Below are 57671 nucleotides of genomic sequence, written 5' to 3' on the forward strand. Positions count from 1 at the left end.
CGCCGTTCAGCCCTTCCGCCCCGCTCAAGCTGTTCAACAGCCTGACCCGCCAGTTGGAAGAGTTCCAGCCGGTCCACCCCGGAATTCCCGGCGTGCCGGGCAAGGAGCCCGAAGCGCGCGTCTATTCCTGTGGGCCGACGGTCTATAACTATCCCCACATTGGCAACATGCGGGCCTATGTCTTTGCCGACATTCTGGGCCGCACGCTCAGCTTCAAGGGCTACAAGCTCACCCATGTCATCAACATCACCGATGTTGGCCATCTGACCGACGATGCGGACGATGGCGAAGACAAGATGGAAAAGATGGCACGGACAGCGGCCAAGTCCATCTGGGACATCGCGCAGCATTATACCCAGGCATACTGGGAAGACATCAAGGCGCTGAACATCCGCCAGCCCGCGCGCTGGACGATTGCCACCGAATATGTGCCGCAGATGATCGCCTTTGCCGAAAAGATTGCGGACAAGCACTGCTATGAACTCGATAGCGGGCTGTATTTCGACGTTTCGACAGTGGCCGACTATGGACGGCTGGCACGCGCCCAGACCGAAGACGGAGAAGGCCGGATCGAGGCGGTCGAGGGTAAGCGCAACGCGGCTGACTTCGCCATCTGGCGCAAGACACCGCGGGGCGAGAAACGCCAGATGGAATGGGATTCGCCGTGGGGCAAGGGCGCGCCGGGCTGGCATCTGGAATGCTCGGTCATGTCGAGCGAAGTTTTGGGCTTTCCGTTTGACATCCACACTGGCGGCATCGACCACCGCGAAATCCATCACCCCAACGAAATCGCGCAGAATCAGGCGTTCTGCTGCGGCGACAAGGCAAGTGGCGGGCTGGACCTGCCCGCCAACTCAGGCGCGCGTGTGTGGATGCACAACAACTTCCTCGTCGAACGCTCTGGCAAGATGAGCAAATCGTCGGGCGAATTCCTGCGCCTGCAACTGCTGATCGACAAGGGCTATCACCCACTGGCCTACCGCATGATGTGTCTGCAGGCGCACTATCGCAGCGAACTGGAGTTTTCGTGGGAAGGGCTTGGCGCAGCGCTTACCCGGTTGAAGCGGATGTTGATTGCGATCGGCCAACTCAAGGATCGGGCAGGAGAGGGTGCTGTGCAAGCTGGCCCACGCTTCGCGCCCTTCCTCGAACGCTTCGATGCTTCCGTGTCTGATGATCTCAATACCGCCATAGCGCTGACAGTGTTCGAGGAAGTGCTGGCACTCAAGAAGGTGGATCCGGCCGAAAAACTCGCGGTGCTTGCCGAGATGGACGGCGTGTTGGGTCTGGGCGTGCTGGCGCTTGAGCGCGAAGATCTGCGGATAAAGCCCAAGGGCATCGACATTGGTCAATCGGAAATCGAGGTGGTGCTTGAAGCCCGCAAAGCGGCACGCGCCAACAAGGACTTTGCCCGTTCCGATGCTCTGCGCGACGAACTGGCAACCAATGGCGTGGATGTGATGGATGGCGATCCACTGGGTTGGGAGTGGAAGCTAGCCTAGCGTTTGGGCACGACGACCAGTTTGTAGGGAATATACAGCAGAACTTCCGACAGGCTGGCGCGTGTCCACTCCACCGGGCGATTCAATCCTTCGATTTCAACACCATAATCGACACCCAGCTTCGTGGCCATCGTCCGCGCATCGGCAGCAATCGCATCAGCCACTGCACCGCGATATTGATCGGGCGCAACGACCGACAAAGTAAGGTCGTCAGCTTCTCCAAACTCTGCCCGACCAACTGGCTCGACCGCTTTTATGAAGTCGGCGATCTTTCGTTCCATTGCCATGCCCGAAGACTGCGCGTTGAGCGGAACCTTGATCAGGAAAACAGCACGGGACGTGTCGGGCCGCCCGGCACCGTTCAGTGCGAGAGACTTGTAGTTTTGCAACGTCAGCGGCTCGATCGTGCGTTGGCCATAGGCGAGCTGGACGCCATGCTTTGGTGCCAGCCGAATGGCGTTTTCTATCATCTGATAGACTTCGGCGATCCGCTTTCCCGCATCGCGGGTGTCACCCGTGATGGAAACTTCCTGTACGGCAAAGTCTGCCACGCGGCGCAGGCCGACTGCGGGCACGCGCTCATCGAACGTGTCGGATTCCCGGCGCATGGCGGTGACGATGACTTCTGACATTCCATCGTCCTGCGCAAACGCAGGGGGACACGCCGTGCTGCCAAGACAAATCGCCAAGAAAATCCGTTTCATCGCTGCTGCCCTCTCCGCTAGTCCGCTTTTAACGAACAGCGCGGGAGATCAAAGTCAATGACCGTCCTTGTGATGAGCGCGATGGCCGCGCCGCTGGTGGAAGGGCGCCTGCCTGACTGGATGGAGCCGCGCTTTTTCCGTAGCGCCGACGAACTGTTCGACCTTGCGCCCGATGCGGAGATCGGGTGGTTCGACCTCTATCAGCCGGCGGGCATGGACAAGGCCATCAGGCTAGCAACGAAGCTCAAGTGGCTCAATTCAGTCTATGCCGGCGTCGATTTCTTCCCTCTCGATGTGCTGCGCGAACGTGGTGTCACCCTCACCAATGGCACCGGCATCAATGCGATCACCATTGCCGAATACGTGGTGATGGGAATGCTGACCGTGGCGAAGGGCTATCGTGATGTGGTGCGGGCGCAGGACCGGCACGAATGGCTGCTGGATTCGCCGGGGAAGATGGAACTGTCGGGCAGCCGCGCGCTGATCCTCGGCTATGGCGCAATCGGGCAGCGCGTTGACCGGATGTTGCAGGGCTTCGATGTAGACGTGGTGAAAGTGCGGCGTTCGGCAGGTGAGGGCACGCTGGGGCCGGACGATTGGCGCGCGCAGCTTGGCTCGTTCGACTGGGTGATCCTTGCCGTGCCCGCCACGCCCGAGACGGATGGCATGATTGGCGCGGCGGAGATTGCGGCGATGAAGCCGGGCTCCACTCTGGTAAACGTTGCGCGCGGGGCCGTGGTCGATCAGGACGCATTGATCGAAGGGTTGAAGGCCGGACGCCCGGGCCATGCCTTCCTCGACGTGGTGACGCCCGAACCACTGCCGCCCGAACATCCGCTGTGGAGCGTGCCGAACGCGCATGTCACCAGTCATCTGTCTGGGCGGGCGCAAACGAAGATGTTTGAAAGGTCGGTCAGCCGCTTTCTGGAAAACATCGCACGTTTCGGCAAGGGCGAGACGCTGCAGCCACAAGTCGATCTTTCGTTGGGCTACTGAATGGGGAGGGGTGACTCCGCCAATTGTGTCTGATAGCCACATGATCTGTGGGGCAGGTGCGGGGGCCATAACGACACGCGCCGGATATTCGCTCCAAGCGGTCGCAACCGAACTGGGGAGGGGAGCGCCATCTGGCTGCGCGCTCCCGTTGATGGAGCGATCACAATGGCCGACGGCAAAAAAGCATCCGACCTGTTCATCGAGTGCCTTGAGGAAGAGGGCTGCGAATATATCTTCGGCGTTCCCGGCGAAGAGAACCTCGATTTCCTCGACTCGCTTTCCCGCTCAAAGCAGATCAAGCTGATCCTCACGCGGCACGAACAGGGCGCTGGCTTCATGGCGGCCACATATGGCCGACACACCGGCAAGACGGGCGTCTGCATTGCTACGCTGGGGCCGGGGGCGACGAACTTTGTCACGGCTGCTGCCTATGCCACGCTGGGCGGAATGCCGATGCTGATGATCACCGGCCAGAAGCCGATCAAGAAATCGAAGCAGGGTCGTTTCCAAATCCTCGATGTCGTTTCCATGATGGGGCCGATCACCAAGTTCACGCACCAGATGGCGTCTTCCGACAACATCCCCACGCGCGTGCGCGAGGCCTATCGGCTTGCCGAAGAGGAAAAGCCTGGTGCGACGCACATCGAATTGCCCGAGGATATTGCCGACGAACACACCACTTCGTTGCCACTGAAGCGCAGTTTGGTGAGGCGTCCGAACGCCGATGCCAAATCGGTTACGCAGGCGGTTGAGGCTTTGCAGGCGGCAAAGGCTCCGGTGCTGGTGATCGGCGCGGGCGCGAACCGCAAGATGACCGGCAAGATGCTGCGCGAGTTCGTGGAGAAGACCGGCATTCCGTTTCTGACCACACAGCTGGGTAAGGGCGTGATTGATGAGCGCCACCCCAAGTTCCTTGGTTGCGCAGCGCTGTCGGCGGGCGATTTCGTGCATCGGGCGGTGGAAGATGCCGATATCATCATCAATGTCGGCCACGATGTCATCGAGAAGCCGCCGTTCTTCATGCGGGATGGCGGGCCGCCGGTCATCCACGTATCGACCAAGACGGCCGAGGTTGATCCGGTGTACTTCCCTTCGATCGAGGTCATCGGCGATATCGCCAACGCGATCTGGCAGATGAAGGAAGCGCTCACGCCCAATCCGGCGTGGAACTTCGATCATATGCTGGCCTATCGCGCGGCGGAAGTTGCGCACACTGCACCGTTGGCAGCGGATGAGCGGTTCCCTGTGTTCCCGCCGCATCTGGTGCAGCAGGTGCGTGATTCCATGCCGGAAGACGGGATCATCTGCCTTGATAACGGCGTCTACAAGATCTGGTTCGCGCGCGGTTACACCGCCTATCAGCCCAACACCGTGCTGCTTGACAATGCGCTTGCCACAATGGGCGCAGGGTTGCCGTCTGCGATGATGAGCGCGATGCTCTATCCTGAGCGGAAGGTCATGGCGATCTGCGGCGATGGCGGGTTCATGATGAACAGCCAGGAGATGGAAACCGCCGTTCGGCTGGGCCTGAACCTGACGGTTCTGATCCTGAACGACAATGCCTATGGCATGATCCGCTGGAAGCAGGCCAACATGGGTTTTGAGGATTTCGGCCTGACTTACAATAACCCCGATTTCGTCAAATATGCAGAGGCTTACGGTGCTCGGGGATATCGCGTGGAAAGCGCGGCGCATCTCAAGGAATTGCTGGCGCATTGCCGCGACACGCCTGGCGTCCATCTGATCGATTGCCCGGTGGACTATTCGGAGAACGATCAGATTTTGAACAAGGACATCAAAGATCTGTCCAAGGCGCTGTAACAGCAACTTTCGTCATTGCGAGAAGCGCAGCGACGAAGCAATCCAGAGTCGTCGCGCGCATCCTCTCTGGATTGCTTCGCTTCGCTCGCAATGACGAAGAAGGGGCAGGTTTGCTCCTGGCAGAGGTCAACAATGAACCTAAAAGACGTCTACCCGCTCTACCTCAACAACAAGGCGGTGCAGCCCAACACCGATCTTGCGGTGACCGACAAGTTCACCGGCGAGGTGGCTTTCCGCGCCGCGCTGGCCACGCCCGATGTCATCGACGAAGCGATTGCCGGAGCTGTGCGCGCGGCAGAGCCGATGGCCAAGCTGGCGAGTTACGAAAAGCGTGACGTGCTGGATCATTGCGTGAAGCGGTTTGCCGAGCGCAAGGACGAACTCGCCTATGCCCTGTGCATCGAAGCGGGCAAGCCGATTGCCGATTCCGAAGGCGAGGTGGGCCGCCTGATCGACACGTTCCGCATCGCCGCTGAAGAAGCCACGCGCAATTATGGCGAGGTCCAGCCGCTCGACATTTCGCCGCGTGCCAAAGGGTATATGGGCATGTGGAAGCGCGTGCCGATTGGGCCGTGCAGCTTCATTTCACCGTTCAACTTCCCGCTGAATCTTGCCGCGCACAAGATTGCGCCTGCCATCGCGATGGGCTGCCCTTTCGTGATGAAGCCCGCCAGCCTGACGCCGCTGGGCGCCATCATCATGGGCGAAGTTCTGGCCGAGTGCGACGTTCTGCCCGAAGGCGCGTTCTCGATCCTGCCTGCCAGCCGCGACGGTGCGGACCTGTTCACCACGGATGAGCGGCTCAAGCTGCTCTCGTTCACCGGCTCGCCCGATGTGGGCTGGGCGCTGAAAGCGAAGGCGGGCAAGAAGAAGGTCGTGCTCGAACTCGGCGGGAATGCGGCTGTCGTGGTCGACAAGGACGCCGATCTGGATCACGCGCTCGCCCGGATCATCTTCGGCGGCTATTACCAGTCGGGCCAGTCCTGCATCCACGTGCAGCGCGTGATCATTCACGCCGATATCTACGACCAGTTCCGCGACATGCTGGCTGCCAAGGTGAAGACGCTGAAGTCGGGCGATCCCAAGATTCGCGATACCTTCATCGGCCCGATGATCTCGGCCAAGGAAGCGCAGCGGCTGAAAGGCTGGATCGACGCGGCGGTGGCTGGCGGGGCAACGCTGCTCGCTGGCGGCGGCTGTGATGGTAATATGCTGGAAGCCACGCTGCTGGAAGGCTGCAGCCGCGATATGGATGTCTACACCGAAGAAGCGTTCGGTCCTGTGGTGATCCTGTCAAAGTTTACCGATTGGGACGCGGCTTTGGATGAAGTCAACGACAGCAAGTTCGGCTTGCAGGCAGGGTTGTTCACCTCCGACATCCAGAAGGTGTTCGGCGCTTGGGACAAGCTCGACGTTGGTGGCATCGTGGTGAACGATGTGTCGTCCTACCGCGTGGATAACATGCCTTATGGCGGTGTGAAGGATTCCGGTCTTGGCCGTGAAGGGATTCGGTTTGCGATGGAAGACATGTCGGAAATCCGCAACATGGTGATCCGCCGGACGTAAATCGGGCAGAATCGCTATATGCTGCGTCCGTCTGTTGCTGAATTGTGTGCGAAAGGGTGTTTAGCCACTTGAACCCAACTCGGTTGGTGGCCTAGTCTCGGTTGAACGGGGTCGCATTGCAGCACTTCCGGTTTGGGATGTCGTCACAGACGTAAAGTCGGACGTCTTGTCTGCCGGTGGGGACGAGGGGCAATGCTGGGCATTTTCAAGGGCAAACAGCGGCTGAAGGCTGCATTCCGGGCGGTTTCCCGTTCAGGAACGCTTGCGTTCGCGGCATGTCTGGCGATGGCAGGGGCGGCGCTTGGCGTCTCCGCGCTGGTCGGTCCTGATTCTGTCAGGGCCGAACCCGCTGCCGAAACCCTGCGTGGCCATACTGGCGTGGCATCCTGCGCCGGTTCCACCTGTCACGGCCGGAGCATCGCGGATGGCGCTGTTGTGCGGCAGGACGAACTGCTGCGCTGGCAGGAAGAATCCTCCCCTACCGGCGCACATAGCCGTGCGTGGCGTGTGGTGCAGGAACCGCGCGGGCAGGCCATTGTGCGGCGCCTTGGCCTCGACGCCGCTGGGGCCCAGCGCGAATGCGCAGGTTGCCATGCTTCGCCGGGCGCTACCCGCGTGGCCGATGGTGTGGATTGCGAAGCCTGTCACGGTGCGTCGGGCGGGTGGCTCTCCACGCACTATACAGTGGGCGCAAGTCATCGTCGCAATGTGGCGCAGGGCATGACCGATCTGGTCAATCCGCAGGTCAAGGCACAAGTTTGCCTCGATTGCCACTTTTCGGGCGACGCACGCGGTCAATTCATCGCGCACCGCATCATGGCGGCAGGCCACCCGCGGATATCGTTCGAACTGGACCTCTTCACCACGCTTCAGGCCCATCATGACGAGGACGCCGATTACGTAACGCGCAAGGGCGGCAAGACCAACGCAATGCGCATGTGGGCCGTGGGGCAGGCGGAAGCTGTAAAACGCAGCCTTGAACTGTTCAGCCAGCCGTCCCGCGCGGTGGACGGAATCTTCCCCGAATTCACGTTCTACGATTGCCATTCGTGCCACCGACGCATCTATGACGGTGAGGCGGGCGGTAATGTAACGGCGGTGCCGAATCCGGGCCGTCCGATCGATCTCGGCACGCCGCCCTACAATGATGAAAACATGATCATGTTGCTGGCTGCGGCAAAGGTGGTTGCGCCAGATGCTGCTGCCACGTTTGATGCCCGTGCCAAGGCCTTCCATCGCGCGATGCTGGCGGGCCGGTCTGAAACGGTCGCGGCGGCACAGGCATTGCGGCAGTCTGCCGATGCGCTGTCCAGCCGGTTTGCCGCCACCAGTTTTACCCGCGAACAGACTTTCGCGATCATGGATTCGATCGCAAGCGACGCCATTGGCGATCGTTTCACTGATTACGAAGGCGCAGTGCAGTCAGTCATGGCGGTGGACACGCTGCTGGGCGGCATGGTCAATCAGGGAATGGTCTCGACTTCTGCAGCCAGCGGTCTGCGTGTCCAGATCAATCAGGCCTACGCAGCGGTGCGCGATCCCAACGGATTTCAGCCCTTTGCCTTCCGCCGTGCGCTGGGCGGTGCGGTCCGTTCAATTCGGAGCCTGCGCTGATGCACCTGCCGCTGGCTCTCAGGCAAACGACTGCCATCGCGCTGTCCCTTTCGCTTACGCTAGCAGGCTGTGGCGGCGGTGATTCCGGCTCTGGCGATACGTTCACGCCCACACCAACCCCCACCGCATCGTCGCGCTTCTTTGCCGATCCGGCGCAGGAAGCGCTGACAGCCAGCGAGGTTCAACAGATCGTTGCGCAGGCTGTGGGTGAAGCACAGGCGCGCAGCAAGCCCGCGATCATCAGCGTGGTCGATCGGGTCGGCAATGTCCTTGCCGTGTTCCGCATGAACGGTGCGCCCAGCCGGATGCTCACCAGCCGCCGCACGGCTACGGGGCGCATCGCCAATCCCGGCATCGATGCGCAGGGTCTTGATGTCGAAGCGACGATGGGCGCGATCAGCAAGGCGATCACGGCAGCCTACCTGTCTTCCAGCGGCAATGCCTTTACCACCCGCACCGCCAGCGAGATCGTGCAGGAGCATTTCCCGCCCGCGCCCAATACCCCCGGCCTTGAATCCGGCCCTCTTTTCGGCGTGCAATTCAGCCAGCTTCCCTGTTCCGACCTCAACACGCGCTTCATTACCGGCAACGCAGGCAGCGGCGCGTTCATCGGCCCGAAGCGGTCGCCGCTCGGCCTTGCGGCGGATGCGGGCGGTTTGCCGCTTTACAAGAATGGCGTGGTTGTCGGCGGTATCGGCGTGATGGCCGATGGTGACTATGGTTACGATCCCGACGTCAGCAATGTTGACGAAGACGCCGAAGAATACATCGCTCTCGCCGGTATTCAGAGCTTCGCTCCGGCAGATGATATCCGGGGTGATCGCATCACCGCAGACGGCACGACGCTGCGCTTTGCCGATGCGCAGCCTGCAAAACTCTCTGCCTTGCAGACCAGCTTTTCCGCGATCAACAACGTGCGCGGAACGCTGATTCCCGTGAATGGTTATTTCGATGGGACGGCGGTGCTGGCAGGAACTGCCTATGGCACCGAGCGCAGCGGCATCCGGCGGGTTAGCGCATCGGAGTTCTCGCTGGCAGATGCCTATCTGTTGACGGATGGTGCAGGAAATCCGCGCTTCCCAATCAAGGCCGGGACTGATGGGGCCGACGTGGGGCAGGCGCTTTCGGCAGCTGAAGTCCGCACCGTGATGGAAGAAGCTTTCACGGTGATGACCCGCGCCCGCGCGCAAATCCGCCGACCGCTCGATAGCCGCGCGCAAGTCACCATCTCGATCGTCGATACTTACGGCGAAGTGTTGGGGCAGGTGCGCAGCCCCGATGCGCCGATCTTCGGCACCGACGTCTCGCTGCAAAAGGCGCGCACGGCGGCGTTCTTCTCAAATCCCGTGGCTGCACAGCAGCTACTGGCCACCCCCGGCGCGGATGTTTTCGTGCAGCGCGTGCGCGATTTTCTGGGCGATCAGACGGCATTGACCGGAGGCAAGGCCTTTGCCGACCGGTCGGGCGGCAACCTCTCACGTCCGTATTTCCCCGATGGGGAACTTGGCCGTCCTCCCGGCCCTTTGTCCCGTCCGATCGATGATTTCAGCCCGTTTGCCACCGGATTGCAGATCGCGCTTGTTGCCGGAAACGTGGTGCAACACGCAGGCTTTGTGCAAGGGGCGGGCAGCGATACGCCGCAGACCTGCTCAACCGTGCCCAACACGCCCACGGGTAAGAAGCGGCTGGCCAACGGAATCCAGATATTCCCCGGTTCGGTGCCGATATACCGCGGGAACCGGCTTGTCGGCGCTATCGGCGTGTCGGGTGATGGGATCGATCAGGACGACATGATCGCGTTCCTCGGCGTCCACAACGGCGGTGCCAAGGCAGGCGGAATTGGCAATGCGCCCAAGGACATGCGCGCCGATACGATCGTTGTCGCGGTCGGCAGCGGCGTTCGTCTGCGCTATGTGAACTGCCCCTTCGCACCGTTCCTTGATACGAGCGAACAGAACGTTTGCGAGGGCAAATGATGCAGCAGGTGATCGCCTTGATTGCCCCGGCATTCGGTATCACGCAGCCGACACCGATGCCGATGATGCCGTTTCAGGTGCTCGCTGCTGTCGAGGCGGCAACGCCCGGCGCTCAGCAGCCACAGGCGACCACGAGCGCAGCGCCAGACAGCGCATCGCAACAGGTCGATCCCAATACTACCGCCCTTCCGGGCGGCGAAACCGAAGCTGACGACGCCCTTATCGATGGGCGCCGTCGCCCCGGTTACACCAAGCAGCTTCCCGACAAGGTCGATCAGGAGAATCCCGGCGCAGTCAATGCCCCGCCGCCTGAAGCCTTTTACGACAAGTATGATGGCGAAGGCCCGATGGGCAATCTCGCGCTTGATGTTGGGGTGCCCGACCGTTGGCGCATCGTGTCCTCGCTTTGCCCGCAAAAGGACAAGACCACCGGCAAGCGCGATCTTTCGCTCTACACGCTGTTCCCGCGATTGCAGCACGTCTGCCATTCGTCGCTCGATCCATTTCACCACAATTTGCTCAAAGGCGACCGTCCGCTCGCGCGTGGCAAACGTCCCGGATTTCTCAAAGGCGACGACTGGTTCCTGATCGCCGGCGCGGTTTCCGATACGATTGTCGAGCCGCGCAGCTTTCCCATTCCCGTCGGAAATCAGACCACGAGTGACCCGAACCAGATCGATGTGTTCGGGCGCAGCAACAGCCTGGTTCTTGCGCAGACCTTCATCGCCAGCGTTTCGCTTCTGAAAGGCATGACGGCGTTCAAACCGCCTGCAATTGAATATCGTATCGCGATTGCGGGCAATATCAATCACGTACAGGTGCCAGAACGGCGCGTGCTGTTCGTCGAACCATCAAAAGGTACGCGCCGCACCGATGGCTTTGTTGGGCTGCAGGAAGCCTTTGTCGATTACCACCTTGGGCAGTACGATTCGAAGCGCTACGATTTCTTCTCGGTCCGCGCGGGCATCCAGCCGATGCAGTCTGATTTTCGCGGTTTTCTGTTCAACGACAATCAGTTGGGCATCCGCTTTTTCGGGAACCGCGATAACAACCGCTTTCAGTTCAACCTTGCAGCCTTCTGGCGCCTGGAAAAGGACACCAATTCCGGCCTGAATGACATCACGCAGACCCCGCGTGACGACTTCGTGCTGATGGCCAACGTCTATCGGCAGGATTTTCCAGTCGTTGGCCTGACCAGCCAGCTTTCCGCCACATGGAACATCAACCGCGAACGCGGCCAGGTGGCGGTGGACAAGAACGGTTTCCCGGTCCGGCCCGCGCTGCTCGGCGATCTGCGGGGGCGGAATTATGATGTGGTCTATCTGGGCTATGCCGCCGATGGCCGCATCGGTCGCATCAACCTCACGGGGCAGTTCTATGGCGCGCTGGGGCATGACAGCAACAATTTCCTCACTAGCGGCCCGGCCAGCATTCGCGCTTTCATGGCAGCAGCTGAACTCAGCTATGATATCGACTGGACCCGTATCCGCCTGTCTGGCCTTTACGCCAGCGGTGACAGCGATCCTTACGACAAAGTGGAAGGCGGCTTCGACGCCATCTTCGAAAACCCGCAGTTCGCAGGTGCCGACACCAGTTACTGGATTCGCCAGACGATCCCCTTTGCAGGCGGCGGGCGCGCCATCTCTATCAATGGCCGCAACGGCATTCTCAATTCGCTGCGCTCTTCGAAAGAGCAGGGGCAGTCAAATTTCACCAATCCCGGCACCATGCTCCTGGGGGTTGGCACCGATTTCGATCTGACGCCCACGGTGCGCGTTTCTACCAACGTCAATCACTTGTGGTTTCAGAACACAAAGGTGCTGCAAGTGCTGCGCAACGAAGGTTCGATCCCGCGCGAAATCGGCTGGGATGCTTCGGTGTCGGCCATCTGGCGGCCCCATGCATCGCAGAACCTTGTCTTTCGTCTGTCCGGTGCAGTGCTTGAACCGGGGCGGGGCTTTGACAATCTGTTCTCGCAACAGGGTAAGGCCAGCCGCTTCTATTCCGTCCTCGCCAACGCGACTGTGGCCTTCTGATGACCCAGCCCATGACACTCACGCGCCGTATTCGCACTCTTCCGCTGGCATGGTTCACGGCGCTGTTTGCTGCGCTGCTGCTACCCAGCGCCTTGTTCGCGGCGGGTGAGGAGCCTGCCCAGAAGGTTAGCCACACCCGCGCTCCTGCCGCGCCGCGCGGCCAGCCGGGCGATACGGCGGAAGAACAATGGGCATTCGTCGATAAGCAGAACGCAGGCTGCGTAAGTTGTCACACGCAAAGCGATCACCGCACGATGCACGCCAGTCCGGCGGTCGTCCTGTCTTGCGCCGATTGCCACGGCGGCAATACCAAAGTCGTCGCCGATCGCTCTTGGAACCGCAATTCGATGGAATATGTGGGCGCGATGAAGGACGCCCATGTCCTGCCGAAGTATCCGGTGGCGTGGGGATGGCCGTCATCGGCCAATCCTGAGCGTTCTTACGCCTTGCTGGCCAAGGAAAGCCCGGACTTCATCCGCTTCGTCAACCCTTCGGACTATCGCATCGCGCGCGATTCCTGCGGCGCCTGCCACATGTCGATCATCGAAGCATCCGAACGCTCGTTGATGTCGACCGGCGCGATGCTTTGGGGTGGGGCAGCCTATAACAACGGCATTATTCCCTTCAAGAACTACATGTTCGGTGAAAGCTTCACGCGAAACGGCGAACCGGCGCTGCTGAAATCGGCGTCAAAGGACATCGGTTCTGATGGCAAGCCGAGGTGGGGCACGGTCACGCCCAAGGAAAAGGCGCGGGGCGCATTGCCGATCCTCTATCCGCTGCCGCGCTGGCACCAGATCCCGCCGGGTGATGTGTTCCGCGTGTTCGAGGATGGCGGGCGCACGATCAACCCGCAGTTCCCCGAAATCGGTCTGCCCAACTCGACCGGCCTGATCCAGCGGCTTGACGAGCCGGGCCGCCCCGATCTCAAGCAGTCCAACCGTGGTCCGGCCACGGGGCTGCGCGTCGCCATCCCGGTCCTGAACATCCACAAGACCCGCCTGAACGACCCGTTCCTGTTTCAGATGGGCACCAACGACCAGCCGGGCGACTATCGCTCATCGGGCTGCGCATCGTGCCACGTGATTTACGCCAACGACCGCGAACCGCGCCACTCGCTGAACTACGGCAAGTGCGGGCGTGACGGGCAGACAGTCACTGCCGACCCGACGATCAACACTCTGCGCGAAGGCCAGCATCGCAAGGGCGCTTATGGCACCTACGATGCCGCTGCCCATGAAACGCACGAGAAGGTGCGCGGCACGGTGCTGGGTGGACAGCGCGGCTATCTGGGCGGTGACAAGTCCGATCCCGAAGCCTCGCACGATATGGAAGCCGATTGCGCCCGCGCGATCTCATCGGCCGAACAACTGGTCTATGCCCCGGCCAAAGGCGTCGCCCCGCATGGCACGATGGATCACGGCAAGATGGATCAGGCCACGGCACACGCTGCTGCCGGGCTGGATGAAAAGGGCCATGTAAAGAAGGACGCGCATGGCGGGGGCGACGGCGATGATAGCCACGAACCCACCGGCCCTGTCGCCATGCAGGATCGCGAACGCGGCCACCCGTTGGTACACGCCTTCACCCGCGCCATTCCCACCGCGCAGTGCATGAACTGCCACATGCACCAGCCGAACATCTTCCTGAACACCTACCTCGGCTACATCATGTGGGACTATGAATCCGACGCGCCCAGCATGTGGCCCGGACCTGAGAACCGCGCACCCAAGCCTGCCGGAATGTCTGACGCGGACTATGAAAAGGCATTCAAGAAGCAGTTCTACCCGAACATCGACGAACAGCGCGAAGTGCTTGACCGCAACCCCGAAGGAGCTGCCACGCGCGGACTGTGGCGTGACGTCGAATTCCTGCGCAACGTCTATGACCTGAACAGCCAGCTCAAGGACACCCAGTTCGCTGATTACCACGGCCACGGCTGGAACTTCCGTGCCATCCTCAAGCGTGACCGTCGCGGCAACCTGCTCGACGATGGCGGCGACATGAGCACCTACGGCACCGATACGGCGCACATCATCGATCCGAACGACCCCGAAAAGTTCCGTAAAAGCACCGAGGGTAAGTTCGTCGATGTCGGCTCCGACAATCCCGGCAAGGCTGTCCACATGATGGACATCCATGCGCAGATCGGAATGCAGTGTGCCGATTGCCACTTTGCGCAGGACAGCCACGGCAATGGCCTGATCTACGGTGAAGTCGCCAACGCCGTGGAAATCGGGTGCAAGGACTGCCACGGCACGCCCGACGCTTACCCAACTCTGCTCACGTCGAACCTTGCCGCGCCCGAAAAGGGCAACAACCTGTCGCTGCTGCGGAACGCCGACGGCCAGCGCCGCTTCGAATGGTTCAACGAGGCCGATGGTCGTCGTGTCCTGGTCCAGCGCTCGATCATCGACCCGAACCTTTCATGGCGCGTCAGCCTCGTGAAGGATTCAGTCGATGCGCGGTTTGCCGGCAAGATGGACAGCACGGGCGCGCCCATCTTCAATCCCAAGGCTGCGCGCGCGAAACTGATGGCAAAGTCGGCTTCGGACGATGGTGACTACAAGTTCGGCACTGGCATTCCAAAGGAAGCGCGCGCCCATCGTGACGATGATATGGCCTGCTTCACCTGCCATCTTTCGTGGACCACATCGTGTGCAGGCTGCCACTTGCCGATCGAGGCGAACTGGAAATCGGCCACGCACAAGTATGAGGAAGACTACACCCGCAATTACGCAACCTATAATCCGCAGGTCGCGCGTGACGACATGTTCCAGCTTGGAAAGCACCAGCGCAACAAGTCATCCGGCTCCGATCCGGTACAGTTCGATCCTTCGGGCAACCCGGTCAGCGGAAAGGCCATCACCGCGCCGATCCGCTCCACCTCGGCGTTGATCCTGTCGTCGACCAATATCAACCGCGAACGCATCTATGTGCAGCAGCCGCCGATTTCCTCGATAGGCTACTCGTCGCAAGCCTTCGCGCCGCACTTCCCGCACACCGTCCGCAAGAACGAGACGAAGCAGTGCACCGATTGCCACGTCGCTCAGGATGAGGACAACAATGCGGTCATGGCGCAGCTACTGCTGCTCGGCACCAACTACGTGAACTTCGTCGGGATGAACGCATGGTTCGGCCTCGAAGGCGGCTTCGAAGCCGTCCGCGTGACCGAATGGGATGAGCCGCAAGCCGTGATCGGCTCCTACCTCCATCGCTATGCCTATCCCGATTACTGGAAGAGCCACGTCGAAAAGAACGACCGCGAGCTGAAGAACTGGACGCGCGGCAAGATATTCGACTCCAAACTTTCCGGGGAAACCACCGGACAGGAGCAGTTCGCCAATGTCGTCGAAGGCACCAGGGATGCGGTCCGCTGCCTGCAGATGCGCGGCGAATATATGTTCGTAGCCGAAGGGAAGGGCGGTTTCAGGGCCTATGACATCGCCGCGATAGGCGACAAGGGCTTCTCCGAACGCATCGTTACCGCTCCATTCTCATCGCTCGGCCATGACACGCATGTGAAGACGAAGAACGCCACCTGCATGGCGCTGCCCACCAATCAGGCCATCGCGCCCACGCGCAACACGCCGGAACTGCGCGGGATCAACCAGGAACAGCCGTTCTCGCCGATCTACAGCTATGCCTTCGTCACCGATGCGGTCGAAGGGCTGATCGCGGTCAACGTCGATACGCTGGCCGATGGCGAATTCCGCAACAACTTCTTTGGCCGCGCCTTCACTTTCAATCCCGATGGCGTGTTGACCGGCGCGCGGCACATCACGCTGGCGGGTGACTACGCCTATGTCGTTACCGACAAGGCGTTGGTCACCGTCCATCTGACCAAGCCGTGGTCCGCCGACAAACCGTGCGAAATCAGTGCGAAGAAGGGTGGTGAAACCTGCCTCGATCCGCGCATCACATCGGTTGTCCCGCTCAGCGACCCACGCGGCACAGCAGTGCAGTTCCGCTATCTGTGGGTAACGACCGCCAATGGCCTCGAGCTGATGGACGTGACCAATCTGGCGGCGCCGAAGCCTGTGGTGGGGGCAAGCGTTCCGCTGGCCGATGCCCGCCGGGTCTATCTTGCGCGCACATATGCCTATGTCGCGGCCAAGGGGCAGGGGTTGGTTATGGTTGACATCACCGCACCCACTCGCCCGTCAATTTATATGAGCTACACCGCGGACGGAAAACTCACCGATGCGGAAGACGTGATCGTGGCGTCCACCAACGCATCATTGTTCGCCTATGTTGCCGATGGCCGGAACGGTGTGAAAGTGCTGCAGTTGACCAGCCCGTCCAGCCAACCCAATTTCTATGGCTTCTCACCCGAACCCAAGCCGGAATTGATTGCCTGGGCACGCACGCCAACGCCTGCCTTGGCCCTTTCCAAGGGGCTGGATCGTGACCGTGGTGTTGATGAAACCGGCGGCCAGATGGCGGTGTTCGGTCGCCTCGGCTCTCGCCCGTTTACCCGGCCAGAGATGGAAGAACTGTTCCTCAACGCCAAGGGCGAGGTGTTCCGCGTGACCAATGCGGTGGATATGAACCAGTGGGTCGGCGCGAAATCTGCGCCGCTACTTGCCCGAACGAACTAAGCGGTTGGAGAGGAGACCGGGTGCCTTGCGCTTGTTCCTTAGGGGGGCACCCGGCGATCTCCTTCAGTCTTCGTCCAAGAGCAAAATCTCGCACTCCACTTCCATTAGCGGAGCGGGCAGAAGTTCGTGATCGACGCGGGTCACGGCTGCATCGGCCACCAATTGCCCGCGCAACCGGAACTCGTGTTCCGGTAACAAGCTTACAAAGTTCTCCCCGTCGCTCACCGCATCGCTGCCGGCAAAGCGCAAAACGAGCGTGTGTCGCGCGCCTGAAAAGGTGATGCTGGCCCAGGGCGCTTCTGCATGGCTTACCACTTCGGCGAGCGGTCCGGCGATTTCGCGCATCGCGCGCATCAGCCGATCAGTCGTGGCGATGCGGCGAGGAGGCGGCGTGCTGCCGATCAGCGCCTTGGTTTCGAGAGCATGAAGATCAAGCAGCATGGACATTCTCCGCAAATATGTTCATGAAATGTTCTACACGTCTTACCATCGCGGAACGCGGTTCGCGCCCATTGCGCAGATCGCCCACTAGACGGGGGTCGTGTGCGGCCAGTCGGCCAAACTTGGTGACGGGCATTCCCGTCCGCTCAAGAAACTTTTCGATTCTGCGAAGAAGCATGACGTTTGGACCCTCCATGACCGATTTTCTGGCGAAGCGACTCGAAATAGGATTTTTCCTATGTTGATCTGCAAATCCTACAATGCTAGGAAAAGTCCTTCGAAAGTGGAGGAAGGCTGATGGACAGCGATAATGATGCCGGCGCACGGACTCGCCTTGTTGCACTGGCGGCCCAGCGCGGCGTGAGTCTGGCAGCACTTTCTGCGCTGATTGGCCGTAATACTACGTATCTCCAGCAGTTCGTCCGCAAGGGCAGTCCACGGAAATTGGAAGAGAATGACCGCAGAATTCTTGCCGAATTCTTTGCCGTGCCGGAATACGAGCTGGGTGGCTCGCGGCGTGGTGGCGTGATTGCGATGGAGAGGGGGCGTAGCGCGATAGTGTTGCCCTCACCACGCGCACTGCTGGCCGAATGGGCCGATATCCCGCGCCTGCCGCTGGGCGCATCGGCTGGCCCGGGAGCGCTCCCGCCAGAGGAAATTCCCTCTGGCCGTCTGCGTTTTTCCAATCGCTGGCTCAAGGCTCAGGGACTCGAGCCTGCCATGCTCTCGGTGATCGAAGTCGAAGGCGATTCGATGGAACCCACGCTGCGCGATGGTGACGAAATTCTCGTCGACCGCACGCCGCGCCCGTTGCGCGCTGGTATTCACGTGATTCGTCTGGACGATGTGCTGCTAGTCAAACGCCTCGAATCCGGCCCCGGTGGAACCGTGCGCGTGATCTCCGACAATACGGCCTATCCGCGCCTTGAGCGCCCGCTACACGAAGTCGAACTCGTTGGTCGCGTCGTGTGGAAAGGTGGCAGGTTGTAGGGCTAGGTTTCCCGGCATTGCAATTGCGCTGCCAAGGCTCCAAATCGGTCGCCATGAACCAGCCTGCTGCCGAACCGCCCTTCAAGGTCGCCATCATTCCCGTCACGCCGCTCCAGCAGAACTGCACGCTGGTCTGGTGCACGAAGACAATGAAAGGGGCCTTCATCGACGCGGGCGGTGATCTGGAAAAGCTGCGCAAGGCGATTGAGGTAACCGGCGTCACCATCGAAAAACTGCTCGTAACGCATGGTCATATCGACCACTGCGGCATGACCGGGATTTTTGCCAGGGAACTGGGCGTGCCGATCGAAGGCCCGCACGAGGCCGATCGCTTCTGGATCAGCCGTCTTGATGAGGATGGCCGTCGCTGGGGCATCACTGGCGAAGTGTTCGAACCAGGTCGCTGGCTTGTGGATGGCGATAAAGTGACGGTGGGTGAAGTTGAACTCGATGTCATTCACTGTCCGGGGCATACTCCAGGCCATGTCGTCTTCCATCACGCGCCAACGCAAGTGGCGATCGTTGGCGACGTGCTGTTTCAGGGTTCCATCGGGCGCACCGACTTTCCAATGGGCAACCATCAGGATCTTATCGATTCGATCACGCAGAAACTCTGGCCGTTGGGCAACGATGTTACGTTCGTGCCTGGCCACGGTCCCAACAGCACGTTTGGTCGGGAACGGCAAACCAACGGTTTCGTCAGCGATTACGCCCTGAGTTGAACAATCTCTTCCCCGCTTGCGGGCGGGGAGCGCACTTTTTCCCCTCCCGCTGGCGGGAGGGGCTGGGGGAGGGCATGTTCCCACGCCCTTCCCCGCGACCCTTACATATCAAGCGCGATCGAAACCGCCCAAATTCCAAGGCCGACCTGCGCCAGCATGGTTATCATCGTGCCTACGCCACGCAGGAAGCCCAGCGGGCCGCCATCCATGCCTACGCCATGCGCCACGCGGCCCAGCATATAAGCCGCAGCGACGCCCATCAGCCATATGTTGCCCGCGCGCGCCAGTTCGATCACGACGATGAGCGCAAGAACGATGGGCGTATTCTCTACAAAGTTGGCCTGCGCGCGCATACGGGCGATCAGTTCCATGTCGCCACCGTCACCGATGCTGATCTTCTTGGCGGTGCGGACCATCCCGATGCGGATCGACAGCCAGATGTTGAGCAATGCTGCAGCGGCTGCCGCGCACAGTGTTATGGGCAGGATTATCATGCCTTCTGTTACTCCCCCTTACAAAGTTGTCCGTCTGGTGTTTCTGTTCCGGGATCAGCCGTATTGCTAGCGTGCCCGTGCTTGCAAAGCATCAGAAAATCCGTATAGGCGCGCCTTCGCCCGTGATTTGGCGAATCCCGTTTCAGCTGGCGACACGTCGCTGCGCATGGGGCCTGTTCCAAACAGGGCTTGTGCGGTGAACCGGTTTTCCCTATCGCGCCCGCAGCAAAACTACGCAATTCAGGAACAGGTGCCGAAATGGCCGTCCCCAAAAGAAAGACTTCGCCCTCCCGCCGGGGTATGCGCCGCAGCCATGACGCGCTGAGCGTTGAGGCGTTCCACGAATGCTCCAACTGTGGTGAGCTCAAGCGCCCGCACATGCTGTGCAACGCCTGCGGTCACTACAACGGTCGCGAAATCATCGCCGTCGGCCTCTGAGCCTGTAGGCCGGGGGAACTGACGACATGAGTCTGCCGCGTATCGCCGTCGATGCGATGGGCGGAGACGAAGGTGTGCGTGTCATGGTTGAAGGCGCGGCGCTTGCCCGCCGTCGCCATGATCGCTTCAAGTTCCTTCTGGTCGGTGATGAAGGGCGCATAAAGCAAGCCCTCGACAATCATCCGAACCTTCGCGGCGCGTCGGAGATTCTCCACGCGCCGGATGTCGTATCGGGTGACGAAAAGCCTACGCAAGCCTTGCGCCGCGCCAAAACCACTTCGATGGGGCTGGCGATCAACGCAGTAAAGCAGGGACATGCCGGTGCCGCAGTCAGTGCGGGCAATACCGGTGCGCTCATGGCGATGGCCAAGCTCGCGTTGCGCACCATGCCGGGCATTGATCGACCTGCGCTTTCCGCGCTGCTGCCAACGCTGGGCGATCACGATCTGATCATGCTCGATCTGGGCGCGAATACCGATTGCGATGCCCGCAATCTGGTGCAGTTTGCGATCATGGGTGCTGCCTATGCGCGCATCATCAACGGGCTTGAAGCGCCGCGGGTGCGCCTGCTGAACATCGGCACCGAAGAGACGAAGGGCACCGATTCCCTGCGTGATGCCGCCAACCAGCTCAAAGCGCTGGCAGGCGATCTGGCGATGTCGTTCGACGGCTTCACCGAAGCGGACAAGCTTTCGCGTGGCGATTGCGATGTCGTGGTGACCGATGGCTTTTCGGGTAACATCGCGCTGAAATCGATGGAAGGGGCGGCGCGTTTCGTGGCCGATCTGCTGCGCCGCAGTTTCTCGTCGTCGCTGCGTTCCAAGTTCGGCTTCCTGATCTCGCGTCCGGCCACCGAACTGCTCAAGCATCACCTTGATCCCAACAATCACAACGGCGCGGTCTTCCTTGGCCTGAACGGCGTCGTGGTGAAAAGCCACGGCAGCGCATCGGCGCTGGGCGTTGCGAATGCTGTGGCGGTTACCGCCCGTCTGCTGGAGGAAAACCTGACCGAGCGCATCGAAGCCGACCTTGCCCGTCTCGGGGCAGAGGCGATTCGCACGTCGGGCCGTGGATCGGGGCGCGCCAAATCTGCCACCAAAAACGAGGACGCAGCATGAGCCTGCGCGCCGTCATTCGTGGCAGTGGCTCCGCCCTGCCGCAGCGTTGCGTGACGAACGCCGAAATGACCACGATGGTCGATACGACCGACGAATGGATCGTTGAGCGTACCGGCATTCGCCAGCGCTATATTGCAGGTGAGGGTGAAAGCACCTCCACATTGGCGACCGAAGCTGCGCGCCGTGCGCTCGAAGCCGCCGGTATCGATGCCGCGCGTGTGGATTTGATAGTGCTTGCCACTGCAACACCGGATCAGACGTTCCCGGCTACGGCCACGATGGTGCAGCATAACCTCGGCTGCAATGGCGGCATTGCGTTCGATGTTGCGGCAGTCTGTTCGGGCTTTCTCTATGCGCTGGCCACGGCGGATTCGATGATCCGCACGGGCATGGCGAAGTGCGCACTTGTAATCGGTGCCGAAACTTTCAGCCGCATTCTCGATTGGGAAGATCGCACCACGTGCGTCCTGTTCGGTGATGGCGCAGGCGCGATCGTTCTCGAAGCGCAGGATGTGGACGAAAACGATCCTTCTGCGCCCGGCGTGATCGCCACGCGGCTCCACGCCGATGGTGCGCACAACGAGTTGCTTTATGTCGATGGCGGCCCGTCCACCACCGGCACTGTCGGCAAAGTGCGCATGAAGGGCAGGGAAGTATTCCGCCACGCTGTTACCAATCTCGCCAGCGTATTGCGCGAAGTGCTGGATGCTGCGGGTCGCGATGCGGCTGACATCGATTGGGTCGTGCCGCATCAGGCCAATTTCCGCATTCTCGATGCCACTGCGCGCAAGCTTGATCTGCCAGCCGAAAAGGTCGTTGTCACGGTTGATCGGCACGCCAACACCAGCGCGGCTTCGGTCCCGCTCGCTTATGATACTGCTGTGCGTGACGGGCGGATCAAATCCGGCGACCTGGTGATGTTCGAAGCGATGGGTGGCGGGTTCACCTGGGGCGCGAGTCTCGCGCGGGTCTGATCGTTCCCGCTTCGGGACATGACGTCAGACGCATCCATTCCCGTCAAGGCATTCGATTGCGTTCTGTAGAATGCACGTTATTGTTGCGCTCTTGTCTCTAACTCTCGGGGGGTCGTAGAGAATGCGTTCTGTTGGTACTTTGACGCGGGCAGATCTTGCCGAAAGCATCAATCGCCGCGTCGGTTTGTCGCGTGCGGACTCGCTGGAAATGGTAGAATCCATTCTCCAGCACATGTGTGAAGCCCTGGCTGAGGGCGAGAATGTAAAGATTTCGGGCTTCGGCACGTTCCTACTGCGTGACAAGGCGGAACGCATCGGTCGAAATCCGAAGACGGGTGTCGAAGTGCCGATCACGCCGCGCCGCGTCCTCAGCTTCCGCGCCAGCCAGATGCTCAAGGATCGCATCGGTCAGGGTTGATCCCGGTGCCGGATCAGGATTCATGACCAAGCCTGCTCTTTCCGATGGCCCAATTCTCTCCGATGGCAAGGATGCGCAAGCCTTGCGCACCATTGGCGAGGTTGCGAAGGCGCTTGGCATTCGCCAGCACGTTCTGCGGTATTGGGAAGAACAGTTTCCGTCGCTGCGTCCGCTCACGCGGGCGGGCGGGCGACGGTACTACCGCCCGGAAGATATTGCGCTGATCGTCGAAATCGATCGGCTGCTCCATCGTGAAGGCTTCACGATCAAAGGGGCAAAGCAGGCTCTGAAAGGTGGCGTGAAAGGCGATGGGAAAAACCCCATTGAGGCGAAGCAGGCGGACGTCGGATCATCGGCCAACCTGTCGCAGGGCGAAGTCGCGCAGCCGCTGATCGATTTCCTGCAAGGCATCCGCAATCGGCTGGCCGCCGCACTCGATTAATCGATCAGTTGCGGCCCCAGTGTCGGGTCAAGATCGCGCGGGCGCTTGATCTCGACCAGCCGTGCGCAGCCTTCGGTCATGTCAGACCATCGTGCCACGTCGAGTTCCAGCACGGCAAAAGTCGCGGTCGGGAACTTCTCCTCAACCACCTCACGCAAGGGGGAGGAGCCATCATCCGGCACCAGATCGAAGATCAGATCTTCCAGCCCCGGATTGTGCCCGATCATCAGCACGCTTTGCGGATCGCCAGAAAGCTCTTTCAGCAGATCGATCAGCGTGGCCGAACTGGCCAGATAGATGCGCCGATCCCACTCCAGCTTGAACGTGCATTTCCACGCCTTGCTCGCCTCTTCCACCGTTTCCGCTGCGCGCACGGCGGGGCTGGCGATCATGCGGTCGAACGTGCGCCCGGTATCCCGGATATATTCTCCCATAGCCCGCGCCCCGCGCTGCCCACGCCCGTTCAGCGGACGGTCGAAATCCCGCGCGCGCGCATCGCTCCAGTCCGATTTGGCGTGGCGGAACAGGGCCAGTGTCTTCACGAAATCCCCTCGGGCTGCGTTGATGCAGCCTCTCTTCCAAGAACACCGCCTCCGACACTTTGTAAAGCCACATCCAGCGTCACCCTGCGGATTGGCGTGCCCGCCGGAAAGGCCGAAAGCAGGCGTGACGGGAACGCGGATGACAGGACCACGAAGTGCCCCTTGTCCCCGGAAGAGCGGATCAGCCGCCCGAAAGCCTGTGCCAGCCGTGCACGAATGATGCGGTCGTCATGGGGCTGCCCGCCGCCCGCCAGCCGCCGCGCCCGATGCAGGATCGAAGGTTTGGGCCAAGGCACCTGTTCCATCACCACCAGCCGCAATGAATGACCCGGCACGTCTACCCCATCGCGCAGGGCATCGGTGCCCAACAACGAAGCGCGGGGATCGTCACGGAAGATATCCACCAAAGTGCCGGTATCGATCGGGTCCACATGCTGCGCAAACAAGGGCAATCCGCTTCGCGCCAACCGGTCTGCAATCCGGCCATAGACCGCGCGCAACCGCCGTATCGCGGTGAACAGCCCCAGCACGCCGCCGCCCGATGCCTCTATCAGCCGTCCATATGCCGCTGCCAGCGCCGGAATATCACCCTTGGGTACATCGGTCACGATCAGCACTTCGGCTTGCGCAGCATAATCGAAAGGACTTTCGGCGCTGAACAGCCGGGGCGCAATGTCCAGATGCTGCGCCCCGCTGCGTTCAACGGCGCTGGTCCAGTCTTCGCCATCGCGCAGTGTGGCCGATGTCATCATCACCCCGTGCGAAGGGGCCAGCACGCTTTCGGCAAAGGGCTTCATCGGGTCGAGATAGTGGCGATGCAGCCCAACGTCCCATTCGCGCCCGTCTGATCGTTCCACCGCGATCCAGTCGACAAAATCGGGATCCCCCGGCCCACCCAACCGTGCCAGCAGGGCAATCCACCCGGCAATCAGATCGCAGCGCCAGCCAATCGCACTGCGCGCACCTTCGATCCTTGCCCGCGCCGGACCGTCCAGCCAGTCTGGCCCATCCTCGACAATCGCTTCCAGTCGCAGGCCCAGTCGGACCAGCGGCTTGCGCAAGGCTTCCAGCGCTTCCTGCGCCCGCCCTGCAATTTCGATGAACGGCCCGTCGAGCTGTGCGATCTCGGTTTCCAGCCCATAGCCCGCTTCCTGCCCGCCGCTTTCGTCACGCGCATAGGCCAGTGCGCGCGCCGCGCTGAGCAGGTCTTCCAGCGGCCCGGAAGGCGTGCCTTCCACCACCCGCGCCAGCCAGCCGTCAGAGGGGAGGGCCTCTGCAGCGGTGCGCGCCTGTGCAATCGCGCGCTCCCCCTCTTCGTCATAGCTGGCAACATCGGCAAGCCGTGCCGAAAGCCCCCGCCGCCGTCCGCGCGATTTGCCTTCAGGCCCGATCACCCAGCGCCGCAATTCGATCGTTTCAGCGCCGGTCAACGCCGCTGAAAACGTTGAATCCGCAGCTTCGAAAACATGATGGCCTTCGTCAAACACGATCCTTGTTGGCCTCTGCGCGGCATCGCGTCCCCGCGCAGCATTGACCATGACCAGCGCATGGTTGGCGATGACCAGTTCTGCATCGGCAGAAGCGCGTGCTGCCCGTTCGATGAAGCACTTCCGGTAATGCGGACACCCGGCATAGACGCATTCGCCGCGCTGGTCGGTCAGCGCCGAGATTCCCCGCTTGCGGAACAGCGTGCCCAGCCAGCCCGGCAGGTCGCCGCCGATCATGTCGCCGTCTTGGCTATAGGCGGCCCAGCGCGCTACCAGTTGTGCCAGCACCGCTGCCCGTCCGCCAAAGCCGCCTTGCAGTGCGTCTTCAAGGTTCAGCAGGCACAAGTAGTTCTCACGCCCCTTGCGCACCACCACCGGCGGCTTGCCGTTTCGCTCCGCCGGAAATGCCCGACGGCTTTCACGCCGCAGCTGTCGCTGCAGCGCCTTTGTATAGGTCGAAACCCACACCGTTCCGCCCGATGTCTCAGCCCAGAGCGAGGCCGGGGCCAGATAGCCGAAGGTCTTGCCGGTGCCCGTGCCAGCCTGCGCCAGCACCACATGCGGCTGGCGTTGATCGCGGCGGGGTGCAAACATGCGCCCGGCTTCGCGCGCATAGTTCTGCTGGGCCGGACGGCTTTCCGCATCAACGCCGGTCAGCTCGGCCAGCCGTCCGACAATGACTTCATCTGCCAGCATGACTTGCGCGGGCTGCGGGCGGTCTGCGGCTTCTTCCCATTCGGGCAGGCGCGTGAACAGCCAGCGCTCCGCCCGTTGCGGTTTCCTGATGCGCGGCGTCAGCAGCGTGGCCCAAGGCCAGTGCATCCGCACCAGCGATTGCAGCGTGGTCCACGCGCCTTCGCGTTCGCTCCAGTCGTCCCGTTCGCATGTTGAGAGCAGTGCTTCTGCTGCCTGCTGCAGAAGCAGCGGCACGGCATCGTCACCCGCAGGCTCGGCCAGATCCAGCGCATTGGCCAATCCTTTGGGCATCGGAACCATGAACTTCGCCGGGTGGACGAAGGCGAAGAGTTCCAGCAGATCCAGCCCGGAAAGATCGGGATAGCCCAGTCGGCTTGCCACCAGTGGCGCGTTCAGCATCAGCAACGGCGTATCTGCCGCTGCCACGATCGCATCGCCCTTGCTCACCCCGCGCGTTGCAAAGCCTTCGCGCAGCCAGCATCCGCCGTGGCTTGAATGAATCGCCGGAAGCGAAAGGGCGGGGGTCTCGGACACATTTGTGCGATAGAACAGGAATGGAACACCCGGCAAGTCCGAAGCGCCCAAAGAAAATCCTGCGCGGTGATTAACCAGCCCCCTTAAACTTTATCCACGCTGCCCGTCCTTCTCGTCGGGAAACTCATACCGGTGCGGCGCAAGCCATGCCGGCCCATAGTGGAGAATGGGAAAATGGCAGTCATCAACACGAATATCAGCGCGGTTCGCGCGACCAACGCTTCAAATTCCGCCAACAAGATGCTCGGCGTCGCAATGGAGCGCCTGTCGACCGGCAAGCGTATCAACGGTGCCAAGGATGATGCAGCGGGCCTTGCAATCACCACCACCATGACCTCGCAGATCAAGGGCATGAGTCAGGGTGTGCGCAATGCGAACGACGGAATCAGCCTTGCGCAGACCGCCGATGGCGCGCTGAACGAAGTCACCGCGATGCTCCAGCGCATCCGCGAACTCGCAGTGCAGGCCGCATCCGGCACCTATCAGGGGTCGGACCGCGACGCGATGCAGTCGGAAGTCGAAAATCTGACCAGCCAGGTCAGCGAAGTGCTGACCAAGACCAAGTTCAACGGCAACGAACTGTTCGCGGTGGCCACTGCGCCGGTCGCTGCGGACGATCTCAGCTTCGTCATCCAGACGGGGGCGGAAACGAATGATACTGTCACGTTGACCAGCGTTGCCTTCGATGGCGATGTGCTGTTCGGCACGGGCAACACGGCATACAGCGCGGCGGCAACGCAATCGCTCAAGGTCAATGATACGGTTGCCGGTGACGGAAGCGGTTCGACCAACGCCACCGCTACGATTGACTTCGTGGACGATGCACTTGCTGCCGTCAGTGCAACTCGGGCCGGTCTTGGTGCAGGTCAGAACCGGCTGGAATCGGTGATCAACAACCTCAACGATAACGTCACCAATCTGTCGGACGCCCGTTCGCGCATTCTGGATACCGATTATTCGGCGGAAACCACGCAGATGGCCAAGGCACAGATTCTGTCACAGGCTTCAACCGCGATGATCGCGCAGGCCAATCAGGCCCAGCAGAACGTCCTCTCGCTTCTGAAGTAAGCCTCCTTCAGAAGCACCTCCACGGAACGGCGGGATCGCTTAAGCGCGGTCCCGCCTTTTCGGCGTTTTCCTACAGGGCACGCGCCGTGATACGGGGAGAAAATGCATACCGCACAATTTCTTGCTACGTGGTTCAGTGCCATGCCGGACGTGATCCGGGATGGCGCTTCCATGTGCAGAAATGCCCGCCAACCGGGCGGTGACAGTTTTTCTCTGGACCGTGTAAACAGTGTAAACCCCTTCAGCTTTCGCTTGCGAAACCTGAACGGCCGCGCAAAAGGGCGGACACTATGACAGACGCAATCACAACCGCCGCCCAAACGTCGAAGGCCTGGCCTTTCGAGGAAGCCCGCAAGCTGATCAAGCGGTTTCCCGGTGGCAAACGCGATGCGTCTGGCGAACTCGTACCGGTGCTGTTCGAAACCGGTTATGGTCCATCGGGCCTGCCGCACATCGGCACTTTTCAGGAAGTCCTGCGCACCACGCTGGTCCGTCGGGCCTATGAAGTGCTGACTGGCGGGCACCCCACGCGCCTCGTGGCGTTTTCGGACGACATGGACGGGCTGCGCAAGGTGCCCGACAACGTGCCCAACAAGGCGCTGCTCGATGCGCACCTTGGTCATCCGCTCAGCCGTATTCCCGATCCTTTCGAGAAGTTCGAAAGTTTTGCCCACCACAACAATGCGATGCTGCGCGCGTTTCTGGATCGCTTCGGCTTCGACTATGAATTCGTCTCCGCGTCCGACCGCTACAATGCGGGCGGCTTTGATGATGCTCTGAAGAACGTCCTGCGCAACTGGCAGCCGATCATGGACATCATGCTGCCCACCTTGCGCGAAGAACGCCGCAAGACCTATTCGCCGGTTCTCCCCGTCTCGCCCACCACGGGTGAGGTGTTGCAGGTGCCGGTCGAAGTGGTGGACGCTGAAGCCGGTATCGTCCGCTTTACCGACAGCAACGGGGAAGTGATCGAACACACGATCCTCGGCGGCTGGTCCAAGCTGCAGTGGAAGGTCGACTGGGCCATGCGCTGGGTCGCGCTTGGCGTCGATTATGAAATGTGCGGCAAGGATTTGACCGACAGCGTCACGCAATCGGGCAAGATCGCCCGCGTGCTGGGCGGCCAGCGTCCCGAAGGCCTGATCTACGAACTCTTCCTCGATGAGAAAGGCGAGAAGATCTCCAAGTCCAAGGGCAACGGGCTGACCATCGAGCAGTGGCTGGAATACGGCAGTGAGGAGAGCCTCGGCTTCTACCTCTTCCGCGAACCCAAGAGCGCCAAGTCGCTGCATGTCGGGATCATCCCGCGCGCGGTTGATGAATACTGGCAGTTCCGCGAAAAGCTGCCCACGCAGCCCGTCGAACAGCAGCTTGGCAATCCGGTTTGGCACCTGCTGCGCACCAATGGTCCTGCCGTGGGCGAGGGTGACAAGCTGCCGGTGACTTACGGCTTGCTGCTCAACCTTGTTGGCGTGCTGGGCGCATCGGCAACGCGCGATCAGGTCTGGTCATACCTTGGCAACTATGTCGAGAACGCAGACCCCGCCACACACCCGGCGCTTGACGGCCTCGTTACCCGCGCGCTTGCCTACAACCGCGACTTCATCGCTCCGACGCTCCAGCGCCGCAAGCCGGAGAGCAACGAGGCGCTGGCACTGGCTGTTTTGGATGAAGAACTGGCAGGCACGTCAGACGACGCGACGGCAGAAGAACTGCAGAACATCGTCTACGAGATCGGCAAAGATCCGCATTACGGGTTCGAGCAGCTGCGCGACTGGTTCAAGTGCCTTTACGAAACGCTGCTGGGGTCAAGCGCCGGTCCGCGCATGGGCAGCTTCATCGCGCTTTATGGCGTTGAAAATACGCGTAAACTGATTGCCGAGGCGCTGGACTGAACGGTCAGCATTCAATGATGTGAGGAATAAAGCGGGCGCGGTTGCCGGTGATCAGGCCATCTTCACGGATGCCAAGACCGGCAGCCTCGCCCGCCACTATCCAGCTACCCAGCACCGGGTATCCTTGCCCGAAGTCCTTCAGCGGGTAGCGCTGCTGGAACACGATGCGGCTGGCATCGTAATTCCCGCCCGACCGGGCCAGAACATCGCCACCGGAAACCACCTCGATATTCGCGCCCTCGCGCGCCAGTACGGGTTTTGCCACATAGTCCGGTCCTACCGCGCCGGGGATGAATGAGGCGGGGAGCAGGTTGGGGTGTCCGGGGAACATATCCCATAGGACGGCCAGAACGGCCTTGTTGCTCCACAGCATCTTCCACACCGGCTCAAGCCACACCGTGTCATGCAGGTGCGGCAGGATCGCGGTTCCAAACTCCTCTGCCGCCAGCCATTCCCAAGGGTAAAGTTTGAACAGAGCCGAGATCAGGTAGTCATCCTGATCCAGAATGCGGCCATCGGCATCAATCCCGATCTGATCGATCAGCAGGCCAAAGGTTTCCAGCCCCGCTTGCCCGGCCAGATCACGCAGGTAAGTGGTGGTCATCGTGTCTTCATGCGCATCGTCGGCAACATGCGTGAACCACACCCGCCGCCCCGGCAGGGCGCCAGCGATTACCTGCCAGCGCGCCAGCAGCTTTTCGTGCAGGCTGTTGAGCTGGTCGGCCTGCGGAAACACCTCTTCCTTCCAGAACCACTGCACGATCGATGTTTCGAGCAGCGATGTGGGCGTATCGCAGTTGTATTCCAGCAACTTCGGATCGCCGCTGCCATCCCACGCGAAATCGAAGCGCCCGAAATCGAGTGCAGGGGACCGCCGCCGCCACGCTTCGCGTACCGCGCCGTGCCAGCTTGCAGGGATGCCGCAGGACGACATCAGCAGATCGTCACGGACGATGACGTCGGCGGCTTCAATGTAGAGCCGGTGAACCGTCTCGCTTGCCTCTTCCAGCGTTTCAACCTGCGCGGCTGTGAAGGCATAGGCCGCGCTTTCGTCCCAGTACGGCCCTTCGGCGTCGCTGTGCCAAAGCAGCCCCAGTTCAGCGACCGCAGCCTGCCAACCAGCACGCGGTTCCAGCGTCAACCTGCGCATCGATCAGGACCAGCTACCGCCGAAGAACTTGCCTTTCGAGCCGAATCCGCCGCGCGACACCGGTTTGCTACGAACCATATTGGCCGCAGCGGGGGCATCTGCATAAGTCACGCCCTTGGTCGGAAAATAGCTGCCCTTGTAGCCATAGCTGGGGTCACGCACCGGATCGCCCATATAAGGCACGCGGGAACCGCGGCCGACATAGTACCAGAAGAACGAACTGCCGACGCCACCCGTGCGCGTGCTGCGACAGTTCTGGTCGGGAATGCGGCGGCCTTCCTGATCGACACACACGGCGGTATCGCGGTCTGCCACGACGCCATCGTCCCAATCGTTGCCGCCGCCCGAACAGCCTGCGAGCGTTGCGGCCATCGCCGTGGTCAGCACCAGTTGCTTTTTCATGGCTCAGGGCACCATGCAGGCGGCTTGGAGGATGCCCACGCCAAGGCTCATCCCGCCGACGAACTGGCCAGAGGCGAGGCAACCTTCGGTGATGCGATTGGAGATGGCGCGAAACAGGAAGCGTGCGATCACCACGAAGACGAGAAGCTGCACCACCCCCGCAAGTGCGCTCCACAGCAGCATGTCGGCAAGGCTTACCGAATTGGCGATGATGACCGCCACCGGGGCAGCGAAGCCTAGGAATGTGCCAGACAACTGCGTGGCCGCAGCAGCATTGCCATCGCGGATAAGCGCAAATTCACGGTGCGGCGTAGCCATCGCATAAAGAAACAGGAACGCCACGGCGAGCGTCAAGGCACCGCCGAAGTAGGCAAGGAAGTGCGGCAGTGCCGCCGCGAAATAGCTCAACATGTCAGGCCCCCGTTCGCCCCCCAGCGCAGCGCTACCGGCTCGCCGCGATCCACCGGCGCACTTTGGCTTCAAGCACCTGCATCGGCAAGGCCCCGCTGCCCAAAACCTGATCGTGGAACTGGCGAATGTCGAAGCGCGGCCCCAATGCGGCTTCTGCCTCCTTACGCAGCCGCTGGATCGTCAGCGCGCCGATCTTGTAGGACAGGGCCTGGCCCGGAATGGCAATGTAACGGTCCACTTCAGCCTCGGCATCGCTGCGGCCCATGCCCGAATTGGCAAGCATGTAGTCCACTGCCATGTTGCGGCTCCAGCCTTTGGTGTGCAGGCCGGTGTCCACCACCAGCCGCATTGCGCGCAGCATCTCGTCGTCAAGCGTGCCCCAGTGCTGCATCGGGTCTTTGTAGAACCCCATCTCGTAACCCAGCGTTTCGGCATAGAGCGCCCAGCCTTCGATGTAGGCCGTGTTGCCGCCGAACCGCTGAAAATCGGGAAGGGCGGTGTTCTCTTGCGCAAGGCTGATCTGGAAGTGATGCCCCGGCGCGCCTTCGTGCAGATAGAGCGTGGCGATCCCGGTCAGGAAGCGGCTTTTCAGATCATAGGTGTTGAAGAAGAACGTGCCGGGCAAGCGCCCGTCTGGCGAACCCTGCGCATAGGAGCCGCCCGCTTCGAACTTGGCGCGGTAAGGCGGGTAGGACTGGATCTGCAGCGGCGTGCGCGGCAGGTGCAGGAAATAGCGCGGGGCCAGCGCGTCTACCTTGCGCCCGATTGCGCGGAAGCCTTCGGAAAGCTCGGCTTCGGTGCGGGGATGGTATTTCGGATCGGTACGGATGTGATCGAAGAAATCGCGCAAGGGACCGGTGAAGCCGAGTTCGCCCTTCACCCCGTCCATATCGCGCTGGATCCGCGCCACTTCGCCAAGGCCCAGTTCGTGGACGGCAGACGGATCAAGGTCCAGCGTCGTGTTCATCCGCACCAGCCGCCGATAGAGCGCCATGCCGCCGGGAAGCGCGGAAAGTCCGACCGTTTCGCGCGCGACCGGGCGATACTCTTCGGCAAGGAAACGCCGCAGGTTGCGATAAGCGGGGTAGACGACCTTTGCAGTTACGGTGTGCAAATCGCTGCGCATCTGGTTACGCTGCGCTGGTGCAATGCTTTCGGGAAAGCTGCGCGCAGCCGACATGAACGGGGACCGGTCAACCGGCTGGGCCAGCAATGCGTCGATCTGGGCAATCATGTTGTCCACGGTCAGGCGCGGTTCGGTAGTCCCGGCTGCCATACCTTCGCGAAAGCGGGCGATTGCGGCGTAAAAAACTTTGGGCAGGGCGCGGTGCCGCTCGATCAGCAGCTCGAAATCGCCAGCGTTTTCCAGCACCAGACCGCTGCCGGGCGATGACAGTTCGGGATAGGAGACGTGGAACCCGCCGAAGTGATTGAACGGCTGGACTTCGGTAAGCGCCAGCGATTCAGGCGACAGGAGCGCCTGTTCGGCCTGTTTGGCGTCAAGCATCACCGCGCGCGAAATGCGGTGCCCTTCGTCAAGCTGATCGGGTGGAATACCGCCAAGTTCGCCCAGCAGACGGCTGTTGGCCTCGCGCCGTTCATGCGCCAGCTGCGGCGTGAACAGCAGCAGGAACTGGCTGGTGGGAACGCGCTTGCCCTGCTGCAATGCGCCCAGCGGATCGAGAGCGAGGCTTTGGTGCAGGTCGGCCGCGAAAAGACGGTCGAGCGCGACGTTGGGCGATATTTCGGGCGGTGTCGGCGCAACATCGATCTTTGCCGTGGCAATGCCTTGTGAGCGCGACGCATCAGCGTGGGCGCAAGCAGATGCAGCGCTGGCAATGATGAGCGCAAGAACTGTCCGGGCGATCACGTGGCGCGGTTTCGTCACCACGCCCTCAACTCCACGTCCGCGCGCGATACCATTTGGTCAGGACATATTTCACGCCGCGCACCACCGGCATTCCGGCGTGCATTGCGTTGGGATTGGGAGTGCCATCGGGCTTCATGTTGTTCCAGATCAGCAAAGCGCCCGGCTGGGGCGGGATGGAAAGGTCAATGCGGGAGAAGTCGGTCGTGCCGCCTTCTTCAACGGCGTTGAGATACGCCATTGCCGTCCAGCTACGCTGACCGCCACGCCTTTGTTCCGAATCCCAAAACGGCTGTGATGGCAAAAAGTGGTCATAGTGCCCGCGAAACTCCTGACCAGGGTGATAGCGCTGGCCCTGAATCGTTTCGCCGAACGCAGGATCGATGCCGATCAGATCGTCAATCCGGCGCTGCAACATGATGACGAAAGGATCGTTTGGATCAACGTCGCCGCTGAAGCTGGTCCGGCCGGTCGCATCCGTGCCTTTGTAGGTTGGAGAGGGGCGGGCGACGGCATCGACGATCCCGATAAGCCGACTGCACTCGGCTTCGGAAAAAAAGCGTGCAACACCAAAAATTTCGAGGCCATCGACGGGCAATTGATAGACGCCGGGATCCTGCCTTAGCCGTTTGCGGACCAGTTCGCCGACACGCTTCAATGCAAGTGTTTCCGACGAGGCAGACGTTTTCTTTGCAAAAATGGCCATGTCGGGAACCGTTCTGCGTCAATGCGTTGTGTGGTGCAAGCCCTGTCATTTAGTCCGAAGTGGACGGTAAATACAGATTTCCTCAAGCATTTCCCGTATCTTTGGGTTAACCAAAATCACAGTTTGTTATCACTTGTCGGTCGCTGAACGATCATAAGTTTCGACGCTGGGCGTAAATGGGGGCGCGCACCAACTGTCGTTGCTGAAGGCGGGTTGCAGCCGTCATGAGCGTTGGTTTGCCGAATGGAGTTTTGTTTGGACGCCTTCGCTGATCCTGAACTGGAAAGTCTCAAACTCGCCGTAGCGCTCTATGGCCTTCGCAGAAAGCGTGATTTTGCCGGTGCCCGCAGAGGGCTGTTTGGTGAACCGGGCTGGGATATCCTGCTCGATCTCTACATTGCCGATCGGCGCAGAACGGAAGTGCAGGTTTCTTCGGTGTGCCTTGATGCGGGTGTTCCATCGACCACGATCCTGCGCTGGATCGCCCGGCTTGAGCAGGAAGGCCTGATTTATCGCATTGCCGATAATGCCGACGCGCGCCGGCGTTATGTTCGGCTGACGGCAGAAGGGCACGAGATGATGCGCAATATCCTTCGCGCGATTGCAGGCGGGCTGCCAGGGTAAGCTGTTGTGGTGAACGGACGCCAAAGCAAATGCCCTCCTGACTCGCGTCAGGAGGGCATTTGCTTGTTTGGAAGGGCGCCCGATTACCAGAAGAAGTTCTGGATCACGTCCACCACTTCGCCCGAATAGACATCCACCAGCAGCACGTCGTCCCAGTAACGAACCCAGCGATAGGGACCATAGGCAGGCGGCAGGCGATAAGCCCACGGATCGTTGATCCAGTAATTGCGGCCATAGAAGCCTGAATTCAGGAAAATCCCGATGGAAACGCGGTTGTAGTTCCACCCGCGATAGGGCGCGTAGTACGTAGGCAGACGATAGATGCTCCGGTTCGTTGCGCGGTAGCGGCCCCAATCATAACGGTTGTCGCGTCGCCAATCGTTGCTCCAGCGCCGGTAGTCCCCGCGATAGCTGCTGCGGTTGTTTTCGCCCCGCCAGTTGTCACCCCGCCGATTGTCATTGCGCCAGTTGTCGTTGCGATCCCGGTAATCGCGGTTGCGGTCACGGTCCGAATAGGACGGGTTGCGGCCATTCCAGTTCCGGTCGCGACCATCGTTGCCGTTTCGGTCACGGTTCCAGGTGCCACGGTCCGATGCCCCGTTGTTGCGGCCCGGATTGGTGCCGTTCCAGCGGGTGCCATCCCATCCGCGCTGCGCCGGAGCCTGACGCGCAGTTGCAGTGGCGGGCGGCGTGGCACGCTGCGGGGTAACCGCAGGCGGGGTTGGGCGCTGGGCCGATGTGCGGTCTTCCACACCCGGACGCCAGCGGCCTTCGACATTGCCGTTGTTGCGCCAGCTGGTTGAGGCAGGACGTTCTGCGCGAACCTGTGGCGCTTGCTGCTGGCGGGCCTGCGGAGCCTGTTGTTGCCCGCGTGCCCAGTTACCGCCGCCGCGCTCCCCGCCGCCACGATTGCCACCACCCCAGTCGCCCCGATTGGCGCTCTGTCCGCCACGCTCACCGCGCTGTTGCCGTTCCTGCGCTGTGGCTTGCGACGAGACGGTCGTTGCCGCAAGGGCCACCGCCAGCGCAGCCAGCGCACTCTTGCTGAAGATTGACTTGCCGGACATCGTGACCGACCCTTTCCCGATAGGTGTGCTGCAAACCTTCGCAGCTTCAATAACACCCTGTTAAGCGATTCGCGCTGTCCCATGTCTGAACCGGCTTGGTAGCCTGCCGTTCAGGTTCGGGTATTGTTTGATGAACGAATTTCGGGATGGAGAGTTCCAGATGAAGCGGATATTCGCCGCACTTGGTGCCGCATTGCTGATCACCCCGGCAGCTCATTCTGCGCCGCCTGCCAGCCTTGGCGATCTCGCATGGCTGCAAGGTTCGTGGGAGGGCGAGGGGATCGGCGGAGCGCCTGCGCTGGAGGCCTATGCTCCGGCAGCGGGAGGGCAGATGGTCGGCCATTTCCGGCAGATGAAGGCCGACGGCTCAGTGATGTTCTACGAACTGATCACGATCGTCGAAGAGGGTGGCTCGCTCGCCTACAGGCTCAAGCACTTCAATCCCGATCTCACCGGCTGGGAGGAAAAGGACAAGGTGCCGTCCTTTCCTTTAACCGCGCGGGCAGGGGATCGCTTCGACTTTTCCGGGCTGGTCTATGAACGCACCGGCAAGGACAGCATGACCGCCACCGTGGTGATCGATGGCGACGAGGGCAAAAAGGAAACGCTGGTCTTCCGCTTTCGCCGCAAGGGCAATTAGCGGAAGACCGGTAGCGTCAGATCAGCGCGTCAGTTTCTTGTAGGCAAGGCGCGTGGGGCGATCTGCCGCATCGCCAAGGCGGCGGCGCTTGTCTTCTTCGTAAGCCGCGAAGTTGCCTTCGAACCATTCGACGTGGCTGTTGCCCTCGAACGCGAGGATGTGCGTCGCCAGGCGATCGAGGAAGAAGCGGTCGTGCGAGATGACCACGGCGCAACCGGCGAAGTTTTCGATGGCGTCTTCCAGCGCAGCCAGCGTTTCCACGTCGAGGTCGTTGGTCGGTTCGTCGAGCAGCAGCACGTTGCCGCCCTGCTTCAGCATCTTGGCCATGTGCACGCGATTGCGTTCACCGCCCGAAAGCTTGCCGACGTTCTTCTGCTGGTCCGCGCCCTTGAAGTTGAACGCGCCGACATAGGCACGCGTGCTCATGTCCTGCCCGTTGACCTTCATGTAATCGAGCCCGTCGGAGATTTCCTCCCAGACGTTCTTCTTGGGGTCGAGATGGTCTCGGCTCTGGTCGACATAGCCGAGGCGCACGGTCGAGCCGATCTCGATCGTGCCGCTGTCAGGCGTTTCCTTGCCGGTGAGGATCTTGAACAGCGTCGATTTGCCCGCGCCATTCGGGCCGATCACGCCAACGATGCCGCCCGGGGGCAGCATGAAGGAGAGGTTTTCGAACAGCAGCTTGTCGCCATACGCCTTGGTGATGTTCTTGGCCTCGATCACCTTGCCGCCGAGGCGCTCGGGCACCTGGATGACGATCTGCGCCTTGCCGACCTGACGACTGTCCTGGCTGTTCTGGAGTTCCTCGAACTTGCGGATACGCGCCTTGGACTTGGTCTGGCGCGCGGCCGGGGTCTGGCGGATCCACTCGAGTTCGCGCTGCAGCGCCTTCTGCTTGCCGCTTTCCTCGCGCTCTTCCTGCGCCATGCGCTTGGCCTTGGTTTCAAGGTAGGTCGAGTAGTTGCCTTCGTAAGGGAAGTATTTTCCGCGATCGAGTTCGAGAATCCAGCCCACCACGTTATCGAGGAAGTAGCGGTCGTGGGTGATCATCAGCACCGCACCTGCGTAGTCCTTGAGATGGCTTTCGAGCCATTCGACGGATTCGGCGTCAAGGTGGTTGGTCGGTTCGTCGAGCAGCAGAATCGACGGCTTCTGGATCAGCAGGCGGGTGAGCGCGATGCGGCGCTTTTCACCGCCGGAAAGGCTGCTTACCGGCCAGTCGCCCGGCGGGCAGCGCAGCGCTTCCATCGCGATTTCAAGCTGGTTGTCCAGCGTCCAGCCATCGACGGCATCGATCTTGTCCTGAAGATCGGCCATCTCGGCGCCCAGCGCGTCGAAATCGGCGTCTTCCTCGGCCATTTCCATGCCGATCTGGTTGAACCGTTCAACCATGTCAGCCGTCTCGCGCGCACCGTCCTTGACGTTTTCGAGCACGGTCTTGCTCTCGTCGAGCTGCGGTTCCTGTTCCAGATAGCCGACCGTGATGTTTTCGCCCGGCCATGCTTCGCCGGTGAAATCCTTGTCGATCCCGGCCATGATCTTGATCAGCGTCGACTTACCGGCACCGTTGGGGCCGACGATGCCGATCTTTGCGCCCTGATAGAATTGCAGGCTGATGTTGCTCAGCACTGGCTTCTGCGCGCCGGGGAAGGTCTTCGTCATGTTCTTCATGACGTAGGCGTATTGAGCAGCCATCGGTGGTCCTTGGGTGTAAGCCGAAAACAGTTGCGCCGCCTCTACCGGCTTGGAACCGTGCGGGCAAGCGGCCCGTGTGCAACAAGGGCGATGGGCGGGGCTTGGCAGAGGCAGGGCTGGGCGATAGCACGGTTGCATGAGAAACTTGTCTTGCGCCATTGCGCTTTCCGCCGCTCTCCTTTCTTCAACCACTTATGCGCAAGATCAAAAGGGCGACGTTGCGTGGGACATCCTCGCGGGCCTGACCACTGAGGTTGGCCCGCGAATGCCCGGCAGCGAGGCCGAAGCGCGCGCCCGCGCATGGGCCGACACCCGGCTGAAAGCGCTTGGGTTCAGCAATGTAACGGTCGAACCGTTTCCAATTCGCGGCTACGTGCGCGGGCGTGACGAGGCGAGCCTGATCGCGCCGATTCCCTTCAGGCTGGCAGTGACCGCCTTGGGCTATAGCGGCACCACGCCGGAAAAGGGCGTGGAGGGCGAAGTTGTCTACTTCCCTACGCTCGATGCGCTGAAAGCCGCGCCCGCAGGCTCGCTCAGCGGCAAGATCGCATTCATCGATCACGCGATGAAGCGTGCGCAGGATGGCAGCGGCTATGGACCATATGGTCAGGTTCGCCGCGCTGGTCCCGCCATCGCTGCAGGCAAGGGTGCGCTGGCCACGGTGATCCGTTCCATCGGCACGGATAACCACCGTAATCCGCACACCGGCGGCACCACGTTCCCCGATGGCGTGAAGCCGATCCCGGCGGGCGCGGTTTCAAACCCCGATGCCGATCTGATTGCGCGCATCGCCCGCAGCGGAAAGCCTATCCGGCTGAACCTGACGCTCACGGGCAAGACCGTCGAAGGCCTGCCTTCAGGCAATGTCTATGCCGATTTGCCCGGCCGCGATCCTTCCTTGCCTGCAATCCTGCTGGGCTGCCATCTCGATAGCTGGGATCTGGGCACGGGTGCGATTGACGATGCGGCGGGCTGCGCGATCATCACCGCTGCCGCACTGAAAGCACAGGAAGGCGGCAAGCCGTTGCGCACGATCCGCGTGTTCTGGGCCGGGTCCGAGGAACTCGGCGGTTTCGGCGGCAAGGCTTTTGCCGACCGGCACGCCGAACCTTATGCGCTGGCGATGGAAAGCGATTTCGGCGCTGCGAAGGTCTGGCGCGTGACGTTCAGCATGGCGGACGCGAACAAGCCGCTGGCAGAACGGATCGCCGCCGCGCTTTCACCGATGGGCATCGTGCGGGGGCCGGGCAAGGCCAGCGGCGGCACCGATGTTGCCCCGGTTATCGCAAAGCAGAAACTTGCCGTGATCGATCTCGATCAGGATGGCACGCACTACTTCGATCTGCACCACACGCCCGACGATACGCTGGACAAGGTTGATCCGGCAGAACTGGCACAGAACGTCGCTGCGTGGACCGAGGTACTGAAGATCGTTGCGAACGAGGCCGGGCCTATCGCGGCAGTGGATTGATCAGTCATGCAAAAGCCCGCCGAAACGCTCGGCGGGCTTTTGTCTATTGGCAAACGATCAGATGCGTTCGATCACGATGGCCGGTGCCATCCCGCCTGCCGCGCACATCGTGACAAGACCATAGCGCCCGCCAGTCCGCTCCAGTTCATCCAGCGCGGTGCCGATCAGGATCGATCCGGTTGCGCCGATGGGGTGGCCTAGCGCCATCGCGCCGCCGTTGGGATTTACCTTGGCGCGGTCCAGATCGAGATCGCGGATGAACTTTTCCGCGACGACGGCGAAAGCTTCGTTGATTTCCCAGACGTCGATATCGTCCTTGGTCAAACCTGCCTTGGCCAGAACCTTCTTTGCGGCGGGAACCGGCGCGTTGAGCATGAGTGTCGGGTCATCGCCCTGATTGGCGTAAGCAACGATGCGGGCGCGTGGCTTCAACCCATGCTTCTCGGCATAGGCGGGCGAGACGATCAGCAGCGCCGCCGCACCATCGACCACGCCCGAAGAATTGCCCGCATGGTGGAAGTGCTGGATATCGACATCCGGGTAGCGGCGGTTGATCTGCTTGCGGAACGACGTGCCACCAAGATCGAAATCGGCAAGCCCTGCAAAGCTCGGCTTCAGCGCGGCAAGGCCTTCTGCGGTGGTCTCGGGCCGGGGAAACTCCTCACGATCCAGCGCAACCGAGCCGTCTTCGTTCAGCACCGGGACGACCGATCTGGCAAAGCGGCCTTCCTTGATCGCAACATCGGCGCGCTGCTGGCTGACAAGGGCGAGGCCGTCCAGCGCTTCGCGGCTGATGCCTTCGATGCTGGCAATGGCATCGCCGCATACGCCTTGGTGCGATTGCGGATGCAGCGCGTCCAATGCCATGTTACCCGACCCCATGCCCATCGGCTTGATCCCGGCATTGGCCTGTTCCGCGCCGTGGGCGGCGGTGAAGCTCATCATTTCGGTGCCGCCTGCGATCACGCAATCTTCCATGCCAGACATGACCGAGGCGCAGGCGAGATTTACCGACGTGATGCCGCCGCCACAGAACCGGTCAAGAGTCGTGCCGCTGGCCTTGATGTCATAGCCTGCCGCCAGCGCGGACATGCGGCCCAGATCGCCGCCCTGCTTGCCCACCTGGCTGGATGTCGACCAGATGATGTCATCCACGGTTGCGGTATCAAGATTGTTGCGCTCTTTCAGCGCTTTCAGCACCGTGGCCGCAAGATGCTGCGGATGCAGGTGCGAAAGCGCGCCCTTGCCGGGCTTGCCCACTCCGCGCGGGGTGCGAACGGCATCGATGATATAGGCTTCGGGCATCGGTTGTCTCTCCGGCTGGATTATTTAATCGACCGATTAACGCAAGGCATCCGCTCGTGCAAGTCCCATCCGCAAGTCCATTCCCCAAGGCTCGACAGCGACGCGACAACGTGCCAGCCTTAGGGCAATCACACATCACGAGGCCCCATGTTGCATCACGAACTGCTCGAACAGGCGCGTAGCCACGCCGACAGCATCGTCGCCCTGCGCCGTGCCATCCATGCGGAGCCGGAACTCGGCCTGCATACACCAAAGACGCGCGACAAGGTGCGCGCCGCGCTCGCGCATCTGCCGCTGGAATGGCGTGAAGGACCATCGACGACCGGCCTTGTCGCCACGCTGAAAGGCCGGGCAGGGCCGGGCCGTCGCGTTTTGCTGCGCGGCGATATGGATGCGCTGCCGATGGAGGAGGAAACCGGCCTCGATTTTGCGTCCACCATTCCCGGTGCCATGCACGCTTGCGGCCATGATACGCACACTGCCATGCTGGCCGGTGCCGCAGAACTGCTCTGCGCGCGGGCGGACAAGCTCGCGGGCGAAGTGCAGTTCATGTTCCAGCCCGGCGAAGAAGGCTTCCACGGTGCGCGCTTCATGCTGGACGATGGGCTGATCGATCCGCTGCCCGATGCGGCCTTTGCGCTGCACGTCATGCCCAATAGCCCGCACGGACTTATCGCCGGGCGCACCGGCGCGCTGCTCGCTTCTGCAGACCAGTTCGATATCGTGGTCGAAGGACGCGGCGGCCACGCCTCCATGCCGCACGATGCGCTCGATCCTGTGCCCGTGGCGTGCGAGATCGTGACCGCGCTGCAGGCCCTCGTCACGCGCAAGTTCCCGGTCAGCGACCCGGTAGTCGCCACTGTGGCCAAGATCGAAGCAGGCACGGCGCACAATGTCATCGCAGATCGCGTGGCCATGCGCGGCACCTTGCGCACATTGTCGCCCGGCAACCGCGCACGCCTTCGGGAAGTGCTGGAACAGGCCGCAACGCACATCGCCGCAGCCCACGGCATGACCGCGACCGTGACGGTGACTCCCGGCTTCCCGGTTACCGTATGCGATGCCCGCGCGGTCGATCTGGGCGAGGCCGTGGTCCGTGATATCAGCGGCGAGAACGGCTTCCACCGGCTTGCCGCGCCAATCATGGGCGCAGAAGATTTCTCCTATGTGCTGGAAAAAGTCCCCGGCGCGATGTTCTTCCTCGGCGTCGCACATGAAGGCGTCGATTGGCGCTCGTGCTGCTCGATCCACTCGACGAAGATGATGGTCGATGAATCCGTGCTGCCCTTGGGCACTGCCGTTCTCGCGGGCTGCGCCGAACGTTTTCTGGCCGAAGGTTTTGCCGGAAACGAACAATGAGCGACGTGATCTGGTGGAATGGCGTCATGCCGTCGATGGAGCGGCTGACCCGGCTGGGCAGTTCATCCATGCCAGCGCATCTTGGCATAGAGTTCGTCGATTGTGGGCCTGACTGGATTCGCGCGCGGATGCCGGTAGATCACCGCACGCACCAGCCTTTCGGGCGTCTTCACGGCGGGGCGTCTGTTGCGCTGGCTGAAACCATCGGATCAATGGCAGGTGCGATGGCGGTCGATCCCGAAAAGTTCGTCGGCGTCGGCATGGAAATCAACGCAAATCACCTGCGCCCGGTGCGCCAAGGCTGGGTCATCGCAACCGCCCGGCCAGAGGCGCTGGGGCGCACCACGCACGTGTGGTCGATCAGGATCGAGGATGAAGCGGGCAGGCTTGTCTGCATCTCTCGCCTCACGTTGGCCATCATTGCGATGGAACGAAAATGATTGCACCGAATTTAATTATCTTGCGCGGAACCAAGGCCTAGGAACTGCATTTCGGTGGCAGGTCCACTGATATGAGCCACAACATTCCCGATCACCTGCCTTCTTCCGGTCCCATCGACCAAGCCCACACGGCGTTCGATACTTCTGCTGCACAGTTTAAGGCGCAGCATGGTGAAGACACCTTCACTGGCGCGTCCGGGGTGCTGTTCGAACAGGCAATGGCGCAAACGCGCATGGCCATCTGTCTGTGCGATCCGAACCTTGAAGACATGCCGATCGTCTTCGCCAACCGCGCGTTCCGCCACCTCACGGGCTACGACGAACACGAAGTCATTGGCCGCAATTGCCGCTTTCTGCAAGGGCCGAGGACTGATCGCGCAGCCCTTGCCCGTGTCCGCACGGCGCTGGCGAACGAAGACGTGCTGGTTATCGAATTGCTGAATTATCGCAAGGATGGCGAACCTTTCTGGAATGCGCTGCACCTAGGCCCAATATATAACGCCGAAGGCAAGCTGATCTATTTCCTCGGCAGCCAGTGGGACGTATCCGATGTGCGCGCCGCCCGCGCGGATGAACGTCACGCGCGCGATCTGGCGCGCGAACTCTCGCATCGCATGAAGAACATGTTCGCGGTCATCGGCGGCATCGTGAATTTCACCGGGCGCGTTCGCGGGATAGAGGTTGAGGCGCGCGAGATCAACGATCGCATTCAGGCGCTGGGCCGCGCCTATGAAACCACGCTTGATGATTCCCATCGCGGCTCGGTCGAAGTGGGGCAGGCCATTCGCGCCGTGCTGGCGCCCTATGATCCTGATGGCACGCGCATCCGCTTCGAAGGCAATGGCCTGCGATCAGACTTTGCGTCGGTGTCCGTCCTTGGGCTCTCACTGCACGAACTGGCGGTCAACGCGATCAAGCATGGTGCGCTCGGCACGGATTCCGGCAGCGTCACCGTGACGTGGAAGCGAAACGGTTCAACCTCGTCTCCTGCCATTCGCATCGACTGGATCGAACACGGCATAGGTGCAGTTGCGGACGCAAGCCGATTAGTAAGCAATGACGGAATCGTCGATCGAATGCTCGATATGGCGCGCGGAGGGATCGTAAGAGAATGGCACAGCGACGGCCTCCGGGCCAAACTCAACATCCCCCTGCGGGAACACGGGGAATGACCGGCCTTCGCGCTTCTACCGGTGAACCTTGCCGCGTTCTCGTGCTGGATGATGAGCCGCTGATCCTGCTCGATCTGGAATTTGCGGTGGAAGACGCAGGCTGCACGCCGATGACCGCGCTTGATCTGGTCGAAGCGCTGTCGATCGTCCAGAACAACGCCATCTCCGCGGCAATCCTCGATGTTTCGCTGGGGCGTGGCCAAACCTGTGAACAGGTCGCCCGCACTCTGGCGGCAATGGGCATTCCCTATGTGCTGCACACCGGCGATCTGGATCGTATGGACGAAACCGTGCGCAATCTCGGCGGCACGCTGGTGCCCAAACCCACGCCAGCCGCTGTCGTAGTTGCCCGCGCGCTTGAACCGCTTGGCGTTCGTCACGTTTGATCACTTGCGCTGACGGACCGCGCCGCGCATGGCTTTGCCCATGACGATAGATACGCGCGTGCTCGGCATGTCAGGCATCCACAACTTTCGCGACTACGGCGGCTATGCTGCGCAGGCAGGGCGCATCCGCAGTGGCCTGCTCTGGCGATCCGGCCAGCACAGCGAAGCGACAGCGGCCGATCTGGCTCAGGTTCATGATCTGCGCATCGCCACCGTATTTGACCTGCGCGGGGATAGCGAACGCAGCGCAAACCCCTGCCTGCGTCACCCGGAATTTGCAGGCAAAGTGCTGTTCCACCCCGGTGAGACCGCCAGCGCTGCAGGCCGGGCCGCGCATGAAGAGGCTGCGCGCGGGGTGAAGACAGCGGACGACGCGCGCGCTGCGATGCACCTTCTGTATGAGACGCTGCCCTTCCGTCCTGTCCTTGTCGGCACGTATCGTCTTTACATGCGGGCGTTGGCCGAACGGCCAGAACCCAGCCTGCTGCACTGTCTCGCAGGCAAGGATCGCACCGGCCTTGCCGCAGCGCTGGTTCACAACCTGCTTGGTGTCCACGCGGACGACATCATGGCGGACTACCTGCTCACCAACACCGCCGGCAATGCCGAAACGCGGATCGAAGCGGGCGCGCGCCATGTGCGCGAAGGGTTTGGCGTTGCGATGGACGATGCTGCGGTGCGTGTGCTGATGAGCGTCGAGGCGCCGTTCCTCGAAACCGCGTTCGCGAAGATCCGCGAAGGCCACGGCAGCGTGGAAGCCTATGCCGCCGACATGCTGGGCGTAACCCCGCCGGTGCTGGCCGCGATAGAGCGTAATCTGATCGCGCCTTAAAGAAAATCTGTCCGATACCTGCGGAAAAAGCGGGGGGCAAGGACTCGCTTTTGCTTCGACCCCTGCTTATCTCGCCTGCCATCGGAGGACATTCTCATGGCGACCACGCACAAGACCCGTATGCTCATCATCGGTTCCGGCCCGGCTGGACTTTCCGCAGCGATCTATGGCGCGCGCGCGGGGATGCAGCCGATCGTGGTGCAGGGCCTACAGCCCGGCGGGCAGTTGACCATCACCACCGATGTCGAAAACTACCCCGGTTTCCGCGACGTGATTCAGGGGCCGTGGCTGATGCAGGAAATGCAGGCACAGGCCGAACACGTCGGTACGCGCATGATGTGGGATACGATCCTCGATGTCACGCTCGATGGTTCGCCTTTCCGCGCCACCGGTGACAGCGGCGATATCTATGAAGGCGATGTGCTGGTCATCGCCACGGGCGCGCAGGCAAAATGGCTGGGCGTTGCGGGCGAACAGGAATTCTCGGGCAAGGGCGTTTCGGCCTGTGCCACCTGCGACGGCTTCTTCTATCGCGGCAAGAAGGTCGTGGTTATCGGTGGCGGCAACACTGCCGTCGAAGAAGCGCTCTACCTGACCAATCACTCTACCGACGTCACCCTGATCCATCGCCGTGACAGCCTGCGCGCCGAACGGATTCTGCAGGACCGCCTCCACGCGCACCCCAATGTAAAGGTGCTGTGGAACCAGAAGGTCGACAGCTTCGTGGGTGAAACGGGCAAGGGACTGACCGGCGTGAAGCTGGTTGATACCGTGAGCGGTGAAGAATCCATCGTCACCACCGACGGCGCATTCGTCGCCATCGGCCACGCCCCGGCAACGGAGCTGTTCAAGGGTAAGCTGGAACTGGACGAGAGCGGCTATATCGTGGTCGAACCGGGCACGCCCAAGACCGCGATCCCCGGCGTGTTCGCGTGCGGCGATGTCATGGATCACACCTATCGTCAGGCCGTCACGGCTGCAGGCACCGGCTGCATGGCCGCGCTAGACGCCGAACGCTTCCTCGCCGAACTGGACTTCAAGGCCAGCCAGACGGTCCCGGCATAAGGGGCCGATGCCTTCCCGCTCGCGGGAAAGGCATTCCCTGAACTCCCCTCCCGCGAGCGGGAGGGGGTGGGGGAGGGCATGTTCCCCAAACCCCCATCACCCAAACCTCTCGTCATTGCGAGCGTAGCGAAGCAATCCAGTGCGGTTCTGCGTGGCACTGGATTGCTTCGCTACGCTCGCAATGACGAAATGTAGCGCCCTTCAGCGTTGCAGCGCATCCAACAAGCGTGCGTGCAACCACTCACGCGCGGCGTTGTCGGAAAAGCTGTGCGATCCGCTGTCGATCCGCTGCACGCGGGCGTCTGCTCCGTCCCACACTTCGGCGAACATCTGCGCGGTCCTGTCTCCGCTCGCCAGCAGGATGGCCACCGGCCCGGCAAAGGCGGCCAGCCCCGCCTTCATCTCTTCCACCAGCCCGGAAGGCGCAGGGGCAGATGCAGCGGCGCCGCGCAGACCTTTGATCAGCTTGGCCAGATTGACCCCACCGGTCAGCAACCGCCACACCTCACGCGGATTGGTCAGCTTGGCCATATAGCGGCTGCGAATGGCTGCGGCGGGCATTGCCTGCGGTGCTTCCTCACCATCGATCGTCCAAGGGTTTGCCAGGACTAGCCCGGCCAGCGGCAGGTCGTGCGCAAACAGCATCAGCGCGGCCGCAGCATCGCAGTTGCCGAATGCCACCACGCGAGAAACATGCGGAGCGGCTGCGCGGAACGCGGCGATGGCGGCAGCTATGTCGGGCGCGGAATGGCGAAACGTCGGGTTCTCACCCTCGCTATCGCCCACGCCTCGCCGGTCGTAACGGAATACCGGAAACCCTTCACGCGCCAATTGCGCCGCAAGCTGCGCCTGTCCGCTCCAGGCGCCGGAACGTAGTTCATTACCGCCCGAAACGATCAGCAGCCCGATGGCACCACTGGCCAGCCCGATGTCCAGCGTGCCCACCAGTTTCGCGCCCTCGCAGGCAAAGGTCACATGGCGGCGTGTCATGTCGCGATCTCTGCCAGCACGATCCGCGCCAGCGCTGCCGACTGATCGGGCGCTGCGGCGGGTTCCGCGCGCAACCACAGTCCGCCGCCGCCCAGTTCGCCTTGCGCCACGATGCGCTGGCCTTCGATCTGTGCCGTCGCAGTCTCAAGCCCGGCGATCAGGGAAGCGCCACAGCGCCAGCCCGCCAGATCCAGCCCCTCGCTTCGTCCGGTTTCCAGCAATGCTGAAGTGTCTTCCTGCCGCCCTGCTTCCCGCGCTGCGATCACGCGCGCGCGCAACAGTTGGCGCAGGATCGATCCGCCCTTGGCCGGTTCCAACACCAGACCCGGCAAGGTGTGCGGAAAGACCAGTGAACCGCCGCGCACCGCCAGCACATCGGTCGCGCCAAAATGCCGCGCCGCCTGCGCCATCGCGCGCCGCCATCCGTGCAGGCTTTGGGCCGGGAAGTCCTGCAAACTCTCGTTGCAGCCGGGCAGGTCGGGCAGAAACGAATCCACGCCCGCTTCATCCAGCAGCCGCATCGCGTCCACCAGCATCCGCCGCATCCGGTTGGCTTCGTCGAACAGCGGCGGCACGATCAGCAGACGCACCATGCGGTTGCGATCAAAGGCGAAGGCATATTCCTCGCTCTGCCCGTGCGGGCCGGGGCAGGGCCAGCGTGCGATCACGCTGTTACTTTGGCTTCCAGAAAGCTCAGGAGATTGCCGTAGGTTTCCAGCAGTTCGCCGTCCACCTCGTCATCCTCGATCACGATGTCGAGCCGGTCCTCGATCTCGGTCAGAAGCCCTGCGACGGCCATCGAATCCAGTTCGGGAAGATCGCCGAAAAGGCCGGTCGAAGCATCGAACGCGGCGACACGTTCGGCGGAGAGTCCAAGCACGTCCTGAAGGATCGCGCGGAGGGTGCTATCGGTGTCGCTCATCGTGTCCCGGTGCCGTTCAAGTGCAGGTAGGTGCAGCTAGGTGCATCTAGGTGTCGTTCAGGAATTGGCCCTTAACCATCGTGGTTCGGGGAAACAAGGGGCCGCAGCTTGTGCCCTGCCAGAGCGCGAAACATCTCCGGCCAGTATTTGACAACACCTTTGCGCCATGCCCGCACGCGCCAGCGCGTGCGCACGTCCTCCATCCAGTCGCGCTTGTAGGGATCGTCGCCCGTGCCGAAGTCTACCAGGGAAACGCCATCGCGATCAATCACATGTTCGAACATCGCCGCGCTCAGCAGCGTGCCGGGCGATTGCTTCTTGAAGCGTTCATCGTGCGCCAGCTTGTGAATGAAGGCCGTGCCGCCTTCGACGGTCCAGAACTGCGCTGCCACCGGCTGTCCGCCGATCTCGGCAATGCCCAACCGTAAGCGCCCGCGCGCGCCATCCATCTCCGCCCAGCGGCGCAGGAAATCCGGTGATCCTTCGCCGGGCTTCCAGCTCAGCTTATAGACGGCTTCGTAAGCGTCCCATTCGGCGGACGAAAATTCCGTGACGACGCGCAAGGCCACTTCACCCTTCCGACCTTTGCGGCGAACCGTCTCGCGCAGGGCGCCGGGGCGGCTGGCCCAGTATTCGGCAAAGCTGCGGCCCTTGAGAGGAAGGACGTGGTTTGAATCGCAAGGCTCTGAAATCACGGCCCAACCTGTGCTGCGCAGGGCTGTGGCAAGTGCTGTTGCGTCGGCCTCCGGCATCGGCGCGAATGACGCGCGACCTGCGGGAAAAGTTCGTGTGATATCTGAGAGAAGGGCGGTATCCCCAAGTGGACGCACGAAAAAATTGTACCAGTTAGCCAGCGCTTCAGCCCCGCCATGCGCTTCCATCCACGGCAGCGCGGCAACCCGCGCGCCATCTACGGTCACGCTGACCCGTGCTTTGGCCGGATCGAGGCACATTTCGGCAAGCAGGGCGAGCCAGTCCATCCGTTCGAACGGAGAAGCGCCTTGCACGGCCACAACATCCGCGTCCGCTTGCGCTTCTTTAAGACTGGCGTGATAGACTTTCAAAACGACAGACGTTTCCTGATTGAGAACCGCGTGCCTGAAAGCCCCGATCCTACCGTTTACCCGCTCGATCACCTTGCCTTGCGCGGAGAACGATCCGCGCCCGCGCTGGTGCTGCGGGAACGCACACTTAGCCACGAAGAGTTAAACGCGCGTGTAGGCGCGCTGGCATTCTGGCTGAAATCGCGCGTGGACGAGGTGGGCGCGCGGGTGGCGACATGGTTGCCCAAGACCGAGCTTGCCTGCCTGATGCCGCTGGCGGCAGTGCGCGCAGGGCTGGTGCATGTACCGATAAATCCCCTGCTGAAGCGCGCGCAAGTGGCGCATATCATTGGTGATTCCGGCGCGGCTATGCTGATCGCAAATAAAGGGCGGCTCGACACGCTTGTGGTTGGGGATGCGAATTGTCCGGTGTTCGAAGAACCAGCTGTATGGGCCGAAGTGGAGACACAGGGCGGAACGCTGCCGCCCTCCGACGCTGCGTCAGATAGCCTTGCCGCGATCCTTTATACCAGCGGATCGACCGGGCGGCCCAAGGGCGTGATGCTGAGCCAGACCAACCTCTGGCTCGGTGCTGTCAGTGTCGCGCATTATCTGAAAATTACGCCCGTAGACCGGGTTCTGGCGGTGCTGCCGCTGGCCTTCGATTATGGGCAGAACCAGTTGCTTTCGACTTGGTTCGCAGGCGGCAGCGTGGTGCCGCTCGATTACCTGACGCCGCGCGATGTGGTGAAAGCGGTGGCGAAGCACGGGGTTACGACCATCGCCGCCGTGCCCCCGCTGTGGCTGCAACTGGTGGAACTCGATTGGTCGGAAGGCACCGCGGCAAGTCTGAAGCGGATGACCAATAGCGGCGGCGCGCTGACGCTTTCGTTGGTTCGTAAGTTGCGCACGAAGTTTCCGCAGGCTGATCTCTATCCCATGTACGGACTGACCGAGGCGTTCCGTTCGACTTACCTTGATCCAGCGCTGGTAGATGAACATCCCACCTCGATGGGCAGGGCCATTCCCTTTGCAGAAGTGCTTGTTGTCAATGACTTGGGGCAGAAAGCTGCGGCGGAAGAGGAGGGCGAACTGGTCCACACCGGACCGCTGGTGGCACAAGGATACTGGCAGGACGCGGAGCGCACCGCCGAACGGTTCAAGCCCGCGCCGGCATTTTCCAGGCTGGGCGGCATGGCGGTATGGTCGGGCGACAGGGTGAAGCGCGACGCGGCAGGACTGCTGCACTTCGTCGGGCGGCGCGATGCGATGATCAAGACCAGCGGCAACCGCGTCAGCCCGCAGGAAGTCGAGGAAGCGGCAGTGGCGACGGGGATCGTGGCCGAGGCCGTGGCGCTGGGCCTGCCCGATGCGCAACTGGGGCAGGCGATCCATCTGGTGGCCCGCGCCGCACCTGATGCGGCGAGGGACGAACTTCTTCCAGCCCTGACGCGCGCGCTGCCGAACTTCATGGTGCCGCGCCATGTGCACTGGCGCGATGCCATGCCGGTCAGCCCCAATGGCAAGCTGGACCGGGTTGCGCTCGCCGCCGAACTGGCAGAGGGACCGAAGGCATGAAACCGCTTGGCCCTATTCCCGCCGGATTTTCCGCCATCGACGGCGTGTTGGCGGTTGCCGGACGCAAGGTAAGCGATCTGGTGGCTGAGGCAGGCGGCACACCACTGTTCGTCTATTCGCGCGATATGTTGACAGCGAAAGTCGCGGCGCTGCGTGAGGCGATGCCAGCAAGGCTGGCGATACATTATGCTGTCAAAGCAAATCCTTATGCGCCTTTATTGAAGCACATGCTGAATCTGGTGGACGGGTTCGACATCGCTTCAGGCGGGGAACTGGCCATCGTGCAGGGTGCCGGTATCGATCCGGTACGGGTCAGCTTTGCCGGACCGGGCAAGCGCGATGCGGAACTGGAAACGGCGATTGCGGCGGGGGTAACGCTGAACCTCGAATCCGAAGGCGAGGCGAACCGCGCGCTGACGATCGCGGGGCGGCTTGGGATAGCGCCCAAGCTGGCGATCCGCGTGAACCCTGAGTTCGATCTGAAAGGATCGGGCATGAAAATGGGCGGCGGGGCCAAACCGTTTGGTGTGGATGAAGAGCGGGTGCCTGCGCTGGGTCGCAGGCTGATCGCAGCAGGAGTGGACTGGCGGGGTTTTCACATCTTTGCGGGCAGTCAGGCACTTTCGGCGGACGCGATCATCGAAACGCAGCGGCAGACTCTGGTGCTGGCCGCGCGGCTGGCGGATGAGATTGGCCAAGCCTTGCCCAAGTGCAATCTGGGTGGCGGCTTTGGCATTCCCTATTTCCCCGGCGACGAGCCGGTCGACATTACCGCCATCGGTGCAGCGCTGGCCGAGCGTTTTGCCGACTTGCCCGATGTGCTGAGCGATACCGCATTCTGCATCGAACTTGGGCGCTATCTTGTTGGCGAAGCAGGGGTTTATCTGGCGTCGGTGGTGGATCGGAAGGTCAGCCACGGCGAGGTTTATCTTGTGACCGATGGCGGATTGCATCATCAGCTTGCCGCATCGGGCAATTTCGGCACGGTGGTGCGCCGCAACTACCCCAGCGCCATTGCCACGCGGTTTGGCGCAGATGTGGAAGAAGAAGCCAGTATCGTTGGCTGTCTGTGCACTCCACTTGATCGTTTGGCCGACAAGGGCGGGTTTCCCCGTGCTGATGTAGGCGATCTGGTCGCAATTTTCTGCGCGGGGGCTTATGGGGCCAGCGCCAGCCCGGCGATGTTTCTGGGCCAAGGCCCCGCGGGCGAGATTCTCGTTTGAAAATCCTTGCGTGACAGCGGGATAGGTTCCCGCTGTTAACCATTGTGATTACGGCAGTCCCGCTTCGGGACACAGGCGAAAGCCGCCTTGGCGTCATCCTTCACAGCAATCAAGGCTAACGCAATCTTCACCCTTTTTGGCGATAGCCGAGCGTGAATTGCGGTCCCTGCGATCTTTGCGCTCTGGCGCAAGGGTAAGGGAAAGCCGCAGCAAGAAGGAAAGACCATGCCGCTGAATACCCGCGTAACCCGGATGCTGGCCGGAACGGCAATGCTCAGCCTTGCCCTGACGGGGTGCGGCGGCGTGGGCGGAGGCGCACAACTGCCGCCAGCTTCGTTCGTGGCGCTGCAGGAAGGGCCGGGCGAGGAATATGTGATCGGCCCGTTGGACGAGCTGACCGTGTTCGTATGGCGCAATCCCGAACTTGGCGCGCAAGTGCAGGTGCGGCCCGACGGGCGCATCACCACGCCGCTGATCACCGACATGCCGGCGGTGGGCAAGACGCCATCGATGCTCTCCGAAGACATCAAGCTCCAGCTTTCGCAGTACATCCAGGAGCCGATCGTTTCGGTCATCGTCAACAAGTTTGCCGGCACGTTCAGCCAGCAGGTGCGCATCGTGGGGGCGACCGAAAAGCCCGCCTCGATCCCGTTCCGCGCCAACATGACGCTGCTTGACGCGATGATCGCGGTGGGCGGGCTGTCGGAATATGCCGCCGCGAACAAGGCACGGCTGGTGCGGTTCGACAAGCAATCGGGCAACCAGAAGGAATATGCCGTGCGCATCGGCGATCTGCTGCGCAAGGGCGATACCAAGGCCAACGTCCTGCTGATGCCGGGCGACGTGATCATCATCCCAGAGTCGATGTTCTGAGCGGCGGGCGGGGGACACGGCGGTCATGACCAGCATCTATGAAGAAGTGCGCATCGCACTCCACGGCATCTGGCACCGGCGCTGGATTGCGCTGGCGATTGCCTGGGCAGTGTGCATGGCGGGCTGGCTGGTGGTGGCTATGGTGCCCAACAGCTATGAATCCAAGACGCGCATCTTCGTGCAGATCGACGATGTGCTGGCCGACCAGATCGGCATCGGCGGTGATCGCAAGCGCGATATCGAGCGCGTGCGCCAGACGCTGACCAGCGCGGTGAACCTTGAAAAGGTGATCCGTGCGACGCGGCTGGGTGACAACGTGACCACCGACAAGCAGATGCAGGGCGCGGTCGAAGGCCTTGGCAAGAACGTGAAGGTGGTGAGCCAGCAGGACAACCTGTTCGAGATCACCGGCAGCGCAGGCGGCGGCGGACGGAACGATGCCGAAAACGCCAAGCTGGCGCAGGACATCGTGCAGAAGATGATCGACATCTTCCGCGAAGAGAACCTTGCAGGCGGGCGCGGCGAAATGACCGATACGCTGGCTTTCATGGACCAGCAGCTTGCGACCCGTAAGAAGGATCTGGAAGCAGCCGAACTGAAGCGGACCGAGTTCGAGGCGAAGAATGCGGGCTTCGTGCCCGGTGCGGGGTCGTTCACCACGCGGATCGAGGCGGCTCGTGGCCAGTTGCGCGATGTCGAATCGAACCTGCTGGCGGCGCAGAGTGCATTGGCTTCGATCAACGGGCAGCTTTCGGGCACGCCGCAGACGATTGCCGTGGCAGGTGCCGGAGGCGGCGCCAAGGGCGCACTCGCGCAGGCGCAGTCCGATCTTGCATCGATGCGCGCACGCGGGCTGACCGACAGCCACCCCGATGTTGTTGCCGTGAAGGGGCAGATTGCAGGTTTGCAGAAGGTTGCGGCCGGCGAAGGTGGTGGCGGCGGTGCGCCGAATCCGGCCTATGCCTCGCTGGTTTCGATCAAGGCGGACCGTGAAGCCAGCCTGGTGGCTCTGCAATCGCGCAAGGGATCGCTTCAGGCCGAAATCGCACAGCTTTCAGCGCAGCAGTACAGCGAGCCTACGGTGGCCGCCGAAGCCGCGCGCATCAACCGCGATTACGACGTCTACAAGGAGCAGTACGACAAGCTGCTGCGCGACCGCGAACAGCTTCGTCTGCGCGGGCAGGTGGAAACCGAGCGCGATGCGGTGAAGTTCGAAGTGATCGATCCGCCGACGATGCCGTCCGGTCCTTCGGCACCCGACCGTCCGCTGTTGCTGATGCTGGTGCTGATCGTCGGAATTGGCGCGGGCGGTGCGGGGGCCTTTGCCCTGGCGCAGCTGAAGTCGGCCTACTCTACGACGGGTCAGCTTGAGCGGGCCACGGGTCTGCCGGTGCTGGGCGCGGTGTCTGAAGCGATCACGCGCGCTGCACGAGCGGAGCGGATCAAGCGGCTCAAATGGTTCGCGGGCGGCCTTGCGGGGTTGTTCATTGTCCTTTTCGTCCTGCTCGGCGTGGAAATGCTGAAGCGCGGCATGGTGGCCTGAGGAGCATCAAGCGATGACCGACCAGACCAAGATCCCGGTTCCGCCGTCAGGGCCTTCGCTGATCGAGCGTGCTTCGGGCAGCTTCGATTTCCGCACGCTGACGCGGCCTGTGGTGCCCGACCTGCCACCTGCGCCAAAGGCTGCGCCGGTTGCGCCGAAGGTTGCCCCCGTGGCTGTGGCTCCTGTTGCAGAGCCTGCGCCTTTTGCGCCGCCGCCGCCCGAACCCATCGTTGCGGTGAAGCCGTTCACCGGGGCCTATCACAAGATCGACCGCGAGCATTTGCGCGAACAGTGCATCATCGAGCCGGAAAGCGCGGTGACGGGGACGCTCGAAGAGTTCCGCATCGTCAAGCGGCAACTGCTGCGCGTGGCCGCTGAATCGCGCGCCGGAACGGGCGCGCCGCATGGCGAGCGTATCCTGATCGCGTCTGCCCATCCGGGTGAGGGCAAGACCTTCTGCGCGGTGAACCTTGCCATCTCGATCGCGGCGGAAAAGGATAACGAAGTCCTGCTGGTCGATGCGGACTTTGCCAAGCCTTCGGTCCTTTCCACGCTGGGCCTGCCCGGCGGGAAGGGCCTGATGGACGCGCTGGCCGACCCTGCGTTGCCGGTGGAGGATTGCGTTATCGGCACCGATATCGCCGGACTTTACGTGCTGCCTGCGGGCAACGCCACCGGATCGGACACCGAATTTCTCGCTTCTGCCCGCACTGAAGCGGTGCTGGCGCGGCTGACGGCGCATTCGCCCAACCGCATCGTCATTTTCGATTCGCCTCCGGTGCTGGCTGCATCGCCTGCGACGGTCCTTGCCAAGCACGTTGGCCAGACAGTCGTCGTGGTGCGGGCCGATGGCACCGGTGAGGCCGCGCTGCGCGATGCAGTGGGCCTGCTGGGGGCGTGCGACGACATCAAGCTCCTGCTCAACGGCACCCGCTTTTCCACGACGGGCCGCCGCTTTGGCTCTTATTACGGATACAAGGAATGACCAGACCGGCTCTTCCCCTCCGCCTGACTTTGCTGGCCGCGACGGTCTTTGCCGCCTCGCCGCTGCACGCGCAGTCTCTCGGATACGAGAACGTCGAGGGCGATGGCCCTTCGGCGGGCAGCAGTTCCTCGCGCAGCAGCGGCGGCACGGGTGCGCGCACCACGGTGCGACCCTATATCGAAGCCGTTCAGAACGTGCTGTGGGAGCTTTCTCCCGGTGACGAGGTGCTGACCTATAGTTCGCTGGCAGCGGGCGTGGACGTGAGCCTGCAGGGGCGGCGTACAGAGGGTGCGATCTCGGTGCGGTATGAACGGCGCATCTCGCAATCCGACAGGGTTGCCGATGGCGATACGCTTTCGGGCCTTGCCCGCGTGCGCCACGATCTGATCCCGCGCACGCTTTCGGTAGAAGCAGGCGCGCTGGCGACGCGGAGCAACATTGGCGTAGGCGGCGCTTCGGCGCTCAATGCCCTGGCCAACAACGATGCGGTCAGCCAGATCTATTCGCTCTATGCCGGGCCTGCGCTGTCGACCCATGTGGGCGATGTGGCGCTCTCGGCCTCATACCTTGTCGGCTACAACCGGCTGGAGCAGGAGAACGTGCTGCAGGGTTCTGCCGGGCAGCCGCTGAACGATATCTTCGACGATTCGGTTGTGCAGTCGGCACAGATCTCGGCGGGCGTGGCGCCTGGCACCGTCTTGCCGGTGGGCGTGACGGCATCAGGTTCGTATTTTCAGGAAGACATATCCAACCTCGACCAGCGCGTGCGCGATCTTCGCGGTGGCGTTCAGGTGACCTACCCGGTGACCCAGTCGCTCGCCGTGGTGGGGGCTATCGGGTATGAAGATGTCGAGATTTCCTCACGCGATGCGGTGCGTGATGCCAATGGCGTAGCCGTGATCGGCAACGATGGCCGCTTTGTGACGGACAAGTCGCAGGGCCGCCAACTGGCCTATGAAACCGATGGCCTGACGTGGGATGCGGGCGTGATGTGGCGGCCGAGCCGGCGCACCGCGCTCAGCGCCTTCGTGGGTAGGCGTTATGACAGCACGACCTATTACGGCAGCTTCTCCTATGTGCCCGATGCGCGCAGCCAGTTGACCATCGCTGTTTCGGACAACGTTTCCGGCTTTGGCGGACAGGTAACGCGCGCTTTGCGTGATCTGCCGACAGACTTCGAGGTGAACCGCAATCCGTTCAACGGCCAGATCGGTGGTTGCGCCAATGGTTCGCAAGCGGGCGGCTGCGTGAACAATGCGCTGTCATCGGTTTCTTCGGCGGCGTTCCGTGCGCGGAGCATCAACGGCAGTTATTCGCGCCAGATCGGCCGCATGACTGCCGGAATCGGCGCAGGCTACATTCGCCGCAGCTTCATCGCACGCGAAGATTCGGTGCTGGGTGTGGCAAATGGCGTGATCGACGAGAGTTACTACGTTTCGGCCGGGCTGAACGGCCCGATTGATCGCCGGTCCAGCTTTGCCATTTCGGCCTATTCTGCGTGGTTCGAACCGGGTTCAAGCAACCTTGGCAGCACCACGGCCATTGGCGCGAATGCCTCGTACTTCCGCAACCTGACGGATCGCTTAGCAGCATCCGCAGCAGTCGGTATAGATAGTTTTAACCAAACTCTGCTTGAAGATCAGACAATTGCATCCGGCCTTGTAGGCCTGCGCTACAGCTTCTGACGTCTGGAGACGGCTGATGTACGACGAATTCTATGGCCTGAGTGGTCGCCCGTTCCAGCTGACGCCGGATCCGCGCTTCTATTTCGAGAGCGGGACGCATCGCAAGGCGCTGTCCTACCTCGGCTATGGCCTGGCGCAGGGTGAAGGTTTCATCGTTATCACGGGCGAGGTCGGCGCGGGCAAGTCCACGCTGGCGGCGCACCTGATGGCTTCGGTCGATCGTCAGCGGTTGACGGCGGCGCAGATCGTCACCTCGGCACTGGATGGCGAAGAACTTATCCATGTGGCCGCACGCGCCTTCGGCCTTGAAGTGGCCGGGCATGACAAGGCTACCGCGCTCGCCCAGATCGAAGCCTTCCTGCACCACGAAGCACGCGAAGGCCGCCGTTGCCTGCTGGTGGTGGACGAATCGCAGAACCTTTCGGTTGAAGCGCTGGAAGAGCTGCGGATGCTGTCCAACTTCCAGTTGGGCGCACATCCGCTGTTGCAGATCCTGCTGCTGGGCCAGCCCGAATTTCGCACGCTGTTGCAGACGTCCGATGAACTGGAGCAGTTGCGCCAACGCGTGATCGCTTCGCACCACCTTGATGCGATGGAACCTGCGGAAGTCGGCGCTTATATCGAACATCGTCTTGCGCTGGTCGGCTGGCAGGGCCGCCCGCAGTTCGATGCGCGCGTCTATGCCGATCTGGCCAAGGCCAGCGGCGGCGTGCCGCGCCGCGTGAACCAGATCATCAACCGCCTGTTGCTGATGGGCGCGGTGGAACAGCGCGATCATATCGACGCGGCCATGCTGCAGGCCGTGCTGTCCGACCTGGCAGGGGACGGCGGTTTGAGCACGACCCAGCCCAAGGTCACGCCGGTTCCGGCTGCCGAAGCGCCTGTGATTGCACTCTCGGATGTGGCGGCTTCGCAAACATTCTCCACCATGCCTGCACCTGTTTTCGACGATAGTGCATGGCGCAAGGCGTGGGCCGAGCGGGACGAGCAGATCGCCGAATTGCAGCAGGCGATCATCGAACTGGCTGACATGCGCGTTGCCAACGCCGAGCCGGTTGTTCCGGATTTTGACGCCCACGCACAACTTCAGGTTCAACTGGAAGAGGCAGAGCGCCGTATCGCTGCGCTCGAGTCACGTCCTGTTGAGGTTGACGCTGCGTTC

Annotated in this window: 51 protein-coding genes (1 of these 51 only partly in view); 33 read left to right on the forward strand and 18 right to left on the reverse strand. The window is 61.9% G+C overall.

The annotated features are described in order from the left end of the window. Window positions 1–29 precede the first annotated feature (29 nt). Window positions 30–1502 (forward strand): cysteine--tRNA ligase, encoded by a 1473-nt coding sequence (gene cysS / locus ACOVQ0_RS16635; RefSeq protein ID WP_421887153.1) that lies wholly within the window; start codon window positions 30–32, stop codon window positions 1500–1502. On the opposite strand, the gene ACOVQ0_RS16640 is transcribed toward cysS, so the two are convergent. Next, window positions 1499–2134, reverse strand: a complete 636-nt coding sequence (locus ACOVQ0_RS16640) for a TonB-dependent receptor (protein ID WP_421886959.1) — start codon at window positions 2132–2134, stop codon at window positions 1499–1501. The genes cysS and ACOVQ0_RS16640 overlap by 4 nt on opposite strands. 129 nt (window positions 2135–2263) lie before the next feature. Here ACOVQ0_RS16640 and ACOVQ0_RS16645 point away from each other — a divergent pair, with 129 nt between their 5' ends. The 7 genes from ACOVQ0_RS16645 (at window position 2264) to ACOVQ0_RS16675 (ending at window position 16816) form a co-directional block, all read left to right on the forward strand. Then, a complete protein-coding gene (locus tag ACOVQ0_RS16645; RefSeq protein ID WP_421886962.1) occupies window positions 2264–3202 on the forward strand; it encodes a D-2-hydroxyacid dehydrogenase in 939 nt (312 codons plus the stop codon). Between the two features lie 165 nt (window positions 3203–3367). Continuing rightward, entirely contained in the window at window positions 3368–5023 is a 1656-nt protein-coding gene (locus ACOVQ0_RS16650) for an acetolactate synthase large subunit (protein WP_421886965.1), read from the forward strand. A gap of 132 nt (window positions 5024–5155) precedes the next feature. Next, complete coding sequence (locus ACOVQ0_RS16655; protein ID WP_421886968.1) at window positions 5156–6589, forward strand: aldehyde dehydrogenase family protein; 1434 nt, start codon at window positions 5156–5158, stop codon at window positions 6587–6589. Between the two features lie 192 nt (window positions 6590–6781). Next, entirely contained in the window at window positions 6782–8203 is a 1422-nt protein-coding gene (locus ACOVQ0_RS16660; RefSeq protein WP_421886971.1) for a multiheme c-type cytochrome, read from the forward strand. Continuing rightward, window positions 8203–10179, forward strand: coding sequence for a heme-binding protein (locus tag ACOVQ0_RS16665; protein WP_421886974.1), 1977 nt, complete (start codon window positions 8203–8205; stop codon window positions 10177–10179). Before ACOVQ0_RS16660 ends, ACOVQ0_RS16665 begins: the two co-directional genes overlap by 1 nt. Then, entirely contained in the window at window positions 10179–12215 is a 2037-nt protein-coding gene (locus ACOVQ0_RS16670; RefSeq protein ID WP_421887156.1) for a hypothetical protein, read from the forward strand. The genes ACOVQ0_RS16665 and ACOVQ0_RS16670 overlap by 1 nt, the downstream gene beginning before the upstream one ends. A gap of 11 nt (window positions 12216–12226) precedes the next feature. Then, window positions 12227–16816 (forward strand): hypothetical protein, encoded by a 4590-nt coding sequence (locus tag ACOVQ0_RS16675; protein WP_421886977.1) that lies wholly within the window; start codon window positions 12227–12229, stop codon window positions 16814–16816. Window positions 16817–16879: 63 nt separating this feature from the next. On the opposite strand, the gene ACOVQ0_RS16680 is transcribed toward ACOVQ0_RS16675, so the two are convergent. After that, window positions 16880–17257, reverse strand: coding sequence for a hypothetical protein (locus tag ACOVQ0_RS16680; protein ID WP_421886980.1), 378 nt, complete (start codon window positions 17255–17257; stop codon window positions 16880–16882). Next, window positions 17247–17435, reverse strand: coding sequence for a hypothetical protein (locus ACOVQ0_RS16685; RefSeq protein WP_421886983.1), 189 nt, complete (start codon window positions 17433–17435; stop codon window positions 17247–17249). Before ACOVQ0_RS16685 ends, ACOVQ0_RS16680 begins: the two co-directional genes overlap by 11 nt. A 119-nt stretch (window positions 17436–17554) precedes the next feature. Here ACOVQ0_RS16685 and ACOVQ0_RS16690 point away from each other — a divergent pair, with 119 nt between their 5' ends. Both ACOVQ0_RS16690 and ACOVQ0_RS16695 read left to right on the forward strand, forming a co-directional pair. Further along, window positions 17555–18247: a S24 family peptidase gene (locus ACOVQ0_RS16690; RefSeq protein WP_421886985.1), complete on the forward strand. Its 693-nt coding sequence runs from the start codon at window positions 17555–17557 to the stop codon at window positions 18245–18247. Window positions 18248–18300: 53 nt separating this feature from the next. Next, a complete protein-coding gene (locus ACOVQ0_RS16695; RefSeq protein WP_421886988.1) occupies window positions 18301–18969 on the forward strand; it encodes an MBL fold metallo-hydrolase in 669 nt (222 codons plus the stop codon). 101 nt (window positions 18970–19070) lie between these two features. Here the strand turns inward: ACOVQ0_RS16695 and ACOVQ0_RS16700 are convergent, their stop codons facing one another. Further along, complete coding sequence (locus ACOVQ0_RS16700) at window positions 19071–19463, reverse strand: MAPEG family protein (protein ID WP_421886991.1); 393 nt, start codon at window positions 19461–19463, stop codon at window positions 19071–19073. A gap of 258 nt (window positions 19464–19721) precedes the next feature. On the opposite strand from ACOVQ0_RS16700, the gene rpmF reads away from it, so the two are divergent. From rpmF to ACOVQ0_RS16725, 5 genes are all read left to right on the forward strand, one after another. Next, window positions 19722–19901: a 50S ribosomal protein L32 gene (gene rpmF, locus ACOVQ0_RS16705; protein ID WP_421886994.1), complete on the forward strand. Its 180-nt coding sequence runs from the start codon at window positions 19722–19724 to the stop codon at window positions 19899–19901. 26 nt (window positions 19902–19927) lie between these two features. Beyond that, window positions 19928–21019, forward strand: a complete 1092-nt coding sequence (gene plsX / locus ACOVQ0_RS16710) for a phosphate acyltransferase PlsX (protein ID WP_421886996.1) — start codon at window positions 19928–19930, stop codon at window positions 21017–21019. Beyond that, window positions 21016–21993 (forward strand): beta-ketoacyl-ACP synthase III, encoded by a 978-nt coding sequence (locus ACOVQ0_RS16715; protein ID WP_421886999.1) that lies wholly within the window; start codon window positions 21016–21018, stop codon window positions 21991–21993. The genes plsX and ACOVQ0_RS16715 overlap by 4 nt, the downstream gene beginning before the upstream one ends. Window positions 21994–22114: 121 nt before the next feature. Further along, window positions 22115–22411, forward strand: coding sequence for an integration host factor subunit alpha (locus ACOVQ0_RS16720; RefSeq protein ID WP_421887003.1), 297 nt, complete (start codon window positions 22115–22117; stop codon window positions 22409–22411). 22 nt (window positions 22412–22433) lie between these two features. Continuing rightward, window positions 22434–22853 (forward strand): MerR family transcriptional regulator, encoded by a 420-nt coding sequence (locus ACOVQ0_RS16725; RefSeq protein WP_421887006.1) that lies wholly within the window; start codon window positions 22434–22436, stop codon window positions 22851–22853. Here ACOVQ0_RS16725 and ACOVQ0_RS16730 read toward each other — a convergent pair. After that, window positions 22850–23395: a SixA phosphatase family protein gene (locus ACOVQ0_RS16730; protein ID WP_421887010.1), complete on the reverse strand. Its 546-nt coding sequence runs from the start codon at window positions 23393–23395 to the stop codon at window positions 22850–22852. The two genes, ACOVQ0_RS16725 and ACOVQ0_RS16730, sit on opposite strands and share 4 nt — an antisense overlap. After that, window positions 23392–26112 (reverse strand): ATP-dependent DNA helicase, encoded by a 2721-nt coding sequence (locus tag ACOVQ0_RS16735; protein WP_421887013.1) that lies wholly within the window; start codon window positions 26110–26112, stop codon window positions 23392–23394. The genes ACOVQ0_RS16730 and ACOVQ0_RS16735 overlap by 4 nt, the downstream gene beginning before the upstream one ends. Before the next feature lie 174 nt (window positions 26113–26286). Between ACOVQ0_RS16735 and ACOVQ0_RS16740 the strand changes: the two genes are divergently transcribed. Together ACOVQ0_RS16740 and ACOVQ0_RS16745 are read left to right on the forward strand one after the other, a co-directional pair. Beyond that, window positions 26287–27180 carry a flagellin gene (locus ACOVQ0_RS16740; RefSeq protein WP_421887015.1) on the forward strand — a complete coding sequence of 298 codons (894 nt, stop codon included), beginning with the start codon at window positions 26287–26289 and terminating at the stop codon, window positions 27178–27180. A gap of 290 nt (window positions 27181–27470) precedes the next feature. After that, the gene (locus ACOVQ0_RS16745; protein ID WP_421887018.1) at window positions 27471–29075 is read left to right on the forward strand and encodes a lysine--tRNA ligase; all 1605 of its coding nucleotides are present in this window, start codon (window positions 27471–27473) and stop codon (window positions 29073–29075) included. A 4-nt stretch (window positions 29076–29079) separates the two neighbouring features. On the opposite strand, the gene ACOVQ0_RS16750 is transcribed toward ACOVQ0_RS16745, so the two are convergent. The 5 genes from ACOVQ0_RS16750 to ACOVQ0_RS16770 are packed head-to-tail and all read right to left on the reverse strand — an operon-like array spanning window position 29080 to window position 33611. Beyond that, window positions 29080–30225, reverse strand: coding sequence for a glutathionylspermidine synthase family protein (locus ACOVQ0_RS16750; protein ID WP_421887021.1), 1146 nt, complete (start codon window positions 30223–30225; stop codon window positions 29080–29082). Between the two features lie 3 nt (window positions 30226–30228). Continuing rightward, window positions 30229–30627 (reverse strand): hypothetical protein, encoded by a 399-nt coding sequence (locus ACOVQ0_RS16755; protein WP_421887023.1) that lies wholly within the window; start codon window positions 30625–30627, stop codon window positions 30229–30231. 3 nt (window positions 30628–30630) lie between these two features. Then, a complete protein-coding gene (locus ACOVQ0_RS16760) occupies window positions 30631–31038 on the reverse strand; it encodes a DUF350 domain-containing protein (protein WP_421887026.1) in 408 nt (135 codons plus the stop codon). Window positions 31039–31069: 31 nt separating this feature from the next. Beyond that, the gene (locus ACOVQ0_RS16765; protein ID WP_421887029.1) at window positions 31070–32926 is read right to left on the reverse strand and encodes a DUF885 domain-containing protein; all 1857 of its coding nucleotides are present in this window, start codon (window positions 32924–32926) and stop codon (window positions 31070–31072) included. Window positions 32927–32933: 7 nt separating this feature from the next. Further along, window positions 32934–33611, reverse strand: a complete 678-nt coding sequence (locus ACOVQ0_RS16770) for a prolyl hydroxylase family protein (protein ID WP_421887031.1) — start codon at window positions 33609–33611, stop codon at window positions 32934–32936. 255 nt (window positions 33612–33866) lie between these two features. Here ACOVQ0_RS16770 and ACOVQ0_RS16775 point away from each other — a divergent pair, with 255 nt between their 5' ends. Then, window positions 33867–34235, forward strand: coding sequence for a winged helix DNA-binding protein (locus ACOVQ0_RS16775; RefSeq protein WP_421887033.1), 369 nt, complete (start codon window positions 33867–33869; stop codon window positions 34233–34235). Window positions 34236–34318: 83 nt separating this feature from the next. On the opposite strand, the gene ACOVQ0_RS16780 is transcribed toward ACOVQ0_RS16775, so the two are convergent. Then, entirely contained in the window at window positions 34319–35302 is a 984-nt protein-coding gene (locus ACOVQ0_RS16780) for an RcnB family protein (RefSeq protein WP_421887036.1), read from the reverse strand. A gap of 130 nt (window positions 35303–35432) precedes the next feature. Between ACOVQ0_RS16780 and ACOVQ0_RS16785 the strand changes: the two genes are divergently transcribed. After that, a complete protein-coding gene (locus ACOVQ0_RS16785; RefSeq protein WP_421887039.1) occupies window positions 35433–35942 on the forward strand; it encodes a DUF6265 family protein in 510 nt (169 codons plus the stop codon). 21 nt (window positions 35943–35963) lie between these two features. On the opposite strand, the gene ettA is transcribed toward ACOVQ0_RS16785, so the two are convergent. Further along, a complete protein-coding gene (gene ettA / locus ACOVQ0_RS16790; protein WP_421887042.1) occupies window positions 35964–37637 on the reverse strand; it encodes an energy-dependent translational throttle protein EttA in 1674 nt (557 codons plus the stop codon). 136 nt (window positions 37638–37773) lie between these two features. On the opposite strand from ettA, the gene ACOVQ0_RS16795 reads away from it, so the two are divergent. Continuing rightward, entirely contained in the window at window positions 37774–39108 is a 1335-nt protein-coding gene (locus tag ACOVQ0_RS16795; protein ID WP_421887046.1) for a M28 family peptidase, read from the forward strand. Window positions 39109–39165: 57 nt separating this feature from the next. On the opposite strand, the gene ACOVQ0_RS16800 is transcribed toward ACOVQ0_RS16795, so the two are convergent. Next, window positions 39166–40413, reverse strand: a complete 1248-nt coding sequence (locus ACOVQ0_RS16800) for an acetyl-CoA C-acetyltransferase (RefSeq protein ID WP_421887049.1) — start codon at window positions 40411–40413, stop codon at window positions 39166–39168. A 147-nt stretch (window positions 40414–40560) separates the two neighbouring features. Between ACOVQ0_RS16800 and ACOVQ0_RS16805 the strand changes: the two genes are divergently transcribed. From ACOVQ0_RS16805 to trxB, 6 genes are all read left to right on the forward strand, one after another. Continuing rightward, entirely contained in the window at window positions 40561–41772 is a 1212-nt protein-coding gene (locus ACOVQ0_RS16805) for a M20 metallopeptidase family protein (RefSeq protein WP_421887052.1), read from the forward strand. After that, a complete protein-coding gene (locus tag ACOVQ0_RS16810; RefSeq protein WP_421887055.1) occupies window positions 41769–42212 on the forward strand; it encodes a hotdog fold thioesterase in 444 nt (147 codons plus the stop codon). Before ACOVQ0_RS16805 ends, ACOVQ0_RS16810 begins: the two co-directional genes overlap by 4 nt. A gap of 71 nt (window positions 42213–42283) precedes the next feature. Further along, on the forward strand, window positions 42284–43384 hold the full coding sequence (locus tag ACOVQ0_RS16815; RefSeq protein WP_421887058.1) for a PAS domain-containing protein: 1101 nt from the start codon (window positions 42284–42286) through the stop codon (window positions 43382–43384). Next, on the forward strand, window positions 43381–43770 hold the full coding sequence (locus ACOVQ0_RS16820) for a response regulator (protein WP_421887061.1): 390 nt from the start codon (window positions 43381–43383) through the stop codon (window positions 43768–43770). The genes ACOVQ0_RS16815 and ACOVQ0_RS16820 overlap by 4 nt, the downstream gene beginning before the upstream one ends. 40 nt (window positions 43771–43810) lie before the next feature. After that, complete coding sequence (locus ACOVQ0_RS16825) at window positions 43811–44602, forward strand: tyrosine-protein phosphatase (RefSeq protein ID WP_421887063.1); 792 nt, start codon at window positions 43811–43813, stop codon at window positions 44600–44602. 96 nt (window positions 44603–44698) lie between these two features. Continuing rightward, window positions 44699–45667 carry a thioredoxin-disulfide reductase gene (trxB, locus tag ACOVQ0_RS16830; protein ID WP_421887067.1) on the forward strand — a complete coding sequence of 323 codons (969 nt, stop codon included), beginning with the start codon at window positions 44699–44701 and terminating at the stop codon, window positions 45665–45667. A gap of 201 nt (window positions 45668–45868) precedes the next feature. Here trxB and ACOVQ0_RS16835 read toward each other — a convergent pair whose 3' ends face one another. From ACOVQ0_RS16835 to ACOVQ0_RS16850, 4 genes are all read right to left on the reverse strand, one after another. Next, window positions 45869–46657: a hydrolase 1, exosortase A system-associated gene (locus tag ACOVQ0_RS16835; protein ID WP_421887070.1), complete on the reverse strand. Its 789-nt coding sequence runs from the start codon at window positions 46655–46657 to the stop codon at window positions 45869–45871. Continuing rightward, window positions 46654–47325 carry a hypothetical protein gene (locus ACOVQ0_RS16840; RefSeq protein WP_421887073.1) on the reverse strand — a complete coding sequence of 224 codons (672 nt, stop codon included), beginning with the start codon at window positions 47323–47325 and terminating at the stop codon, window positions 46654–46656. The genes ACOVQ0_RS16835 and ACOVQ0_RS16840 overlap by 4 nt, the downstream gene beginning before the upstream one ends. Then, window positions 47322–47579 carry an acyl carrier protein gene (locus ACOVQ0_RS16845; RefSeq protein ID WP_421887076.1) on the reverse strand — a complete coding sequence of 86 codons (258 nt, stop codon included), beginning with the start codon at window positions 47577–47579 and terminating at the stop codon, window positions 47322–47324. The genes ACOVQ0_RS16840 and ACOVQ0_RS16845 overlap by 4 nt, the downstream gene beginning before the upstream one ends. Window positions 47580–47650: 71 nt before the next feature. Continuing rightward, window positions 47651–48643, reverse strand: coding sequence for a GNAT family N-acetyltransferase (locus tag ACOVQ0_RS16850; protein WP_421887079.1), 993 nt, complete (start codon window positions 48641–48643; stop codon window positions 47651–47653). Between the two features lie 30 nt (window positions 48644–48673). On the opposite strand from ACOVQ0_RS16850, the gene ACOVQ0_RS16855 reads away from it, so the two are divergent. The 7 genes from ACOVQ0_RS16855 to ACOVQ0_RS16885 all read left to right on the forward strand — a co-directional run. After that, window positions 48674–50200: an acyl-CoA ligase (AMP-forming), exosortase A system-associated gene (locus ACOVQ0_RS16855; RefSeq protein ID WP_421887082.1), complete on the forward strand. Its 1527-nt coding sequence runs from the start codon at window positions 48674–48676 to the stop codon at window positions 50198–50200. Beyond that, entirely contained in the window at window positions 50197–51423 is a 1227-nt protein-coding gene (locus tag ACOVQ0_RS16860) for a pyridoxal-dependent decarboxylase, exosortase A system-associated (RefSeq protein ID WP_421887085.1), read from the forward strand. The genes ACOVQ0_RS16855 and ACOVQ0_RS16860 overlap by 4 nt, the downstream gene beginning before the upstream one ends. 225 nt (window positions 51424–51648) lie before the next feature. Beyond that, the gene (locus tag ACOVQ0_RS16865; RefSeq protein WP_421887088.1) at window positions 51649–52296 is read left to right on the forward strand and encodes an XrtA/PEP-CTERM system exopolysaccharide export protein; all 648 of its coding nucleotides are present in this window, start codon (window positions 51649–51651) and stop codon (window positions 52294–52296) included. Window positions 52297–52321: 25 nt separating this feature from the next. Then, window positions 52322–53839 (forward strand): XrtA system polysaccharide chain length determinant, encoded by a 1518-nt coding sequence (locus tag ACOVQ0_RS16870; protein WP_421887091.1) that lies wholly within the window; start codon window positions 52322–52324, stop codon window positions 53837–53839. Window positions 53840–53852: 13 nt separating this feature from the next. Next, complete coding sequence (locus tag ACOVQ0_RS16875) at window positions 53853–54824, forward strand: AAA family ATPase (RefSeq protein ID WP_421887094.1); 972 nt, start codon at window positions 53853–53855, stop codon at window positions 54822–54824. Next, complete coding sequence (locus ACOVQ0_RS16880; protein ID WP_421887097.1) at window positions 54821–56509, forward strand: preprotein translocase subunit YajC; 1689 nt, start codon at window positions 54821–54823, stop codon at window positions 56507–56509. The genes ACOVQ0_RS16875 and ACOVQ0_RS16880 overlap by 4 nt, the downstream gene beginning before the upstream one ends. A 16-nt stretch (window positions 56510–56525) precedes the next feature. Then, window positions 56526–57671 carry the 5' portion of an XrtA/PEP-CTERM system-associated ATPase gene (locus tag ACOVQ0_RS16885; protein WP_421887100.1) on the forward strand. Its footprint extends 222 nt past the window's final position, so only the first 1146 of its 1368 coding nucleotides appear in the window; it begins with the start codon at window positions 56526–56528; its stop codon lies off the right edge, out of view.

Source organism: Novosphingobium sp., from assembly GCF_049240505.1.
Classification (GTDB): domain Bacteria; phylum Pseudomonadota; class Alphaproteobacteria; order Sphingomonadales; family Sphingomonadaceae; genus Novosphingobium.

Coding starts and splice junctions, on each gene's coding strand:
- ACOVQ0_RS16650 (WP_421886965.1), top strand. CDS start 3,368: ATGGCCGACGGCAAAAAAGCATCCGACCTGTTCATCGAGTGCCTTGAG.
- ACOVQ0_RS16760 (WP_421887026.1), bottom strand. CDS start 31,038: ATGTTGAGCTATTTCGCGGCGGCACTGCCGCACTTCCTTGCCTACTTC.
- trxB (WP_421887067.1), top strand. CDS start 44,699: ATGGCGACCACGCACAAGACCCGTATGCTCATCATCGGTTCCGGCCCG.
- ACOVQ0_RS16880 (WP_421887097.1), top strand. CDS start 54,821: ATGACCAGACCGGCTCTTCCCCTCCGCCTGACTTTGCTGGCCGCGACG.
- ACOVQ0_RS16715 (WP_421886999.1), top strand. CDS start 21,016: ATGAGCCTGCGCGCCGTCATTCGTGGCAGTGGCTCCGCCCTGCCGCAG.
- ACOVQ0_RS16800 (WP_421887049.1), bottom strand. CDS start 40,413: ATGCCCGAAGCCTATATCATCGATGCCGTTCGCACCCCGCGCGGAGTG.
- ACOVQ0_RS16695 (WP_421886988.1), top strand. CDS start 18,301: ATGAACCAGCCTGCTGCCGAACCGCCCTTCAAGGTCGCCATCATTCCC.
- ACOVQ0_RS16690 (WP_421886985.1), top strand. CDS start 17,555: ATGGACAGCGATAATGATGCCGGCGCACGGACTCGCCTTGTTGCACTG.
- ACOVQ0_RS16805 (WP_421887052.1), top strand. CDS start 40,561: ATGTTGCATCACGAACTGCTCGAACAGGCGCGTAGCCACGCCGACAGC.
- plsX (WP_421886996.1), top strand. CDS start 19,928: ATGAGTCTGCCGCGTATCGCCGTCGATGCGATGGGCGGAGACGAAGGT.
- ACOVQ0_RS16870 (WP_421887091.1), top strand. CDS start 52,322: ATGACCAGCATCTATGAAGAAGTGCGCATCGCACTCCACGGCATCTGG.
- ACOVQ0_RS16865 (WP_421887088.1), top strand. CDS start 51,649: ATGCCGCTGAATACCCGCGTAACCCGGATGCTGGCCGGAACGGCAATG.
- ACOVQ0_RS16785 (WP_421887039.1), top strand. CDS start 35,433: ATGAACGAATTTCGGGATGGAGAGTTCCAGATGAAGCGGATATTCGCC.
- ACOVQ0_RS16680 (WP_421886980.1), bottom strand. CDS start 17,257: ATGCTGCTTGATCTTCATGCTCTCGAAACCAAGGCGCTGATCGGCAGC.
- ettA (WP_421887042.1), bottom strand. CDS start 37,637: ATGGCTGCTCAATACGCCTACGTCATGAAGAACATGACGAAGACCTTC.
- ACOVQ0_RS16795 (WP_421887046.1), top strand. CDS start 37,774: ATGAGAAACTTGTCTTGCGCCATTGCGCTTTCCGCCGCTCTCCTTTCT.
- ACOVQ0_RS16655 (WP_421886968.1), top strand. CDS start 5,156: ATGAACCTAAAAGACGTCTACCCGCTCTACCTCAACAACAAGGCGGTG.
- ACOVQ0_RS16770 (WP_421887031.1), bottom strand. CDS start 33,611: ATGGCCATTTTTGCAAAGAAAACGTCTGCCTCGTCGGAAACACTTGCA.
- ACOVQ0_RS16660 (WP_421886971.1), top strand. CDS start 6,782: ATGCTGGGCATTTTCAAGGGCAAACAGCGGCTGAAGGCTGCATTCCGG.
- ACOVQ0_RS16720 (WP_421887003.1), top strand. CDS start 22,115: ATGCGTTCTGTTGGTACTTTGACGCGGGCAGATCTTGCCGAAAGCATC.
- ACOVQ0_RS16825 (WP_421887063.1), top strand. CDS start 43,811: ATGACGATAGATACGCGCGTGCTCGGCATGTCAGGCATCCACAACTTT.
- ACOVQ0_RS16745 (WP_421887018.1), top strand. CDS start 27,471: ATGACAGACGCAATCACAACCGCCGCCCAAACGTCGAAGGCCTGGCCT.
- ACOVQ0_RS16875 (WP_421887094.1), top strand. CDS start 53,853: ATGACCGACCAGACCAAGATCCCGGTTCCGCCGTCAGGGCCTTCGCTG.
- ACOVQ0_RS16700 (WP_421886991.1), bottom strand. CDS start 19,463: ATGATAATCCTGCCCATAACACTGTGCGCGGCAGCCGCTGCAGCATTG.
- ACOVQ0_RS16665 (WP_421886974.1), top strand. CDS start 8,203: ATGCACCTGCCGCTGGCTCTCAGGCAAACGACTGCCATCGCGCTGTCC.
- ACOVQ0_RS16835 (WP_421887070.1), bottom strand. CDS start 46,657: ATGACACGCCGCCATGTGACCTTTGCCTGCGAGGGCGCGAAACTGGTG.
- ACOVQ0_RS16755 (WP_421887023.1), bottom strand. CDS start 30,627: ATGAAAAAGCAACTGGTGCTGACCACGGCGATGGCCGCAACGCTCGCA.
- ACOVQ0_RS16645 (WP_421886962.1), top strand. CDS start 2,264: ATGACCGTCCTTGTGATGAGCGCGATGGCCGCGCCGCTGGTGGAAGGG.
- ACOVQ0_RS16750 (WP_421887021.1), bottom strand. CDS start 30,225: ATGCGCAGGTTGACGCTGGAACCGCGTGCTGGTTGGCAGGCTGCGGTC.
- ACOVQ0_RS16640 (WP_421886959.1), bottom strand. CDS start 2,134: ATGTCAGAAGTCATCGTCACCGCCATGCGCCGGGAATCCGACACGTTC.
- ACOVQ0_RS16725 (WP_421887006.1), top strand. CDS start 22,434: ATGACCAAGCCTGCTCTTTCCGATGGCCCAATTCTCTCCGATGGCAAG.
- ACOVQ0_RS16740 (WP_421887015.1), top strand. CDS start 26,287: ATGGCAGTCATCAACACGAATATCAGCGCGGTTCGCGCGACCAACGCT.
- ACOVQ0_RS16820 (WP_421887061.1), top strand. CDS start 43,381: ATGACCGGCCTTCGCGCTTCTACCGGTGAACCTTGCCGCGTTCTCGTG.
- ACOVQ0_RS16685 (WP_421886983.1), bottom strand. CDS start 17,435: ATGCTTCTTCGCAGAATCGAAAAGTTTCTTGAGCGGACGGGAATGCCC.
- ACOVQ0_RS16815 (WP_421887058.1), top strand. CDS start 42,284: ATGAGCCACAACATTCCCGATCACCTGCCTTCTTCCGGTCCCATCGAC.
- rpmF (WP_421886994.1), top strand. CDS start 19,722: ATGGCCGTCCCCAAAAGAAAGACTTCGCCCTCCCGCCGGGGTATGCGC.
- ACOVQ0_RS16860 (WP_421887085.1), top strand. CDS start 50,197: ATGAAACCGCTTGGCCCTATTCCCGCCGGATTTTCCGCCATCGACGGC.
- ACOVQ0_RS16670 (WP_421887156.1), top strand. CDS start 10,179: ATGCAGCAGGTGATCGCCTTGATTGCCCCGGCATTCGGTATCACGCAG.
- ACOVQ0_RS16810 (WP_421887055.1), top strand. CDS start 41,769: ATGAGCGACGTGATCTGGTGGAATGGCGTCATGCCGTCGATGGAGCGG.
- ACOVQ0_RS16780 (WP_421887036.1), bottom strand. CDS start 35,302: ATGTCCGGCAAGTCAATCTTCAGCAAGAGTGCGCTGGCTGCGCTGGCG.
- ACOVQ0_RS16845 (WP_421887076.1), bottom strand. CDS start 47,579: ATGAGCGACACCGATAGCACCCTCCGCGCGATCCTTCAGGACGTGCTT.
- ACOVQ0_RS16675 (WP_421886977.1), top strand. CDS start 12,227: ATGACACTCACGCGCCGTATTCGCACTCTTCCGCTGGCATGGTTCACG.